General features: G+C 55.4%; 36 protein-coding genes and 1 tRNA gene (1 of these 37 only partly in view). 21 read left to right on the forward strand and 16 right to left on the reverse strand.

What is annotated here, in order from left to right; genetic code table 11:
• From ACYVGU_RS19185 to ACYVGU_RS19195, 3 genes are all read right to left on the reverse strand, one after another.
• Positions 1 to 130, reverse strand: partial view of an alpha/beta hydrolase gene (locus ACYVGU_RS19185; protein ID WP_460623366.1) — the start only. It extends 758 nt beyond the left edge of the window; 130 of the gene's 888 nt are visible here — the first part of the coding sequence; the start codon lies at positions 128 to 130; its stop codon lies beyond the left edge, outside the window.
• A 74-nt stretch (positions 131 to 204) separates the two neighbouring features.
• Entirely contained in the window at positions 205 to 1,152 is a 948-nt protein-coding gene (locus ACYVGU_RS19190) for a pseudouridine synthase family protein (RefSeq protein ID WP_460623367.1), read from the reverse strand.
• A 68-nt stretch (positions 1,153 to 1,220) separates the two neighbouring features.
• Positions 1,221 to 1,625: a hypothetical protein gene (locus ACYVGU_RS19195; protein ID WP_460623368.1), complete on the reverse strand. Its 405-nt coding sequence runs from the start codon at positions 1,623 to 1,625 to the stop codon at positions 1,221 to 1,223.
• Between the two features lie 223 nt (positions 1,626 to 1,848).
• Between ACYVGU_RS19195 and ACYVGU_RS19200 the strand changes: the two genes are divergently transcribed.
• The 3 genes from ACYVGU_RS19200 to ACYVGU_RS19210 all read left to right on the forward strand — a co-directional run bounded on the left by ACYVGU_RS19200 (position 1,849) and on the right by ACYVGU_RS19210 (position 5,580).
• Positions 1,849 to 3,633, forward strand: coding sequence for a glycoside hydrolase family 10 protein (locus ACYVGU_RS19200; protein ID WP_460623369.1), 1,785 nt, complete (start codon positions 1,849 to 1,851; stop codon positions 3,631 to 3,633).
• 204 nt (positions 3,634 to 3,837) lie between these two features.
• Positions 3,838 to 5,016: an acyltransferase family protein gene (locus ACYVGU_RS19205; protein WP_460623370.1), complete on the forward strand. Its 1,179-nt coding sequence runs from the start codon at positions 3,838 to 3,840 to the stop codon at positions 5,014 to 5,016.
• 57 nt (positions 5,017 to 5,073) lie between these two features.
• The gene (locus ACYVGU_RS19210) at positions 5,074 to 5,580 is read left to right on the forward strand and encodes a DUF2059 domain-containing protein (RefSeq protein WP_460623371.1); all 507 of its coding nucleotides are present in this window, start codon (positions 5,074 to 5,076) and stop codon (positions 5,578 to 5,580) included.
• 104 nt (positions 5,581 to 5,684) lie between these two features.
• Here the strand turns inward: ACYVGU_RS19210 and ACYVGU_RS19215 are convergent, their stop codons facing one another.
• Positions 5,685 to 7,310, reverse strand: coding sequence for a 3-(methylthio)propionyl-CoA ligase (locus tag ACYVGU_RS19215; RefSeq protein WP_460623372.1), 1,626 nt, complete (start codon positions 7,308 to 7,310; stop codon positions 5,685 to 5,687).
• A gap of 379 nt (positions 7,311 to 7,689) precedes the next feature.
• On the opposite strand from ACYVGU_RS19215, the gene ACYVGU_RS19220 reads away from it, so the two are divergent.
• Both ACYVGU_RS19220 and ACYVGU_RS19225 read left to right on the forward strand, forming a co-directional pair.
• A complete protein-coding gene (locus ACYVGU_RS19220) occupies positions 7,690 to 11,253 on the forward strand; it encodes an Ig-like domain-containing protein (protein ID WP_460623373.1) in 3,564 nt (1,187 codons plus the stop codon).
• Positions 11,254 to 11,801: 548 nt separating this feature from the next.
• Positions 11,802 to 14,543, forward strand: a complete 2,742-nt coding sequence (locus ACYVGU_RS19225) for a S8/S53 family peptidase (RefSeq protein WP_460623375.1) — start codon at positions 11,802 to 11,804, stop codon at positions 14,541 to 14,543.
• 53 nt (positions 14,544 to 14,596) lie between these two features.
• Here the strand turns inward: ACYVGU_RS19225 and ACYVGU_RS19230 are convergent, their stop codons facing one another.
• The 3 genes from ACYVGU_RS19230 to ACYVGU_RS19240 all read right to left on the reverse strand — a co-directional run bounded on the left by ACYVGU_RS19230 (position 14,597) and on the right by ACYVGU_RS19240 (position 19,979).
• Positions 14,597 to 17,797 (reverse strand): glycoside hydrolase family 3 N-terminal domain-containing protein, encoded by a 3,201-nt coding sequence (locus ACYVGU_RS19230; protein ID WP_460623376.1) that lies wholly within the window; start codon positions 17,795 to 17,797, stop codon positions 14,597 to 14,599.
• Positions 17,798 to 18,030: 233 nt separating this feature from the next.
• Complete coding sequence (locus ACYVGU_RS19235) at positions 18,031 to 19,053, reverse strand: alkaline phosphatase D family protein (protein ID WP_460623378.1); 1,023 nt, start codon at positions 19,051 to 19,053, stop codon at positions 18,031 to 18,033.
• Positions 19,054 to 19,229: 176 nt separating this feature from the next.
• Entirely contained in the window at positions 19,230 to 19,979 is a 750-nt protein-coding gene (locus tag ACYVGU_RS19240) for a superoxide dismutase (RefSeq protein ID WP_460614274.1), read from the reverse strand.
• A 207-nt stretch (positions 19,980 to 20,186) separates the two neighbouring features.
• Between ACYVGU_RS19240 and ACYVGU_RS19245 the strand changes: the two genes are divergently transcribed.
• A complete protein-coding gene (locus ACYVGU_RS19245; protein ID WP_460623379.1) occupies positions 20,187 to 21,476 on the forward strand; it encodes a carboxypeptidase-like regulatory domain-containing protein in 1,290 nt (429 codons plus the stop codon).
• Positions 21,477 to 21,553: 77 nt separating this feature from the next.
• On the opposite strand, the gene ACYVGU_RS19250 is transcribed toward ACYVGU_RS19245, so the two are convergent.
• Positions 21,554 to 22,270 carry an SDR family oxidoreductase gene (locus tag ACYVGU_RS19250; RefSeq protein WP_460623380.1) on the reverse strand — a complete coding sequence of 239 codons (717 nt, stop codon included), beginning with the start codon at positions 22,268 to 22,270 and terminating at the stop codon, positions 21,554 to 21,556.
• A gap of 486 nt (positions 22,271 to 22,756) precedes the next feature.
• On the opposite strand from ACYVGU_RS19250, the gene ACYVGU_RS19255 reads away from it, so the two are divergent.
• The 3 genes from ACYVGU_RS19255 (at position 22,757) to ACYVGU_RS19265 (ending at position 26,930) form a co-directional block, all read left to right on the forward strand.
• Positions 22,757 to 24,064 carry a hypothetical protein gene (locus ACYVGU_RS19255; protein ID WP_460623381.1) on the forward strand — a complete coding sequence of 436 codons (1,308 nt, stop codon included), beginning with the start codon at positions 22,757 to 22,759 and terminating at the stop codon, positions 24,062 to 24,064.
• Between the two features lie 208 nt (positions 24,065 to 24,272).
• Positions 24,273 to 26,123, forward strand: a complete 1,851-nt coding sequence (locus ACYVGU_RS19260; RefSeq protein WP_460623382.1) for a DUF885 domain-containing protein — start codon at positions 24,273 to 24,275, stop codon at positions 26,121 to 26,123.
• A gap of 297 nt (positions 26,124 to 26,420) precedes the next feature.
• Entirely contained in the window at positions 26,421 to 26,930 is a 510-nt protein-coding gene (locus ACYVGU_RS19265) for a DUF4126 family protein (RefSeq protein ID WP_460623383.1), read from the forward strand.
• Positions 26,931 to 27,023: 93 nt separating this feature from the next.
• Here ACYVGU_RS19265 and ACYVGU_RS19270 read toward each other — a convergent pair whose 3' ends face one another.
• Positions 27,024 to 27,344 (reverse strand): hypothetical protein, encoded by a 321-nt coding sequence (locus ACYVGU_RS19270; RefSeq protein ID WP_460614280.1) that lies wholly within the window; start codon positions 27,342 to 27,344, stop codon positions 27,024 to 27,026.
• 264 nt (positions 27,345 to 27,608) lie between these two features.
• On the opposite strand from ACYVGU_RS19270, the gene ACYVGU_RS19275 reads away from it, so the two are divergent.
• The gene (locus ACYVGU_RS19275; protein ID WP_460623384.1) at positions 27,609 to 28,337 is read left to right on the forward strand and encodes a Dph6-related ATP pyrophosphatase; all 729 of its coding nucleotides are present in this window, start codon (positions 27,609 to 27,611) and stop codon (positions 28,335 to 28,337) included.
• Between the two features lie 6 nt (positions 28,338 to 28,343).
• Here ACYVGU_RS19275 and ACYVGU_RS19280 read toward each other — a convergent pair whose 3' ends face one another.
• Positions 28,344 to 29,918: a hypothetical protein gene (locus ACYVGU_RS19280; protein WP_460623385.1), complete on the reverse strand. Its 1,575-nt coding sequence runs from the start codon at positions 29,916 to 29,918 to the stop codon at positions 28,344 to 28,346.
• Between the two features lie 409 nt (positions 29,919 to 30,327).
• Between ACYVGU_RS19280 and ACYVGU_RS19285 the strand changes: the two genes are divergently transcribed.
• The 3 genes from ACYVGU_RS19285 (at position 30,328) to ACYVGU_RS19295 (ending at position 32,159) form a co-directional block, all read left to right on the forward strand.
• Positions 30,328 to 30,723 (forward strand): thiol-disulfide oxidoreductase DCC family protein, encoded by a 396-nt coding sequence (locus tag ACYVGU_RS19285; RefSeq protein WP_460614283.1) that lies wholly within the window; start codon positions 30,328 to 30,330, stop codon positions 30,721 to 30,723.
• A gap of 38 nt (positions 30,724 to 30,761) precedes the next feature.
• Positions 30,762 to 31,766: an MDR/zinc-dependent alcohol dehydrogenase-like family protein gene (locus tag ACYVGU_RS19290; protein WP_460623386.1), complete on the forward strand. Its 1,005-nt coding sequence runs from the start codon at positions 30,762 to 30,764 to the stop codon at positions 31,764 to 31,766.
• A gap of 111 nt (positions 31,767 to 31,877) precedes the next feature.
• Entirely contained in the window at positions 31,878 to 32,159 is a 282-nt protein-coding gene (locus ACYVGU_RS19295) for a hypothetical protein (RefSeq protein WP_460623387.1), read from the forward strand.
• Between the two features lie 95 nt (positions 32,160 to 32,254).
• Here the strand turns inward: ACYVGU_RS19295 and ACYVGU_RS19300 are convergent, their stop codons facing one another.
• Entirely contained in the window at positions 32,255 to 33,655 is a 1,401-nt protein-coding gene (locus tag ACYVGU_RS19300; RefSeq protein ID WP_460623388.1) for an FAD/NAD(P)-binding protein, read from the reverse strand.
• Positions 33,656 to 33,884: 229 nt separating this feature from the next.
• Positions 33,885 to 34,850 carry an ADP-glyceromanno-heptose 6-epimerase gene (rfaD, locus tag ACYVGU_RS19305; protein WP_460623389.1) on the reverse strand — a complete coding sequence of 322 codons (966 nt, stop codon included), beginning with the start codon at positions 34,848 to 34,850 and terminating at the stop codon, positions 33,885 to 33,887.
• A gap of 223 nt (positions 34,851 to 35,073) precedes the next feature.
• Between rfaD and ACYVGU_RS19310 the strand changes: the two genes are divergently transcribed.
• From ACYVGU_RS19310 to lpxB, 4 genes are all read left to right on the forward strand, one after another.
• Positions 35,074 to 36,015: an ABC transporter substrate-binding protein gene (locus ACYVGU_RS19310; RefSeq protein ID WP_460623390.1), complete on the forward strand. Its 942-nt coding sequence runs from the start codon at positions 35,074 to 35,076 to the stop codon at positions 36,013 to 36,015.
• On the forward strand, positions 36,012 to 37,013 hold the full coding sequence (locus ACYVGU_RS19315) for a FecCD family ABC transporter permease (RefSeq protein WP_460623391.1): 1,002 nt from the start codon (positions 36,012 to 36,014) through the stop codon (positions 37,011 to 37,013). Before ACYVGU_RS19310 ends, ACYVGU_RS19315 begins: the two co-directional genes overlap by 4 nt.
• Before the next feature lie 142 nt (positions 37,014 to 37,155).
• Entirely contained in the window at positions 37,156 to 37,575 is a 420-nt protein-coding gene (locus ACYVGU_RS19320) for a 6-pyruvoyl trahydropterin synthase family protein (protein WP_460614291.1), read from the forward strand.
• A 152-nt stretch (positions 37,576 to 37,727) separates the two neighbouring features.
• Positions 37,728 to 38,837 (forward strand): lipid-A-disaccharide synthase, encoded by a 1,110-nt coding sequence (gene lpxB, locus ACYVGU_RS19325; RefSeq protein ID WP_460623392.1) that lies wholly within the window; start codon positions 37,728 to 37,730, stop codon positions 38,835 to 38,837.
• 94 nt (positions 38,838 to 38,931) lie between these two features.
• Here lpxB and clpX read toward each other — a convergent pair whose 3' ends face one another.
• The 4 genes from clpX to ACYVGU_RS19345 all read right to left on the reverse strand — a co-directional run bounded on the left by clpX (position 38,932) and on the right by ACYVGU_RS19345 (position 42,712).
• Positions 38,932 to 40,155, reverse strand: coding sequence for an ATP-dependent Clp protease ATP-binding subunit ClpX (gene clpX / locus ACYVGU_RS19330; RefSeq protein WP_460614293.1), 1,224 nt, complete (start codon positions 40,153 to 40,155; stop codon positions 38,932 to 38,934).
• Between the two features lie 202 nt (positions 40,156 to 40,357).
• Positions 40,358 to 41,065 carry a ClpP family protease gene (locus ACYVGU_RS19335; RefSeq protein ID WP_460614294.1) on the reverse strand — a complete coding sequence of 236 codons (708 nt, stop codon included), beginning with the start codon at positions 41,063 to 41,065 and terminating at the stop codon, positions 40,358 to 40,360.
• A 110-nt stretch (positions 41,066 to 41,175) separates the two neighbouring features.
• A complete protein-coding gene (gene tig, locus ACYVGU_RS19340; protein WP_460614295.1) occupies positions 41,176 to 42,504 on the reverse strand; it encodes a trigger factor in 1,329 nt (442 codons plus the stop codon).
• 126 nt (positions 42,505 to 42,630) lie between these two features.
• A tRNA-Leu gene (locus tag ACYVGU_RS19345) sits at positions 42,631 to 42,712 on the reverse strand.
• Positions 42,713 to 43,032: 320 nt separating this feature from the next.
• Here ACYVGU_RS19345 and ACYVGU_RS19350 point away from each other — a divergent pair.
• The 4 genes from ACYVGU_RS19350 (at position 43,033) to ACYVGU_RS19365 (ending at position 47,547) form a co-directional block, all read left to right on the forward strand.
• Entirely contained in the window at positions 43,033 to 45,240 is a 2,208-nt protein-coding gene (locus ACYVGU_RS19350; protein ID WP_460614296.1) for a RelA/SpoT family protein, read from the forward strand.
• 200 nt (positions 45,241 to 45,440) lie between these two features.
• Positions 45,441 to 45,932 carry a Fur family transcriptional regulator gene (locus tag ACYVGU_RS19355; RefSeq protein ID WP_460623393.1) on the forward strand — a complete coding sequence of 164 codons (492 nt, stop codon included), beginning with the start codon at positions 45,441 to 45,443 and terminating at the stop codon, positions 45,930 to 45,932.
• Entirely contained in the window at positions 45,929 to 46,276 is a 348-nt protein-coding gene (locus ACYVGU_RS19360; protein WP_460614298.1) for an STAS domain-containing protein, read from the forward strand. The genes ACYVGU_RS19355 and ACYVGU_RS19360 overlap by 4 nt, the downstream gene beginning before the upstream one ends.
• Entirely contained in the window at positions 46,276 to 47,547 is a 1,272-nt protein-coding gene (locus ACYVGU_RS19365) for an adenylosuccinate synthase (RefSeq protein ID WP_460623394.1), read from the forward strand. The genes ACYVGU_RS19360 and ACYVGU_RS19365 overlap by 1 nt, the downstream gene beginning before the upstream one ends.
• Positions 47,548 to 47,915 lie beyond the last annotated feature (368 nt).

Here is a 47,915-nt window from a genome sequence, read left to right on the forward strand (position 1 = left end):
TGATGCCCGTGAGCAGCACCCATAGCTTTTGTGGCCCCGAAAGGTGTTCGGGATTGTTGGTGTGCCGGGCAGTTTCAATAGTAAAATGCGTGAAACGCCACGCGTGAAAAGCCGCTACCAAATTGAGCATGAGAAACCCCAACACGATCAGCAACAGGAATTGCCGACGGCGTTGGGGTTTACTGCGAAAAGAAATGCTAGGCATTAACCACGGCCGTTGCGCCCACCACCAGCCGGGCCCGGCTTGCGAGTAGCACCGCCTCGTCCGGCAGGTTTTGGACCGGGCTTGCTACCGGTTTTGCCTGCTGTGCCTTTGCCGCCCGCCGACTTGCTACCGGGGCCTTTGCCACCAGTTGGCTTGGCATTGAACGTATTTGCTGCGCGGCTTGCGCCGCGGTTACCGGCAGAGCGGCTTTCCGGAGCGCCTTTCTTGGCGCCGCCAGCTGTTCCGCCAAAACCGCCGCGGTTATAGCCGCCGGTGCTGTTTTGAGCAGGTTTGGCATCGGCAGGCCTGATGCCACCGGGCCAATACTCGGATCCTTTATTGGGCGTTTTGAATGTGCCGGCTGCGGCCGTTTGGGCCGCCATGTCTTCGGTGAGGGCCTGTACCTCGGCTTTAGTCAGCTCGCGCCACTGGCCGGGCTGCAGGTCTTCTACTTTCAGATCGGCAATGCTGGCGCGTACAAGGCGTAGCGTGGGGTAGCCGACAGCGGCCGTCATTTTGCGTACCTGCCGGTTCATGCCCTGCGAAATCCGGATCTGCACCCAGCTCGTTGGGATGCTGGCCCGAAAACGCACTGGCTTGCTTCGTTCCCACAGCTGCGGTTCCTCTTCCAGCAATACCACCTCAGCAGGGCTCGTGTAGCCGGTTTTCAGATCCACGCCGCGGCGCAGATTCTCCAGTGCTTCTTCTGTGGGCACACCTTCAACCTGTACCCAGTAAGTTTTAGGTACCTTAAAGCGCGGCTCGGAAAGGCGGTGTTGGAGCTGTTTATCGTCGGTGAGCAGCACGAGGCCTTCGGAGTCATAATCCAGACGGCCGACGGGGTAAATATTGGGAATGCTCACGAAATCCTTCAAGGTTTTCCGGCCGGTTTCGTCGGTAAACTGAGTCAGGACTTCGTAGGGCTTGTTGAGTAGAACGTAACGCATGCTACAAAGTACGGCATCTTTCGCCCATCCGTAACTACGGTAAGGCGGGCTTACAAGCCCGAAGGTGCCTAGCGTTGCTGCAAACGTTTCTTCCGGATACTTTCCGCCATAAGCACACGCACCTCTAGGTTAGGGCGTACCACATATTCGCCGCTGTCCTGAATCATGAGGCCATTGCGCATTTCGTCACGGTAGGCGTGGCGCACTAGGGTTCCGATACGGACGGTGTCAGTGGGGCCCGGAGCCGGCGGGGCCACCGAGCCGTTGATTTGCGCCATCTGGCTTAGGTACAGCAACGAGTCGCGCTTGGTGTACGGGCGGAAGGTAAACTTGCCGGGAAAGTAATTTTTGGGGTCGGAGATGCGGTTTCGCACGAAGTCCTGCACGGCTAGCTCCGCCTGTTGTTCCGTGGTTTTTTGGCAGCTAGCTAGCAGTAGGGTAGCAGGTAGTAAGATCAGAAGGGCGCGGTTCATGCAGATAAAATAGCCTGAAAAATGGGGTAAGATGGGTTGCGCGGCCAACAGGACTTAGTACTGTTTCGGGTTGGCGCGGCTCGAAAACAGAAGCCAAACTTAGTGGGCTGGCAATCAGAAAACGGTATTTCCGTTTAGGTTTCGTGCTCTGGCTAGGGTAGTAAACAACACAGCCGCGGAAATAGAGCCGAAACCTGCCCGGCTAATCTGTAATTTTACGCCAATGTTTCGATTATCTGCTGCCTGCCGCTTGCCTGTTGCCCTTCTTTTGCTTGTTCTGTTGCTAGCCCCGTTCAAGGCCGCAACCGCCGCCGATGCGCCGCCAAAGCGCGAGTTGCGCGGCGTCTGGATTGCTACCGTAGAAAATATTGACTGGCCCAGCAGCCGGGCCCTCAGCCCGGAGCAGCAGCGCCGTGAGTACCGCCGCATGCTCGATGAGCACCAGAAAAGCGGAATTAATGCCCTGTTTGTGCAGGTTCGGCCCGCTTCTGATGCGTTTTACCAAAGTAGCCTGGAGCCCTGGAGTAAGTGGCTGACCGGCCAGCAGGGCAAAGCGCCCGCTCCGTTCTACGATCCGCTACCCTTCCTGATTGAAGAAGCCCACAACCGCGGCATGGAGTTCCACGCCTGGTTTAATCCCTACCGGGCCACCATGGATACGGTTACGCGGCGGCTGGCGCCCAACCACCCGTACCGCCAGCACCCGGAGTGGTTTATTCGTTACTCGGGCAAGCTCTTGTATAACCCCGGCCTGCCGGCGGTGCGCAACTACATCAGCCAGGTGATTCTGGACGTGGTGCGCCGCTACGATATTGATGGCGTCCACTTCGACGACTACTTTTATCCGTACCCCGAAGCCGGCCAGGTTATTCACGATGAAGACGCCTTCGCCCGCTTTAACCCCGACCGCCTGCCACTAGCCGCTTGGCGCCGCCAAAACGTGAATACTCTGGTGCGCGACCTGCACGACACCATTCAGCACACCAAGCGCTGGGTGAAATTCGGCATCTCGCCCTTCGGCGTGTGGCGCAACCAAACCTCTGACCCCAACGGCTCAGCCACCAAAGCCTTCCAGGGCTACGACGGCTTGTATGCCGATGCGCTGGAGTGGCTGCGCGAAGGCTGGGTTGATTATATATTGCCGCAGCTGTACTGGAGCACAGGCTTTAAAGTGGCTCAGTACCCGGTGTTAGTAGAGTGGTGGGCGCGCAATAGCTACGGCCGTCACCTGTACATCGGGCACGGCGCGTACCGGATGCTAGAAAACACCAAGTCGGATACCGTGTGGCGCAACCCGCGGGAACTGCCGCGGCAAGTACGCCTGAACCGGACCTTCCCCACAGAAGTAAGTGGGAGCGTGTTCTTTAGCTCAAAGTCCCTGATGGCCAACGCACTGCATACTACTGACTCGTTGCGGCAGCATGAGTTTCGCTACCCAGCCTTGGTGCCGACCATGCCTTGGCTGGATGCCGTGCCGCCCCGCCCAGCCGAAAACCTCAACATCACCGTTTCGGGAGCCATTAATACGCTTACTTGGCAGCCCAGCCCCGAAGCCGCCGACGGTGACAAAGCCGCCTACTACGGCCTCTACCGATTCGAGTCCGACCAAACGCCTACCCCCGACGACCCGCGCAACCTACTGGTAGTGCTGCGGCCTCAGCCCGGCCGGGGCCTGGTTTTTGTGGATACCACGGCCCGCGCCGGTCAAGCTTACGCCTATTACCTCACTGCCTTCGACCGCCTGCATAATGAAAGCCGCCCGATATCAGTACGTACTACGGGTCGCGCCGCCGAAATTATAGTGGCCCAAACGGCGCCACCCGAGCCGGCTCCTGTTGTGGCATCAGCTCCGGTTCCTAGCCCAACGCCGCCCGCCCGTCCGGTGCCGCGCCCCGTGGTGCCACGGCCAACCCGAGTAGGTAGCGCCACTGGCACTACCACCAAAGTGAAAGTAAAAACCAAGTCCAAGCGTCGCGGCGGCTTCTTCCAACGCATCTTCGGACGGTAAACTCGAAGTAGAAATACTACACATGGTATAAAAGCTCCTTTCTTATCACAGAAAGGAGCTTTTTTTACAAAACACTTTCAAGTTACTAGCTCTCTTGGTCAGTCAAAGTGTTGTAGTGTCTTATAGGATAGGTTAAGTAGCTATGGCCAGTAAGTTTTAAGTTTCTGCCACTGTGTGGGTTCGTTAGCTTTCGTATTTTCCCGAATGCAAACCACTACGCAGGCTGCCCAGCATACCACTCATACTACTCCCATCGCGGAAGCATCGCAACCCGGGCGCCTCGTCAGCCTCGATGTGTTTCGGGGCATCACCGTCATGGCCATGATTTTGGTGAACAACCCCGGCGACTGGGGCCACATTTATGCCCCGCTGGAGCACGCGCACTGGCACGGCTGCACCCCCACCGACCTGATTTTTCCCTTCTTCCTGTTCATTGTCGGCGTCAGCATTACCTACTCGCTCGATGCTGCCCGCCTCCGGCCCGAAATGCACAGCCGTACGATGCTGCGGATTTTAAAGCGGTCGGCCATTCTGTTTGGGCTAGGGCTTTTTTCGGCGCTGTTTCCGGCTTTCGATTTCAGCACGGTGCGTATTCCGGGTGTGTTGGCGCGCATAGCAGTGGTGTTTTTGGTATGTGGCATCCTCTTTCTGAAAACTTCGCGCCGCCAGCAACTCGGGCTGTTGGCGTTGTTGCTGATTACCTATAATGTGCTGCTACAAGTGGTGCCTGTGCCCGGCAACGGCCCCGCTAACTTGGAGGCCAGCACCAACCTAGGAGCCTGGCTCGACCGCACTCTACTCGGCGAAGCGCATCTTTGGAAACAAAGCCGCACTTGGGACCCCGAAGGCTTGCTGAGCACTCTGCCAGCTATTGGCACGGGCTTACTTGGCTTGCTGGCCGGTCAATGGCTGCGCCGGAAAGACGTAGAGCCGGCCACCCGAGTAGCCTGGCTGTTTGTGGCCGGTGGCGCTTGCGTACTGCTGGGCCTAATCTGGAACGGCTGGTTTCCCATCAACAAAAGCCTCTGGACGAGCTCCTATGTATTATACAGCGGCGGCCTCGCGCTGGCTACATTGGCCGGCCTCTACTGGCTTACCGATGTGCAGGGCTACCGCCGCTGGATACTGGCGCCGCTGGTGTTCGGCGTCAATGCCATTACCGTGTTCTTCCTTTCCAGCCTGATTCCGCGCCTGCTGAACATGATACCGGTGACGGGAGCCGACGGGCAGCCAACTGGCCTACGCAACTGGCTCTACGACACGTTTTTCGTACCATACTTCAGCCCCGTAAACGCTTCCTTGGCTGGCGCGCTGGTGTGCGTACTGATCTGGCTGGTAGTGCTGTGGCTGATGTATCGGCGCAACATCATTATTAAGGTTTGAGCCGATAGAGGACCTAGGCGGCGCAGCCTAGTCCGATAATTTCTCGTACTTCGGGAGATGAAAAACTTCCTGATGTTGGCTGCGATGCTGGCCTTAGTCACCCCGGCTGCTACCGCCCAAACTTCCGGTGCTACTACCAGCACGGCCGCGCCGCTTTCGGCCGGACAGCGCAAAGCTGCCGAAGACCTGTTGGTGGCCACCGACTCTGAAAAGAACCTGGCCACTACCATTGACCGGATGCTGACCTCCCAAATGGAGCAGAACCCGGGCATGAAAGTAGTGGAGCCGGAAATGCGTGCTTATCTCAACAAGTACATGAGCTGGTCCTCGATGAAGGAGGATATGGTGCAGCTCTACGCCCGCGAATTCAGCGAGAAAGAGCTTAAGGAACTAGCCAAGTTCTACCGTACCCCAACGGGGCGCAAAACCATCACCAAAATGCCCGAGCTGATGCAGGCCGGCATGGAAATAGGGCAGAAGCGTATGCAAGAGCACATGCCCGAGCTTCAGCAAGCCATTGCCGAAAAAATGAAGACACAGTCGCCAACACCCGACGTGAAATAGGATCCTGCGGGAACGCTAAGAAAGCGGGCGGTTTACCGTACTGCTGGCCCTAGGTCCGGCAGTACGGTAAACCGCCCGCTTTCGCGTTATAATGCTTATAGGTTTTAAGTGAACTCGTACCCCTCGAAATCTAGTCGGAGCTTGGTTTTAAGCAGCTTGCCGGTAGCCGTGTGCGGCAGCTGCTCCACAAATTCTACAGCCTCCGGAATCCACCAGCGGGCTACTTTTCCTTCATAGAAAGCGAGCAGCTCCTCGGCGCTGATGTCCGTTTCCTGCTTGCGCACCACTACCAGCAGGGGCCGCTCGCTCCATTTGGGGTGCGGTACGCCAATAACGGCCGCTTCTGCCACCGCCGGATGCCCTACGGCCAGGTTTTCGAGCTCAATGCTGGAAATCCACTCGCCGCCCGACTTGATGACGTCCTTGCTGCGGTCCGTGATTTGCATGAAGCCGTCTGGGTCGATGGTGGCTACGTCGCCGGTCCGGAACCAGCCGCTTCGGGTTAGCTCACCGGGGTGCTCGGCTCTGAAATAGTCGGCCACAATGAAAGGCCCGCGCACCAGCAAATCGCCGAATGCCGCGCCATCGTGGGGCAGCTCACGGCCTTCGTCGTCCACAATCTTCATATCCACCCCGAAAATAGAGCGGCCCTGCTTGGTCTGGATGGCAAACTGTTCGTCGGGACTGAGGCTGAGCTGTTGGGGCTTTAGGGTGCACACGGTGCCTAGGGGCGAGGTTTCCGTCATGCCCCAGGCGTGCCGAATTACTACCCCTAATTCTTCATCAAAGGCCTTCAGCAGCGCCGGTGGGCAGGAGGCCCCGCCCACAATCATTTGCCTGAGGGTAGAAAAATGCAGCTTTTTCTCCCGCATAAACGTCAGCAGGCCAAACCAAATGGTAGGCACGCCGGCCGTAAACGTTACACCTTCTTGCTCATACAGCTCATACAGGCTGGCCGCATCAAGGCCGGGGCCGGGCATCACGAGCTTGCAGCCATTCATGGGCGCCGCATACGGAATACCCCAAGCATTAACATGGAACATGGGCACCACCGGCAATACCACGTCGCGGGCGGAGCAGTTGAAGCCATCGGGCAGGGAGGCGGCGTAGGTGTGCAGCAGCGTGGAGCGGTGCGAGTACAACACGCCCTTAGGCTGATCGGTAGTGCCGGAGGTGTAGCAAAGCGAGGAGGCCGTATTTTCATCGAACACGGGCCACTCATACGCGCTGTTCTGGGCCGATAGTAGGTCTTCGTAGCAGCGCAAGTCGGGTAAGGTAGTGGCTTCCGGCATGTGGGCTCGGCCGGTCATCAGAATCCAACTTTCTACTGTGGGGCAGCTAGGGGCAAGCTTTTCCACGAGTGGCAAAAACGTCAGGTCGAAAAACAGTAGCCGGTCTTCGGCGTGGTTGATGATGTACACCAACTGCTCGAAAAACAGCCTAGGGTTAATGGTGTGGCAAACCGCCCCCATGCCCGAAATGCCGAAATACAGCTCGAAGTGCCGGTGCGTGTTCCAGGCCAACGTGCCTACCCGGTCGCCATTCCGGATGCCTAACTCCGTAAGCCCATTGGCCAGTTGCTTACTACGCTGATGAGCGGCGGCATACGTGTAGCGGTGCATGCCGCCCTCCGGGAGCCGCGACACAATTTCAGTATTAGAATGCCACTTGGCGGCGTGTTCCAGCAGCCCCGCAATACGCAGGGGTTCGTTCATCATGAGGCCTAGCATAGCAACAGAACAGGTTGGAGTGGGAAGTTGCGGATTAAGCTACCGAAAAACTAAGGGTATTCCTTACTGGGCGGGTCATAACAAGCGCGGCACTTGCACCTTAGTAGTTTATCGAACAGTTCCGGTTACTAGTCATCCGGTAGTAAGGACTACGCCAGGCATATGCTTAAGGATCAGTAGTTGTATTATTTCATGTATTAACATATTTATATTTTTATTATATATAGGAATTAAGTAACATAATATAATGGTAATCCGAACTAATGGAGCAATTAATGGCATACTAACCTCTACCCTGATAAATTTGGGCTAGGCATTTACAGTAGTATTATGTTGATGCTTTATAGTAATGATTTGTACCAATACCTGATCTGTTTACATGAAAACAACCTTACGATTATTAGGCGCTTTTTGGGCGCTGCTGCCCTTGGGGGCACAAGCACAGGGGGAATGCGGGGCAGCCTCTAACACCTTTAATTTTACCACCGCCGCTGCGCAAGATTGGAAGACCCGGTCGGCTAGTGTGGGCGTTACCACATTTACTACCAGTGGATTCAGCCCCACCGGCAGTGTTGCAACCTTTGCAACGGTTGGCACTTCGGGAATCCGGTGGGCAGCTGATTATGGTAATCAAACCAACAACACATCTTCGGTTACCATCACGTTTAGCCGCGCGGTGTCCAACCTCAAGATTGTTGTGAATGGCATTGATCGGAATGGTCAGTCAGGAAACCAAAACGACTATCAGGATGCGGTAACGTTCAATGGCTACACCTCGGATGTGGTAGCTCCTGGCAATCTTATTTCTTTGGCTTCGGCAAATATTGCTCGGCCCGCCCGCCTTACCGTGGCTGGTAATACGGTAAGTGACCAGTCGGCGAACAATCAGGGAACCGGAGCCACTACAGTTACCTTTCCGAGCGCAGTTAAAAAGCTGGTTCTCACTTTCGCTAATACGCAAACGGCCGACAATAATCCCGGCAGTCAGGAGGTGGCTATTGCCTCGCTCTCTTGGTGCAAGCTAACCCCTACGGCGGCGAATGATGCCCTGACCGCCTCCTACACCGCAAGCCCAACAATAGATGTAGCTGCCAACGATGCGGCAGATGGCAGCTTCTCGCTGGACTTAAACCCAGCCACCACCGCCATTGATGCAGCTTACACTGACGCGAATGGAATTACGTACAGCGCTTCGGCAGCCGGGGAGATAGTAGTAACTAACTCCGGCAAGTTTGTCGGAAACGCGGTGCTCCCGTATGCTTTCGTTGACAACGCGAATCAGAAGGCAACGGCTAACCTCAGCCTTACGCTGACCAATGCCGCTCCCGTAGGAGCTGATTATCAAGTAACGCGCTCTTACAACACCACTACGGCCATTAATCTGCTGCAAAATGTTGCGGATGCAGATGGGGTAGCTACCATACTAGGAGCCACTCTTGATCTTAACCCTGCTCTGGAGCGTCGGCAGGCAACTTATACCATTGCCAACCAAGGCACGTTTACGGTAGATGATAATGGCCTCGTGACATTTGCGGCCAGCAATAGCTTTGTTGGTACTAGCACCCTAGCGTATACCATTCAGGATGAGAAAGGGCTGGTGTCGGCTCCGAAGCAGCTGAGACTTACTACAACGAGTGTGGCCCCAGTGGCCGTGAATGATGCGGCTACCCGCTCTAACACGGCTCGCTCAGTTATCTATATTCTGAGCAATGATACGGACGCCGATAACGATATTGATCCGGCTACGGTAGACCTGAACCCTGCCACTACCGCCCGCGAGACGAGCTTTACGGATGGCAGCAAGGGCACGTACACAGTTGATGAATTCGGCCTGATTTCATTTGCGGCTCAAGGTACCTACACGGGCACCAGCACGCTCTCCTACATTGTTCGAGACGCCAAGGGCAATGCTTCTAACGCGGCTACCCTCACGCTCACGGTGGTTCAGACGCTGGCAAACAACGACTCGAACGTAACACCGAGAAACAACGCCGTGTCAGGTAACGTCCTGATCAACGACAACAACCGAGTTGGTACTAATCTAACGGTAGCTACTACAGCGGTTACGGCTCCCACAAAAGGCAGCGTAACCATCTCAGAGGATGGTAACTATACCTACACGCCGAATACTAACTATGTAGGAAATGACTCTTTCGTATATCGGGTAAGCGACGGCGGCCTGTCGTCGGTAGCGACGGTAAACATAACCGTGTACGACCCGGCAGTAGCCTGCACCCAGGCTACCGGCCCCAACCTGCTGAAAAACCCGGGCTTTGAGCTAGGCAACACCGGCTTCCAAACCGACTATGTATATGTTGCCAACCAAAGCGGTGTTACGAATGAACTGGTTCCGGAGGGGCTGTATGCAGTAGGTACCAGCGCCGCCGACTACCACCCGAACTTTGCCCAGACGGGTAGGAGTGGGAACTTCCTAATGATCAACGGCAGCAATACCATCAAGAAGCTGTACTCGCAGACGATTAAGGTACAGCCCGGCAAGTACTACAACTTCTCGGCGTGGGTAAACAACATTCTGGCTAACACTACCACTACTACCGCCGACGACCCGGTATTTGGTTTCGTAATCAACGGGGTGGCTACCTCCGAAATTACCTCCATTCCGGAGGCGCCTAACTCCTGGGTAAAGCTCAGCGACATCTGGTTCTCGGGTACCAACACCACAGCTACCTTCGAAATCGTAAACGTATCGATTGTACAAGGCGGCAACGACATGGGCATTGATGATGTGTACTTTGGGACTTGCAACGAGGCCCCCAAGGCGCAAGACGACCTTGTGCTAGTGCCTTCTATTGTGCCTACTACTTTCTCGGCTCTCGATAACGACATTGACGATGGTGGCATTGAGGGCAACAGCCTACTGCTATTCAGCTCGAAAGCAGCTACCGGCAACGGGGCCAAGTCTATCGATAAAGCGGAAGGAAAGTTTAACGCAGATGCCGCTACTGGCAGAATTACCTTCACGCCCGCGAGCGGCTTTACAGGCTCTACTAGCATTGCCTATAAAGGAAAAGACGCTGCCAATGCTGAAAGCACGGTGGCTGCTATCACGGTGCGGGTAGGCCCCATCACGGCCGACGACAGCCAGGATATGTCGGGCAGCCGCGTGGCTACGCTTGATGTCGTTTCCAACGACCAGGACGTAGATGGCGTGGACCCTGCTACCGTGGATCTGGACCCTGCTACCCCTGAGCAGGACGTAAACCGCGTGGTGCCTAACGTGGGAGTATATCGGGTGAACAGCGCGGGTGTAGTCACCTTCACGCCCGTTGCCACGTTTGCCGGCACTACCACTATCCAGTACAGCGTGCGAGATTTTGTGGGGGCACCCTCCAGCCCCTCTACCATTTCCGTGAAGTTGTCGCAGCCGTTGCCTGTTGAGCTCACGCAGTTTGATGCCGTAGCCAAGCAGGATGATGCTCTGGTAACCTGGACGACTATCATGGAGAAAAACAGCGACCATTTTGACATCGAGCGTTCCGTAGATGGCCGTTCGTTCAGCAAGGTGGGTACGGTAAAAGGCCAGGGCTCTACCACCCAGGAACACCGCTACCGCTTCATTGACGGTAAAGCCCGCTTGGTAGGGGCGCTGCTGTACTATCGTCTGCGCCAGGTAGATACTGATGGTACTTTCCAGTACTCCTCGGTGAAGACCGTGAAATTCGCTGAGCAGCTGCCCACTTCCTACACGGTAGGGTTGGTGCCGAACCCCACCCTAGGCAGCACCGTCCTGGACCTGAGCAGCCTGCCCGCCGGTACCTATACAGTTGATATTATTGATGTAACGGGCCGGGTATTGCAGATTGGTAAGGCCACTGGTGGTGCGCTTTCCGCGCTGGATGTGCAGCAGTTTGCCAAGGGTGTTTACATCATTAAGGTGCACAACGCCGCCATCAGCATCACGCAGCGGCTAGTGAAAGAGTAGCCTAGCGCAGAGTAGTTAGCGATACAAAAAGCCCGCCAGATGATTCTGGCGGGCTTTTTTTGTTTTAACCGGCAGGGTTAACTGGTCAATCGGGGCTAGGAGGACTACTAGGCAGCTGAAACTTCAAAAGCTACTGTTCAGGTGCTAGGTGATATTGTACTGTTGACTTGTACAAAATTGGGTTTACACAGAAGGTGACCAATAAGATTCATATAGAAGCTGTTAGCGAAGTTGCAGCGGTTCAGCTTATCCTGGTTAAGTTGTATATAGAGTTAAGAATAAGCCTGAATTATTGAAATAATTTCATGTAATAGATGCTATAATGATTAATATGATAATATATGGACATAATAATTGCGAAAATTGTTAAAAAAGTTAAAACCACGGGCAGAGGGTTTAGCGTAGATATGGCGCTGCCACAGGTATAGTAGACTCGGAGTGAACTGCTCTTGCTCCCGATAGTACTCTGCCGATAGATGAGCGCCTGAGCAGAGGAGCCATATCAGTAGCACGCCAAACTTCTTTCTTACCCTCCCTTCCACAACCTTATGAAGAAACTTTTAGTGGTCTTCGCTTTCGCTAGTGTGTCAGCCGGAAGCGCATTTGGTCAGGCAACCATTGATCCGGCCTTGCAGGCTGCCTTCAAAAGCAGCCCCGTAGCGCAGGTTGTCGTAACATTTAAGGGCAACGGAGCGCCATTGCTTTCGCAAATTGGTCTGTTGCGCAGTCTGGGCATAACGCAGGGTATTACATTTCAGGCCGTGCCGGTTGCCGGCGTACTTGCTACCGCAGCCCAGGTAAATGCCCTCGCCAAGAATCCTGAAGTTAAATCACTGTATTTCAATAAAAAGCTAACGTACTACAACTACAACGATACACACCTGACCGGAGTAAAACGCCTGCGGGTAGATCAGGAAATGACGGCCCGCAACAAAGGAGTTCCGGTATCGGGACGCGGCATTGGGGTGCTCATTAATGACAGCGGCGTAGATGGTACGCACGAGGACATTAAGTTTGGAACTCACCTAGTACAGAACACGCTCGGTAGCACCAACCTCAATGCCTTGAGCGCTTTGCTGCCCGTAACCTACCTAGAAGGAGTAGCGAATACCGACACCAACTCGGGCCACGGCACGCACTGCGCAGGCACCGTAGGCGGTAACGGCTCCAAGTCGAATGGCAAATACGAGGGCGTAGCTCCCGGGGCATCCTTGCTTGGGTATGGTTCCGGTGGTGCTCTGCTGGTGCTTGATGCCATTGGTGGCTTCGATTACGCGCTTACGCACCAGTACCAGTATAATATTCGGGTGGTAAGCAACTCTTTTGGCTCCAGCGGTGATTTCGACCCCAACGACCCAATTAACGTGGTGACCAAGAAGGTGTATGACCGCGGTATGGTGGTTGTGTTTGCGGCCGGCAATGAAGGCCCGGGCGCTGATACGCACAACCCTTACGCCATTGCCCCCTGGACCATCTCGGTGGGTGCCGGTGACAAGGATGGGAAACTAGCCGACTTCTCGTCGCGTGGGGTGCGCAATGAGGGTGGCATCTTTACCGTGGATGGCCAAACCTGGACGTATAAAAATGAGCCGGTTATTGTAGCGCCTGGAGTAGACGTGGTTTCAACGCGGGCCATAGCGCCGGTTTCGTCGCTAGGCACTCAGAAGGACGTAGAGCTGCTGCAACCTGCTGAGGTTCCGTTTTATACCCACATGAGCGGTACTTCTATGGCTACGCCGCACGTAGCCGGGGTAGTGGCGCTTATGCTGGAAGCGAACCCAGCGTTGGCACCAGCCCAGGTGAAGCAGCTGATTCAGGAAACGGCTACCAACATGCCCGGCCGCGAAACGTGGGAAGTGGGCTCTGGCTACATCAACGCCTATGCGGCCGTAGACAAAGCCTTCCGAGGCTCTGCCTTTGGCTCGACGGTGAATGCCAGTCGCCGCTTCAACAGCAGCGTGAACTCGCAGAGCACTACCGAAACCTACTCCATCAACTACAACCCGGCGCTGGCGGCCGGTAACCAGACCACCTTTGCGGTGGCATCGGGCACCAACAGCCTGGAGGCTAAAATAATTGCCGGTGGTATTTCGGGGCTGAGCGGTAATGCTCTTAACCTGATTCTAATTGATCCGAATGGCGTGGAGCATCGCTCGGGCATTCCGGCGGCTTTTGCCCTGTACCAAGATAGGAGCGTAGCCGTTGGCTCGCCTGTTGCCGGAACCTGGACGCTTAAGGTAGACGGGTTGAATGGCGTGGCTATTCCCGAAACCGTAACGGCCTCTCTTACCAAACTTACGGTGAGCGGAACCACAGGCCTGCTGGATATTGCAGGGCACCCGGCCGAAGCATCTATTAAAGCTGCCGTAAACAGCCGCCTGATGGATGGCCTGAGCAACGGTTTTAAGCCCGATCAGAACCTGACGCGCTTGCAGCTGGCTGACTACCTCATGATGGGCCAGGGCATCCGGCAACTGCTGCCAACCACAGGCGCCCGCTCTTTCTCCGACGTATCAACTGTTGCCGACATTTTGCTAACGGAATCAGTGGTAGCCAAAGGTGCCGCCCTGCGCGACCGTTTTCATCAGTACAATGGGGTGATGCTGCCGAGCGCGCCGGGTACGTTCTCGCCGAGCGGGGTAGTTGATCGGGCGGCCCTAGCGTATTCGCTGGTGCAGGGCCTGGGCTTCCAGCAGAATGCCTTGGAGTGTAATGGTAAGCCCGTAACGGTGCAGGCCGCTGGTAAAACGCTGGTAGTAGAGGATGCCGGTACCATTCCGGCTGGTCTCGAAGGCTACGTGAGTGTTGCCCTGGAGCTGGGGCTGATTAACGCCTACTACACCCTGACGCAGGGCCCCAACGACCTAGAGCCTGTGCTGCACGCCACCTTCAAGCCCGCTCAGCGTGTAACCCGGGCCGATTTTGCCGTTATCGTAACGCGCACCTTCACGCAGTGGGAAGCCCTGACGCAGCCGGCTATGCAGGCCCGCGGCACTGCCGCTACTACTGCATCAGCTACTAGCCTGGCTAAGCTCAGCAAAGAGGTTGCCGCTTACCCAAACCCCTTCTCGGGCCGCACCACCATCAGCTACAGCCTCCCACAAGAGGGCGCCGTAACGGTAGAAGTGTACAACGTGCTGGGACGTAAAGTGAAAACCCTGGTTGACGGAGCACAGTCGGCGGGTAGCCACCAGGTTGAGTTTGACGGCAGCAGCCTGTCGCGCGGTACGTACCTGTTTAAAGTGAAAACCGGCAACCAAGTGTCTTCGCAGCGCCTGGTATTGCAATAAGCTTCGGCTTGATAGTCACACAAAAAAGCCCCGGCCAGTTGGCCGGGGCTTTTTTAATTCTCGTGCGGGACGGTGCTTTCCACGGCTTGTTTCTGCGGCTGGCGGATGCTTTCTAGGGCTACCTGCAATACGCCGGAGCGCACACTCAGCTCGGTGATTTTGTTGTTGCGTCGTGTTGGGTTCACGCGGTTGGTCAGCACAATGCAGGTTAGTTCTTCCTTGGGGTCAACCCAAAAGTAGGTGCCCGTAAAGCCGGTGTGGCCATAGCTGAGCTGCGACACGCTTTTGGCTGAGTTTAGGGCCGGGTTGGTTGCGGGCCTATCGAAGCCTAGGGCGCGGCGGTTATCGGGGCAGAACTGGCATTTGGTGTACTCAGCTACAGTTTCGGGCTTTAGAAGCTGCTGCCCGCCATACTTGCCATTCCAGGCGTAGAGCTGCACCAGTTTTGCTAAGTCATTGGCATTACCGAACAGACCCGCGTGGCCCGAGAGGCCCCCAAGCAAAGCAGCACCTTCATCGTGCACCGTGCCGTGCAGCTGGCCGTGACGAAACAGCGAGTCGTATTCCGTGGGCGCGATGCGGCTGCGCGGGAAGCGGCGGGTGGGGTTGTAGCCGAGGGTAGTAGCGCCCAGCGGCCGGTAGATTTCGTCCGTCACGAATAGGTCCAGCGACTTACCCGTGGCCGACTTGATGAAGCGCGGATACATGATAAACGACAAATCGGAGTACACATAGCCCGGCTTCTCGTTCAGCGGCGACTCGGCAATGGCTTTGGTGATGCGCTCCGGGAAATCTTTGCGGGCCCATAGGTTGGGGCCGGCGGGCAGCGGGAACCGAGCCGAGGAATCGGGGCGGAAGAAGCGGCGGTTTAGCTCCGAAGGTTGGGTAGCAGATACCTCCTTGGCATCGGGGCTTTTACCCAGGAGCGCGTTGAAGAGGCCGCGGGGCTTGGTGTAGTCTTTCCAGAATGGTATCCAGGCTTTCAGGCGGGCTTGGTGCGTGAGCACATCGCGCAACTTCAGGTCCTGCTTGTTGGTGCCTTGGAACTCCGGAAACAGCTGGCCTAGGGTCATGTCGGGCGAAAACTTGCCGGCCTCCTGGAGCTTCATCAGGGCGGGCAGCGCGGCCGTTACTTTCGTTAGGGAGGCTAGGTCGTAAAGGTCGGTGTTGCGGACGGGGCGGCTGGGCTTGCCAGCCTGGGCTGGTGAGTTCTGGAAAGAGTGCGTGCCGTAGCTTTTGCGCAGCACTACCACCCCGCGCCGGGCAATAACCACCTCGCCCCCAGGAAACGCTTGGGCGGCCACGGCGCCATTCATGATGGAGTCGACGCGGGCTTCGAGGTTGTTGTTCATGCCCACGGCCTCGGGGAAGCTGTAGCGCAGCCGCATGCCACCCTGGGTTGCTAGCCCCGTGCCGTAGCTAAACCGATCCGAAACTGTAACGGGCAATTTTCCGCTAGCCGAAACGCCGCCAAAAATAACTTCGGCGGCTACTTCCTGGGCGTTTCTGCTTTCCTGGTAGGCCAGCACCACAGCATCGGCGCGCTCCAAGTCCCGGACTTTGGCCACGGCGTAGGCATTGCCAAATACCGTTACCACCATCTTCTGGCCTTTACTGCCCAGCTCACGCAACAGCACATTGGTTTCAGGAGTCACGCCGAAGTTGGTGGCGGGCAGTCGGCCCAGGTTGTTGAGGCCCACCAGCACCGTGTTGTAGGCTTTCAGCGTTTCACGCATGCTAGTCAGCTCATCCATGCTCGCGGTGGCCGACAGCCAAAAGTGGCGCACCGGCGCGTAATCAGCCACCATGCGCTGAAAATCGGTGGTGTCTTTGGTGCCGATAGTGAGGGTAGCAAGGCGCAAGGTGTCGAGGCGCTGCAGGGGTAGCAGGGTTTTCTGGTTGCGCAGCACCGTCATGCTCAACTCCGTGAGGTGCTGGCTTAGGTACTGAGCGCGGGGCGTGTTCAGGTCGGCCGTGATGTTCTTGAGCTCAATGGGGCGGTACTTGTTCAGGCCTGCCCATTCCTTGAGGGCTAGTACTTTGCGGCAGCGGGCGTCCAGGTCTTCCTGGCTCAGCTCGCCGCGGTTGATGGCCGCGCGCACCATTTGCAGGGCCAGCGGAATATTCTTTGAGAACTCCAGCACATCGTTGCCGGCAATGAGCGCGCGCAGGTCGGCATCACCGGGAGGATACTTGCTGATGACGCCCTTCATGTTCATGGCATCGGTGAAGATGATGCCCTCAAAACCCAGCTTCTGCTTGAGCAAGCCCTGAATGATGGGCTTGGATAAAGTGCTAGGCATGCCGGTGGTGTCAAGAGCCGGAATGTTGAGGTGCGCCACCATCATGCCGCCAATACCGCGCTCCATCAGGCTTTTGAAGGGGAACAGCTCCAGCGTATCGATACGCTTTTTGTCAATGCGGAGCAGGGGCAGGGCCAGGTGCGAGTCGGTGTCGGTGTCGCCGTGACCGGGAAAATGTTTGGCTACGGCTAGCACGCCCGCATCCTGCATGCCCTTCATGTAGAGGTAGCTTTTCTCGGTTACGTTTTCGCGGTTTTCGCTCCAGCTGCGGTACCCGATGACGGGGTTGGCGGCGTTGTTATTCACATCAACCACCGGCGCGAAATTGACGTGCATGCCCAGGCGTTTGAATTGCGCGGCTACCTCCGTACCCATATCATAGAGCAGCTGGTTTTCCCGGATGCCGCCCATGCTCATCTGAAATGGAAAGCGCTGCACGCTATCTAGGCGCATGCCCACGCCCCATTCGGCATCCATAGCTACCAGCAGCGGTACTTTGCTTTGGCTTTGGTAGCGGTTTAGGAGCTTACTCTGGCGCACCGGTCCGCCCTGAAAGAAGATCAGGCCGCCAATGCCGTACTGCTGAATCAGGGCCGACACGGAGTCTTCATCAATACGCTTACGGTTGGAGTACGCGGCCACCATAAAGAGCTGGGCCACGCGCTGGTCGGGCGTCAGGGTTTTCATCACCGAGTCAACCCACCGCGACTGAGCAAGCTGCGGTGCAAATGGCACCGGCAGGTTACGGGTTTTTGCAACGGGTGCCGGCTTTTTGGCGGTTGCGGGCTTGGGGGCAGCTAGTGCTTTCTTCGGGGCAGTTGGGCGCCGAGATGCCGAAACAGTAGTTTTCTTTTTGGTGGGTAGCTTTTTGCGGCGCTGGGCCGTACCATCGGTGGCGCTTAGCAGCGCTAGTAGCAGCCACAAAAGCGAGAGGAGACGAGGGAAAGACAAAGGAAGTCGCGGCAAGTGAAATGGGTAAGATGCGAATTTAGGTGAAACACGGAGGATAGAAGGCATGAGGGCAACGGGCAGTCCTCGAAGCGGTTTCGGAAGGAACGTTCTGCTGCGCTGGCCGAAGCATCTCGCTCGTATCGTTGAATTAGCGTTACAGCGTCAGCAGGCAAGATGCTTCGGCACGTTGACTTCGGAAAACGACCTAGCCTTCTGTTGAGTTTAGTGCCTAGCTATTTACCCAGTTCAATCTCCTGCGTGTAAAACGTCTTGCCTTCATCGCCGCGCAATGAGGCCGTCACGAAAAGCTTGCGACCCTGCTGCCGGAACCGGAACAGCGCGTAATTCAGCTGATTAACGAGTGGGCTGACGCGGTATTGGTTGGGCTCGGAAGTGTTGTGCGTGGCGGTGTGTGTGAGGCCGCTGGAGGTTATTTCGTACACCGGATACGGCACGCCCGGCACTGGTACCTTGGAAATCTCACCAATATGCCGGTCGCCGCTGATGAGCAGCACGCCTTTGGGCCTAGTGGAAGCTAATAACTCCAGAAAGCGCTGCCGGGCCACCGGAAAATTAGCCCACTTCTCAAAACGGTGCTCCTGGGGCAAAAACTGAATACCCGAGGCAATAAGGTGAGCATCGGCATCGGAATTCTGGAGCTGCTCCCGGAGCCACTGCCACTGCGCTTCGCCGAGCACGTCGCCGGTGGGGTTGGGGTGGTATACAAGAGCCGAGTCACGGAAGAGCTTGTCCTGAAAATACCGGTCATCGAGCAGAAGTACCTTGATTTTCTTGCGGCCGGCTTTGTAGGTGTATGAGGTATAGATGCCTTCTTGTTGGCGGCGCGCACTGCCCGCAGGCTCCTCCAGGAAATCAAGGGCTAGTTGCTGGTTTTGGGCTTTGAAGGGGTAGCTTTTATCGCCGTCGTTGCGGCCGTAGTCGTGGTCGTCCCAGGTGCCAATTACGGTAGTGCCTTGCTCGCGCAGTGCGCGGTAGCCGGGCTGGTTAAACTGGGCCGTGTACTTGGCGCGCAGTACGTTGGGGTCATCAGAGTCGCCGTATATATTGTCGCCCAGCCAGATCCACACGTTAGGCTTCTCCCGTGCAATATCGTCCCAGAGAGGTTGCGGCAAATCGTGGCGGTTGCACGAGCCGAAAGCAATGCGCAACTCTTTTTTGGTTTGTTGCGCCGCGGCTGGTGGCGATGTAAGCAGTAGGGTTGCGGCCGCCACTAGCCAGCAAAAGGTCGTTTTCATGGTACAAAGATGCCTTGTAGGGCCTTCGGGCTGCGTTAAGGCTAGTAATTACCTGTTGAGTTTGCGCAGAAAGCTGTTTTGCCGCTGTATGACAGCTTCTACCCCTATACAAACAAAAAACCGCTCCCGGAGTGCCAGGAGCGGTTTTCAATCATAGGTTCAGCAAACCCGGAAAGCTAGCTTTTGCTGGCTTCATCGAAGCGGCGGCCTACCTCCGTCCAGTTTACTACGTTCCAGAACGCCTTCACGTAGTCAGGACGTTTGTTCTGGTACTTGAGGTAGTAGGCGTGTTCCCACACATCAAGGCCCAATAGTGGTGTGCCGTGCTGAATGCCGGCCACATCCATCAACGGATTGTCTTGGTTTGGAGTGGAAGTAATAGCGAGTTTGCCCGCCTTCTTATCGTGAATCAGCCACGCCCAGCCTGAGCCGAAGCGACCGGTAGCGGCCTTGGTAAACTCTTCCGTGAACTTCTCATACGAGCCGAAGTCCTTGGTGATGGCCGTAGCCAATGCGCCGCTGGGCTTGCCGCCACCTTTCGCCGACAGAATCTGCCAGAAGAAAGAGTGGTTCCAGTGCCCGCCGGCGTTGTTGCGGATGGCATCGGGTTGCTTGCTGGCCGAGGCTAGCAACTGCGCCAGGCTCAGCTTTTCTTCGGGCTTGCCTACCACCGCTTCGTTGAGCTTCGATACGTAGGTTTTGTGGTGCGCATCATGATGGATTTCCATCGTTTTGGCATCAATATGGGGCTCCAGCGCATTGAAAGCGTAGGGCAGCGCGGGTAGCGTAAACGGGCCATCGGCCATAGGAGTGGCCCGGGCTTCGCGGAGTAGCTTTTCTTCGTGAGCGGCAGCCAGGAGGGCGGGGCTTACAAGGGCACCCACCATGGTAAGCACGCCATTTTTCAGGAAATCTCGCTTCAGCATGACAGTAGGAGAGGAGGAAAAGTGGAAGGACAGATTGCCGGCCAAACGCTGGCAGTATGCCCTAAGGTACATTACTTACCCACATTAAGGCTTTCCAGTTGCGTTTGCGGGCTACTTTTGTGCAGGTGGGCACGGTTTTGGGTCGGGCCTGCGTTAGGTAGAAGCGCTCTGCCTGCTTTGTCTTTTCCGCTGCTTATTTCTGTACCGATGCTTGATCTTCTGGCCGTAGCCTCTCCACGACTTTCTTTGAGCCGTTTTCCGCTTGCGTATGTGTTGCTAGCCCTGTTGCTGAGCGTAACCCAGCTCAGCCAAGCCCAGGTGCAGTTACGCGGCACCGTGCGCGACAAAGACACTAAAGAAGCGTTGCCTTTTGCCAGTGTGGCCGTGCCCGGCACTAGCAACGGCACTACCACCAACCTCGAAGGCGAGTTTACCATTACAGTGGCCAAGCTGCCCGTAGTATTACTGGTTTCGGAGTTGAGCCACGTACGCGACACAGTGCGGGTAACTTCCGGCGCCGATGCCCTAACGGTAGCTTTGGCCCCTGCTACGGTAGTGCTGCCCGAAGTGAAAGTAGGCAGCTATGCCTATCAGCTCGTTGACCGGGCCTACCGCAACCTGCAGCGCAACTACCGCCGCCCCTACTACGGCAAGGCCTTTTACCGCCAGATAACTCGCATCGATAATGCGCCTACGGAGTTGCAGGAAGTAGTCTGGAACGTAAAGTCGAACCCAGCCCGCATTGAGGGGACTACGGTGGCCCAGGGCCGCTATGCCGCGCGCCCGGCTCTCACCAACTTCAGCAACTTCTCTATTTATACCCGCTCCTTTGGCCTCTTTGATCCGCGCCAGGACAGCACTAGGTCTCTGGCGCTGCTCAGCCCGAATGTGGAGAAAAACTACCTGCTAGAGCTGGTTGGTATTGTGGGCCAAGACTCAACAGGAGGAGTAGCCGAAATCAAGTTTGAAACCCGCCCTGAGCTGACCAAATACCGCTCGCAAGGCACCATCTGGGTGGATATCGACAGCTACCAGGTGATGCGCTACCACATGACGACTCCCAACTTCACGGCGGCTTCCAACAACCCCAAGCAGAAGTACCGCAACCCCAAGCTGGATATTGAAATGACCTTTCAAGATGGCGAAGCGACCATTGCACCGCTGGAACTCATGAAAGCCAGCCTGACCGCCGAACTAGTAGAGCCCGGCAAGCCTACCGCTAATATCAACGTGTCGTCGTTTACGTTCTTTTTTGAGCAGGATACCAAGCCTACAGGCATTCGCTATGCCCCCGTGAGTGTGGATGACCGCGACCTAGATGCCATCAAGGCCAAGCCTTACGATCCGGAGTTCTGGGCCAACAACCCAGTCGTAAAACGCACTCCCGCCGAAGACGAAGTAATTGCCGCTTTCGAGCAGAAAGGAGCCTTCGGGACCATGGTGAAGAAAGCCGCCCCCAAAGCCGATGTCCGGATTCGGGACGGCCGGATAGAGTAGCCGACTCAGAAACAGAAAAAGGCTTGCATATGCAGGCCTTTTTCTGTTTTACTAGGTACTTAAGCGGCCGGAACTGCCTAGGGGTTGGTGCTCCACATGCCGGCTTCCTTGATAAAGATGCGGCGGTTGAGCTTCAGCTGCGAAACAATGAACTCGGCTAAGTCCTCGGGCTGCATTACCTTTTCGGGGTTACCATCGGTGAGGTTATTGCCGATGGCTAGCTCCGTAGCCACCGTGCTGGGCGTAAGCGCCGAAACCCGGATGTTCTGCTTGCGCACTTCCTGCATCAACGACTCTGTAAGGCCCAGGATGGCAAACTTAGAGGCACTGTAGGCGCTAGTAGTAGCGGCGCCGCGCTGGCCTGCCGTGGAGGCAATATTGATGATATCGCCGGTTTCGCGCGCAATCATCTGGGGTAGCACGGCCCGGGTGGTGTAGTACGTACCCATCAGGTTTACCTGAATAATCTTTTCCCACTCGGCGGGGTCCATGTCTACTAGCTTGGCAAACGTGCCAATGCCGGCGTTATTAATCAGAATATCAAGGCTGCCTAGCGTGCTGAGAGCTTGGTTAACTGCCGCTTCTACGGCCGCCCGGTCGGCTACATCGGCTACCAGCGTAACGGCCTTCACGCCCAAGGCTTCAATTTCTTGCGCTACCTCACGCAGCTGGCTTTCCGTGCGAGCCAGTAGGGCCACGTTCACGCCTTCTTTGGCCAGAGCCAGAGCTATTGCTCGTCCGATACCTTTGCCAGCGCCTGTTATCAGCGCATTTTTACCTGTAAGTGCTTCCATGTTTCAAGTTGTATAACCGAAGTATCGCTGTATAACTCCGAAATGTGATTTCGGTTATAGCGCTGCTTCCAACTTAATGCTACAGTTAGCACATCAGGCTTTAGATATTTCGTTGAGCAGCCATACCTGCCCTGAAGCTGCTAGGGTGGTATCTTTTTTAAACCAGTTATCAGAGGTTAGTAGGCCCTACTTACTGGAATTTTTGGGTTTATACAAAGATTTTTTTGTCCTCTTACCTGTTGAGGCTATTGTATATTAGTTAAAATATATGTAATAAAAATTATAAAAAATATGTCTAAAAAACGTATAGATAAACAATGGCAGTGAAAAAATAATATATGACGACAGGCAAATAAATGATAATAGTTATATTTATATAAATCAATAAACTGCCTAGGGTCTGTCTGTGGTAGGCATCACAATGTAAGGATAATCGTACAAATGCCCAGTATAGAGCACTACTGTTTGGCATTAAATACGAATCCAATGAAAACGAATATACTCTCTTTTGTCCTGTTTTTGGCTGGCACCTTAGGCGGTCTTTCTCAAACTCAGGCCCAGGTCAGATTTGTCTCGACAAGTGAAGGCAACTGGAACAACCCAGCCATTTGGGAAGTAGATGGCGTGGCCGGCACCCAGCGCTACCCCGGCGACTCAAAAAGCAGCTCCGATGAGATTGTAGTTATTGGGTCGGCGGTGAAGCTAACCCAGAACTACGCCGTAACCGGTAAGGCCGGAATGCTCACCATCACGGAAAACGGTTCGCTTACTGAAGACCAGGCGGGCCGCAAGCTGGACTTTGGCAGCCAGAGTGGCCCTGATCAGCTTCGGCTGGTAACTAACGGCCCTCTCACGGTTTCATCGTTGAACTTCTACAAAGCCGACGCGGACATTAATGCTCCGCTAGAAGCGGCCTGTAGCATCATGCTGGCTAACCAATCGACGCTAAACGTGGAAAGCCGCGTGAGCATAGAAGGCAACCTCGTGCTGATGCAGGGCAACAACAGCATCACGAATGAGTCGGGTACGGTAGAGGGCACAGGCGAACTGGCTATTGAGGGCTGCGTAATGACCCGCGGCAACGGGGCCGGCCTGGTAAAAGGCTTGTTTGATGCCGGCCTGAAGGTGTGCATCAAAGGCCAAAGCTCCGACTGTGGCATTGCCGAACTTCAGAACATGGATTGCAACTCCTATGCTCTGGAAGCCATTACGGTAAATGGCTGCGCCGGCCCGCTGCCAGTTCAGCTGGTAAGCTTTGATGGTCGCTTGCAGGGCAACCGTGTGCAGCTCAACTGGAGCACCGCCGCCGAGCTACAGTCAGCCAGCTTCACGGTGCAGCGCTCCGCTGATGGCAAGTCGTTTGAGGATGTAGCTACCGTACGCGCCGCTGGCACCAGCACTTCGGTGCGCAACTACACCGCTACGGATGCTAGCCCCCGCCAAGGCGTGAACTACTACCGCCTCCGCCAGACTGACCTCGATGGAACTACGGCTTACTCGCAGGTGGTGCCGGTAGAGGTGAGCAGTGCCCGCCTAGCCCAACAGGCAATGTCAGTGTACGGTAATCAGTCGGTGATGAACATTGACATGCAGATTGGCGGCGTTTGCCAAAGCATTAGAATTATGGATAACATGGGCCGAGTGCTGCGCACGGAGCAGCTGCCCGCCGGCACTACCGGTGCCTTTAGCCGCCAGGTAACCCTAGGCCAGCAAGCTCCCGGTGGTGTCTATATTGTGCAGGCCTTCACCAGTGAGGGAACCGTAAGTCAGCGGGTACTGCTGCGCAACGAGTAGGCCCTGCTTCCAGAGCCGAATTACAAAAGCCTGACCGTCGGAAAGCCTATTTCCGACGGTCAGGCTTTTTGATACTAGGCCCGTATTGCCTTCCAAGTGTTATAAACAGCAAATTCTTGGAGCAGAAGAGCGGTGCAAAGACTGAGAGTGCTTGGGGTTTGGCCGTGGGGCGTTACCTTCCGGCTTCACACCAAACTTTCTCCGGTTAATGAAACGAATTGCCCTGACCGGCCTGCTAGCTGGGGCCCTGCTGGCTAGCTGCAACCAGCAAAAAGACTCCAACGCTACCACCGACAACGCCGTCATGACCTTTGAAAAGGTGAAGGACCTGCCTTCCTTGTTTGACGCGTATTGGGAAGAAAACAGCCGGTTGTTTCCGCTGGAGGCCACTGCCCAAGGCGATAACCGCTACAACGACCAGCTGCCCAACGACGGCACCCGCCAGTTTCGGGAGCAGCTGCGGGCGTTTTACCAGAAGTACCTGACGCGGCTGCAGAAATTCGACCGGGCGGGCTTGTCGGCTAATAATAAAATCAGCTACGATATATTCCGCTACGACCTGGAAAACAAGCTGGAAGGCCTTAAGCTGAACACCTGGATGATACCGTACCAGCAGTTTTGGGGCCTCCCAATTAGCATGGGCCAGTATGGCTCCGGGGAAGGTGTGCAGCCCTTCAAAACCGCCAAGGACTACGACAACTGGCTAGGCCGCGTGAAAGGCTTTAGCGTGTGGGCCGATACGGCCATCAGCAACTTTCGGGCGGGCATGAAGGCTGGGGTGGTATTGCCACGGACCTTGGTGGTGAAAATGATTCCGCAAATGCGGGCCATGGAAACCCAGGATCCTACCACCAGCTTGTTCTACGGCCCCATTACCCGCCTGCCCAACGACATATCGGACGCCGACAAAACCCGCCTGACCGCGGCGTACAAACAGGCCATTGCCGAGAACCTGGTACCAACCTACCGCAAGCTCGCCGACTTCCTGGAGAAGGAATACTTGCCCAAATCCCGGCCTAGTACCGGTATTTCGGCAATTCCGGGCGGGCCTGAAATCTATAAGTATTACGTTAAAACCTGGACGACCACTTCTAAAACCCCTGAGGAAATCTACCAGACAGGCAAAGCGGAAGTAGCGCGCATTCGGGGTGAAATGGAGAAGGTGAAAGCGCAGGTTGGCTTCAAAGGCGACTTGAAAGCCTTTTTCCAGAGCCTGAAAACCGACCCCAAGCTGATGCCTTATAAGATGCCGGAGGAGGTGCTGGATGCTTTCCGGGCTATTCAGGCCAAGATTGAACCAAACCTGAAGAAAATGTTTGGGCGCACGCCCAAAACGCCGTTCGAGATTCGGCAGACGGAGGCGTTCCGGGCCGCATCCGCTTCGGCGGAATATAACGCGGGCAGCCCCGATGGCTCGCGGCCAGGTGTTTTCTACATCCCGATTGTAGATGCCACTACGTTCAACGTCACGTCGGGCATGGAGTCGTTGTTTTTGCATGAAGCCATTCCGGGCCACCATTACCAGACGTCGCTGCAGCAAGAAAACACCGATATGCCGAAATTCCGGCGCTTTGCCTGGTACGGCGCCATGGGCGAAGGGTGGGCACTGTATGCTGAAAGCCTGGGCAAAGAGCTTGGCCTCTACACCGACCCCTATCAGTATATGGGTGCCCTAGGCGACGAAATGCACCGGGCCGTGCGCTTGGTGGTGGATGTGGGTATGCACACCAAAAACATGACCCGCGAGGAGGCCATCAAATACATGATGGCCAACGAAGCCATTAGTGAGGAGGGTGCTACCGCGGAAATTGAGCGCTACATGGCTATTCCGGGCCAGGCACTGAGCTACAAAATCGGGGCCCTGAAAATCCGGGAGCTGCGCCAGAAATACGAGAAGCAGCTGGGCCCGCACAATGACAAGCTGCGTGAGCAGTATGCCGGCCAGCACCGCGCCCACTTCCGCCTCAGCGACTTCCACGACGAGCTCCTGAAAGATGGCGTGATGCCACTGGATGTGCTGGAGCGCAAAATGGATACCTGGGCCGCCAGCCAGAAATAAGCATGTACTACCCCTTTCCACAACGGCTACCCCTCGGATTGCCGTTGTGGCGTTTGGCGGTTTTGCTTAGGGTTTGCTCCAAGCTAGAGGCTAGGGAATAGAGCTGAAGTGGAAGTAACCCAAGAACAGCTTGACACTCTACAATAAGTTGCCCGATAGACATGCTTAGCTATAAACGGCAGTACTGGCAGAAAGCAGGCGAAAAACGCTTGATCTAAAATATCCGACCATTCCGGAGCAGGGCCCGTTAAAAGAGCAAGACATTCTGAGCTTCATCTAGCGCATTCCTTTTCAACTATGAGCAAACATCTTTGGCAAACCGTTGGCCTTGGCGCCCTCGCCGGCTTCCGGAGCATGACGGCGCCCGCGCTGCTGAGCAGCAATCTGCTCACCTACCGGCCCCAAATACTTAAAGGTTCCCCGTTACGGTATTTGCAAAAGCCTCTGGTGGCCCACGGCCTCAAGCTGATGGCAGCCGGCGAAATGGTAGGCGACAAGCTGCCTCAGACCCCCAACCGCATTGCGGCCCCTATACTTTTGGGCCGGGTGGCTTCCGGGGCGCTAGTAGGGGCTACACTCTATAAAATTAACCACGGCAAAACGCTGCACGGCGCATTGCTAGGTAGCGCAGCGGCAGTAGCAGCTACATATCTGAGCTTTTTCCTGCGCCAAAAGGCCGATAAGGTGACGGGCCTGCCCGATGGCATTGTGGGTGGGTTGGAGGACATATTGACCCTAGGCAGCGGTCTGCTTCTTACCAAAGGTACCCACGCCGGCGAACCAGAATCGCGCCGCTGGGCACTGTAAGCAGCTATCAGATTGCCGCCCCATCAAATCAAAAGGCCCTCAGGAAGTATCCTGAGGGCCTTTTTAGTTCGGGTAGCTAAGAAAGCTGAGCGGTTACTGCTCGCGGGTGCTGGCGTTGGCCTCCGAGTTATTAGAGGGAGCAGCAGTAGCCGGCGAGTTAGCGTCTTTCGGGGCGCCTTCCATGGCCGCGTCCACTGACTTTTTCTGATCGACTGGCGAACCGGTACCAATGGGCGTGTAGGCCTCGTCGCCGCCGCTAATGCTGTCGCGGTTGGTGTCCGTTGCGTTTGCAGGCTTTCCCTGTGTGAAGTCCTGGCTGGTTTGCGGGTCTCTTCCGGGAGTGTTGTTATAATCGCAGGCTGTGAGGGCAGAAAGCAGACCGCCGGTTAGCAGTAAAGCAAAAGAGCGTTTCATAGGGGAAAGGTGTAGGTAAGAGAAATCCGAGTGTTAGGTAAGGCTAGTCTCAGCGGCATTTCGGTTGGCAGCCCCACGCACCGGTTGGGCATGTGCGGTGGCCTAGTACTTGCCCTGTAACTTGGTTTCAGAAATGAGCCTACCTAGTAGCCACCGAAAGGCAACCTAGTTAAGCGGCTAAAACCTTGCTTTAGGCAAACGTGCACAGCGCGGCTGCGGTTGCGTTGGAGCTTGTTTGTGCTGGGAGGCGGCCTACCTTTGGATATGTCTGTTTCTGCCCTGATGAACTGGAGCGGTGGCAAAGATTCGGCCTTGGCCCTTTACCACGCCCTCCGCCTTCCTAATCTTTCCGTTACCAATTTACTCACCAGCGTCAACGCACACTATGGTCGGGTATCAATGCATGGGGTGCGGGTTTCCTTGCTGGAAGAGCAGGCTCAGCGCATTGGGCTACCCCTCACGCTGCTGGAGCTACCCGAAATGCCCGATATGGCAATCTATGAGCAGCGCCTGCAAGCTACCCTAGCCCCATTGCTGGCCCAAGGCGTGCAGCAATCTATCTTTGGGGATATTCACCTCGAGGATTTGCGCCAGTACCGCGAGCAGCAATTAGCCAGTATAGGCATGCAGGCCGTATTCCCGCTCTGGCAGCGCCCCAACGCCGATATACTGCGCGAGTATCTTGATCTGGGCTTTCAGGCCGTAGTGGTATGCGTGAATGAGAAGTACCTCGACCAAAGCTTCTGCGGCCGCCTGCTCGATGAGCAGTTTCTGCGCGACTTGCCACCCGGCGTTGACTCCTGCGGAGAAAACGGCGAGTACCACACCTTCGTTTTTGATGCGCCATACTTCAGCAGCCCCATTCCCTTCGAGCGCGGTGAGCTAGTACGCCGCACCTACCAAGCGCCCGCCAGCAGCCCAGCCGCCGAGCAAACAACAGACAGCCCTTTCAATACCGGCTTTTGGTACTGCGACTTGCTGCCTCACTCGTGATGCGGTTTACTCGTTTTCTGAGCTAGTGTCGTCTTCCGCCTCTGCGTCAGTGGCTTCATCCGCGGTAGCCGGGGCCTCAGGTGCGCAGGAGCAGAGCACTTCTTTGGTAGGGCGCACGGTTCGGTAGTCAGGCTGCGTCACCTCTTTCATGTACACCACATCCAGCTGGCGCAGGCGCGGGTGGCTGGGGTCTTCTTCCCAAATGCGGCGCAGGTAGTTGCAGTAGTAGGGGCGCATATAGCCGTTCGAAACAAACAGGTAGTTCTCGGCATATTTGCGCCACCTATCATTTTTGAACAGCGACACTACCGACGCGGGCTTTTGGTAGCTGGTAGGCGCTCCGTCGCGGTTCAGGTCGAGGTGCCGGCCATCTTCGGTGATGCCATCCAGAATGTACCAGCCATCGTCTTTGAAAACGGTAGGCGCGAACATGCCCCAGTGCTGGTCAACGCGCACTAGGTAGCCTAGCCACCGCAACGGCTGCTGCATGGTCCAGCGCGGGCTCACAATGCTGTCGAGGTTCCACCAGCACACGTACAGCAGCACGCCTACTACCAGCCCGTCGCGCAGGGCCCGGAGCAAGCGCCGCAGCCCCGAGGAAACTTCTACGGCCGTTTGTAGCTGGATGGTAGTAGTGCCGCGCCACAAGGCCACTTTCGCCCAGATGGGGGCTAGCCGTGCTACCAGCCGCTGCACCGGAGGCACCAGCCGCCGCTCCAGCCAGTCCATGCTCGCCGCCGGCCACAGCCCCATCACGGACACGATATTGATCAAGAAAAACAGCCCTACAAATAGCGTGAGGCTAATGCCAATATGAAAGCCGATGATAACGCCAATGAACACCCAGCGCCACCACGGCACCCGAAACGGGATAAACAGCGCGAACGGAATTAGGAGCTCAGTGTAAAAGGAAGCAAAGGTTAGGAAGCGCAGCAGCTCAGGGTACGGATAAATCAGGCGCCCGCCGGGCATCAAAATCTGGTCGAGGCTCAGGGCGTAGTAAAGAGCAGTGCCGTCAATGCGCCATTCGGGGCCACTTTTCAGCATGGCAGCGCACCAATACACCAACGCCAGCTGCACCATATAGGCCACCGTGGCCGCACTGAAATAGGAATAGCTGCTGGGAGCGGGCCGGGAGCGGGCATCAAGGGAGTACACGCGCCCCCAAGGCAAAAAGAACCCCCAAAACAGCAGCATCCGTAGCAAATCGTCGCCGCCCTGCAGAATCAGTTGGTTGCGGTTTTGCACCGATATGAGCAGGAGCCAGGACAGGAACGTGGCGAGGCGCGCGTGGTAGCCCAGCAGCAAGGCCACAGCCACGGCCGCCTGCACCAGAAACAGCACGGCCTGCACCTGCCACAACCCACTGCTGTTGTGCAACGAAAACTGGTACGGGTTCCAGCTGTACTGAAACAGCACGTGCAGGGGCATCACGCCCATATTGGAGTAGTGCGCCTCCAGATCAGTGGCCCGAATGCCGATGTCGAGCAGCAGAATGGCAGCCACGCAAGCCCGTAGTAAGGCCAGCGCCCGCAAGTCAAGTACGAAAGGGCGGCGAAGCAACGCCAGTAAGTGCAGCATACCTAGCAGGGGTAGCAGGAATAGGTATCGGAAAGAGGCAAGGTTTCTCGGCTGGAGTGGCCTAGTTAGCGTTGTGTTTCGGCGCCAGCCAACTCCCTGCTACTCGGTATCGGATACAGTAAGAACGTAGATTTTTTCATTGCCAGACCGAATAAATGTGCCTTGAGGTAAAATTTTTGCCTTTCCATACGCAAGTCCTGCCAATTTTGCTGAACGCATCCGGCGCATTTCCGGCTGGCTACCTACTAGGTCGGCTAGGGGCCTCAACCTCCGGGGGCTTCGGTTGAGGCGCTGCAAGAGCGAGCGGCCGGAAAGGCTACTAAACATTGGCCTTAGGCGGAGGGTTTGGCCTTAAAAGTACCCTAGCCGCACCAGCTTACGTAGGAAGCGGTTCTTACTCCCTCTGCTTATGCCTGCTACCATACTTTTCGATGGCGTCTGTAATCTGTGCAATGGCTTTGTGCAGTTTGTGCTCCGGCACGACCCGGAAGAGTATTTTCGCTTTAGCTCCCTGCAGTCGGAGGCCGCGGCCGCTTTGCTGGCAGCCCACGGCAGCGCCCCGGTGCTGGAGCCGGAAACGGTGATGCTCATTGAGAACGGCAAGGTGTACACGCATTCAGAGGCAGCCTTGCGCATCTTGCGCCGCTTGAGCGGGCCGTGGTCGTGGCTGTATGCCTGCATGGTGGTGCCGCGGGTGTTGCGCGATGCCGTGTACCGCATCGTGGCCCGCAACCGCTACCGGTGGTTTGGCCGCCAAGATGCCTGCTGGCTACCAACGCCGGAGCTGGCCGCCCGCTTTCTGTAACTTTCCACCTCCAGATTTCCACCCTACTTATCTACTATATGCAAGCACTCGTGCTCGAAGGAATTGGCCAGAAAGCGGCCCTGCAGCAGGTTCCCACCCCAAAGCCTGGCCCTGGCCAGGTACAGGTGCAGCTGCATGCCGCCGCCCTAAACCACCGCGACGTCTGGATTCAGAAGGGCCAGTACGCCGGCCTGAAATTCCCCATTATTCTGGGCTCCGATGGAGCAGGCGTAGTATCGGCGGTGGGGGAAGGGGTAGAAGCTGGCCTGCTGCACCAAGAAGTGCTGATCAACCCAGGTCAGCAGTGGGGCAACAACCCCAATGCCCAAGGCCGCGACTTCCAGATACTAGGGCTGCCGCAGGACGGAACCTTTGCTGAGTTTGTATGCGTGCCCGCCCAATACGTGCATAAAAAGCCCGCGCATCTGAGTTTTGAGCAAGCCGCGGCGCTGCCTTTGGGCGGCGTTACGGCGTACCGGGCGGCTTTCACGCGCGCCAACCTGCAGCCCGGCGAGCGGGTGCTGATAAGCGGGGTAGGTGGCGGCGTAGCGCTGCTGGCCCTCCAAATGGCTGTAGCCATTGGCGCTGAGGTGTGGGTGACATCCAGCTCGGAGGAAAAAATTGCCAAAGCCGTAGAGCTAGGCGCCAAAGGCGGCATCAGCTACAAAACGGAAAAGTGGCCCGCTACGCTTACCAAGCAGGCTGGCGGAGGCTTTGATGTACTTATTGACAGCGCCGCCGGCCCCGGTTTCAACGACCTAGTGGACGCGGCTTTACCCGGAGGGCGCATTGTGTTCTACGGCGCTACGCAGGGCGACATTCCAGACATGGCCGCCCGAAAAATTTTCTGGAAGCAGCTGTCGGTACTAGGCTCCACGATGGGAACCGAAGCCGATTTCAACGCTATGGTTGAGTTTGTTGAGCAGCATAAACTTGTGCCCGTGATTGACGAAGTTTTTCCGCTGGCTGATGCTGAACAGGCGCTACGCCGCATGGACGACGGCCTGCAGTTTGGTAAGCTTGTTTTGTCTATAAAGGGCTGATAATCAATGGTGATAATATAGGTAAAATGGTAAAAAAAGCCGCTGATTTCGGAATGAAAAGAGGCCTCGTTCTGTTACATTACCGACAACTGATACTAGCCCTACTGCCTGATGAAAACGCCTGCTGAATACTTGAATTGCCCCGTTTTTGAGCTGACTTACCCTACTGGCGAAGCTGCTGAATCAGTACCGGTAGTAGCGTATAACGATGCCGTAAATGCCGTGGAAGCTGCCTTGGCCGACGCGGAGAAATACAAATACTTGCTGATGCGGGCGCTACGTCGTTCCGCTGCTCAAACCCAGACCGCGTATCCGGCTATGGCCACGCTGCCGCTAGCTGAGGAAACCCCTGAAACCCAAGTGTGGCCGTTGTACCCCGATATGGCCGCGTAATACTGATAGACAATGGACTACAAGAAAGCCGCCCCTGATCAGGAGCGGCTTTCTTGCTTTTCAACGGTCGGAGTGAAGGCCGGGTACCTGTGGCGTTACTGGATTGCGCGCATGCGGGAGCCTAGCTCCTGGGCTAGTGCTACTACCTGCATCCGTAGTTCAGGTACGGCCGTCGACTCGAAGAAAGCGGGGCGCCTGCTAGGCCCTAGGGTAAACAAAAGTGGCGAGGCTGCTCCGGCGGCATTCAGCAAAGCGCCGTGCTCATCTGTCTGGATGCCCAACCGCAAGGCATCAGGCTGCAGATGGCCGCTTTCGCGCAAGCTTATGACGGCCGGGTTGGCAGTGCGGCTGTAGTCCAGCAAAGGTCCTGTGCAGGTGATGACGTGCTGAGCGCTTAGGCGGCGCTCCGGCGCACTGCCCGATTGGATAACGACAGAAAAGCCGGACTCCGTTACCTCAATGTGTTGAACGCGCCCTTTTTCTTGGTGTAAGAGGCCTTCATGAAACATTTGCTGCACAGTAGCGGCACTCTGGGGTGGGCACCGGTGCCGTATCACCGACCAGAACCCCGCCAGATGCCGAAGAAAACGGTCCTGCTCTACCAAAGGCCAGGCTGCCCATATGTGGCCCAGATCAGGGCGCATAGAGTCAATAACGGCCCGCCAGTCGAGGCCCTGTTCCTTGGCTGTTTGCACGTGGCGGCGCACTACCCGCACTACCTCGCCTACGCTCCGCAGGCCAGCCAGCTCCGAGGCATAAAAACTCGGGTAAGCGCCCGTTGGTTTCGTGTGCTCTCTCGGCCACCGGCCATGGCCCGAAACCACCGTAATGGTTCCTTGGTGACCATCGGCCCGGAGGCCCATCAGCATATCAACGGCAGTCAGGCCCGTACCAATTATCAGGACGGTGTCATCGGTTCTGATGGTTTCAAGTGCGCCCGGAGCCCAAGGGTTGCCGTGGTAGTTAGGGTGGGTGAGGTAACTTAAATCGGAGCGGGTGGGGGGCAGGGGCGGAAAGTTGCCCAAGGCCAGCACTACATAGTCGCTTATAATTTCCTCATTATTGGAAAGGCGCACCGTAGCCGAGGTACCATCAGCAGCTACCCGCACCGACTTGGCCACATAATTATGCCAGTGGCACCGGATGCCATTCGGCGAGGGCCACTGCAACACCTGCCCGATGAGTTGCTGCAGGTACCGGCCATACGTTTGGCGCGAGCAGAACTCGCTGGGGCACTGCGGCTGGTTGGTGGCGCGCAGCCAGTTGATAAAGTGGTCTGGCTGATCGGGAAACGCACTTAGATTCTGGCTCCGGACGTTCAGCAGGTACTCGGCGCGGCGAGCCGTGTACGCGGTGCCGGGCCCGGGCACCAAGCGCGGCTCTACTAGGTGTACATCACAGGCAAAGGGCCGGCTACCTGCCAAGCGGGCCAGCTGCACTGCCAGCATGGATCCGCAGAAGCCGCCGCCCAGAATCGTTATGGTTTTTCGTTGCACCAGCCTGCGGATAGAAGAGAAATGGGGAGGAGAAGTAAGCTGTAAGTACGCCAGATAAAGCTAATTCTGCCAGATTTTATTCTTATGCTCTGTTTTCGGCTTTGGTCCTCTGGAACACCGGTTGGTTGCAGCCAGAAAAGACGCCTTGCTCCGGCAAAAGCAGAACAAGGCGTTGTAATTCTAGGGCTTGCTAGGGTCCGGAAGGGCATCAAACCTCCCTAAGCCAACTTTAATAATAGAGATTAGGCACTAGGTAGTTGCGCACGTAATCGGTAATCCCGTCTTCCAGCTTCGTAAAAGGCCGGTCGTAGCCAATAGCGCGCAGCTTGCTCATGTCGGCCTCCGTGAAGTACTGATAGGTGTCGCGGATATCCTCGGGCGTGTCGCGGAAGTGAATGTCGGCGGTGCGGTCGAGGGCCGCGAAGGTGCTCAGGGTAAGGTCGAGGAAAGTGCGCGCCTCGCCGGTTCCCAGGTTGTAGATACCGGAGTTACGACGGGTTTGCATCAGGAAAAAGCACACTTCTACTAAGTCCTTCACGTACACAAAGTCGCGTTGCTGCTCGCCGTCGGCGTAGTCAGGGTTGTGCGAGCGGAACAAGGTCATCGAGCCCGTTTCCTGAATCTGGCGGAAGGCGTGCAGAATCACCGAGGCCATACGGCCCTTGTGGTATTCATTGGGGCCGTAGACGTTGAAAAACTTCAGCCCAGCCCAGAAAAACGGCTTTTCCGGCTGCTGCACAGCCCAGTTATCGAAGTCGTTTTTGGAGTCGCCGTAGGGGTTTAGCGGCCGGAGCAGGGGTAGCAGGGCATCATCATCGGAGTAGCCCAGCGTGCCGGAGCCGTAGGTAGCGGCTGAAGATGCATACACCAGCGGCAATTGGTAGCGGCAGCAAGCCTGCCACATTTGCTTGGAGTACTCCAGGTTCAGCACCTTCAGTACGTCCCGGTTCTGCTCCGTGGTATCGGTGCGGGCCCCTAGGTGGAAAATAAACTCCACCTGCTCGTGATTGCTATCAAGCCAAGTGAAAAACTCTTCCCGGTCCACGTATTCGCGCAGGTGCTTGCCCTTTAGGTTGGCTAGCTTACGCTCCGAGGTGAAGTTATCAACCACCACGATATCGTTGAAATTGGCGGCATTAAGGCGGGTAACAAGACAGCTGGCAATAAAGCCGGCGGCTCCGGTGACGACGATCATAGGGCAGAAAGTTTGAATCAAAGGTAAAGCACTCCGGCGGCTGATTGCGTGCGGCGGCTGGTTTTTATACGCGAGGCCAGCTTAAATGCAAGGTTCAGGTTGCAGTAAGAACAGTTCCCGGCCGGTGTTGGCCTAGTAGCTGGGCGTTGAAATCTAGTGGACTGCGCATATTAATACGTGGGGTGGCGCGTATGGCTACCCGCCGCGCTTTACCTTTGATGCCATGCTTCGTTTGCTTTCTTTCTGCTCCCAAGCGCTGGTTTTGGCCGTGCTGGCGCCGCTGGTAGCCTGCCAGCCCGATAAGGCGACATCGACTACTAGCCCTACGGCGTCCGCCACCTCTCCCCAGCAGCTTCAGGATGACTTAGGCCGCCAGCTCACGATACCGGCCAACCCTCGGCGCATTATGGCCCTGGCCGCTTCTATGACGGAAATGCTGTACGCCGTAGCCGACACCAGCACCATCATCGGGCGCACGGAGCATTGCGATTTTCCCGCCGCAGTAGTCTCTAAGCCCATTGTTACTACCTACCCTCTCGACTTTGAACGCCTGGTAGCGCTGCACCCCGATGTTATTTTTACCACGGATGGCATCACGTCCTTGGCTGATGCGGCGCGGCTCCAGGAGCTGGGCATTCCGGTATATTATCAGCGCTACAACACCGTAGAGGACTTGTTTCAGGGCCTCCAAACCCTAGGGCGGATTCTGGGCCGCAAGCCACAAGCCCAGCGGGTGGTGGACTCGTTGCGCACGGAGCTAACCCACGTTACTAGCCCCAAACCAGCCGGCAGGGCGCCGCGCGTGCTGGCCATTACTTGGCACGACCCCATTTATGTGTACGGCCAGAATACGCTGTTTACGGATAAAATTAAGCTAGCCGGCGGACAGAACGTGGTGCAGGAAAAGTTTGCGCAACCCTACCCAGCGCTCAGCCGCGAATACATCCTCAAGCTCAACCCGGATATTCTGATTGGAGGCCGATTTGGCAAGATGGATAGCACATTTTTCAAGCTCTACCCCGAGCTCAAGCGCATCCGGGCCTATCAAACCCGGCAGGTCTATGACGTGACAGATAACCTCATGTCGAGGCCCACGCCGCGGGTAGTACAAGCCGTGCGGGAATTGCGGGCATTGGTGGAACGGGCGCAACCCGCTGCACAATGAACCGCCCGGCTTGGCCCTGGTTGCTAGCTAGTGGACTCCTGATGGTGGCCTTGCTAGCCGTGGGCCTGCGCATTGGCAGCTACCAAACTGATTACAACCTCATCCTGAAGGCCCTGCTGCAGTATGATCCCCGTGACCCCGCCCAAGTAGTGCTGGTGGAGCTCCGCCTGCCCCGGCTTCTCTTGGCCTTGGTGGCGGGCGCGGGCCTGGCCATGAGTGGCTACCTCATGCAGGCCATGGTCAATAATCCCCTTGCTGACCCTTACCTGCTCGGTACTGCCTCCGGCGGCGCGCTGGGTGCCATTCTGGTGTTTGCCTATGTGCCGGCGCTTACCGTAGCCGGAATTTATGCGCCGCCGCTGGCTGCACTGGTGGGCGCGTTGGGCGCTACACTTATGGTAGTGGTGCTAGGCAGCCGAAGAGGACGAATTCTGCCAACCCAACTGCTGCTGGCTGGGGTGGCGGTGGGCTCGTTGGCCACTGCACTGGGTGGTTTGCTCACCTACCTGGCTGCTACCGAGGAAAAACTTCGCTCTATTTCTTTTTGGTCTATGGGCGGATTTGAAAAAGCGAGCTGGACTGTACTGCCGTATCCGGCAGGGGCCTTGCTGCTCGGGATGGGGGTAGTAAGCCTGCGCCGCAACGATCTGAATTTGCTGCTCCTAGGCGAGGAGCGCGCCACCGCCCTAGGCCTTGATGTGGCTCAAACCCGCTGGTTTCTGCTGCTCACGGCCTCGTTGCTGACGGGTTGTGTAGTGGCGTTGTGCGGGCCCGTGGGATTTGTAGGGCTAGTGGTGCCGCACATCACGCGCTGGGTACTAGGCACCGTCGGGCGCGGAAACCTGCTGTTCTGTGCCCTGCTTGGCGGCAACTTCCTGCTATTCTGCGACCTGCTGGCACGCGCACTGTATCCGCCAGCTGGCCTGCCAGTCGGCCTCATCACGGCCCTGTTTGGCGTACCGTTCTTCGTATATTTGCTGCGAAAACAAGGGTCTTAGGTTTTCAAAACCCTGAAGCCAACCAAACCGGGCGCCTTCCGGCTTGTTCGATAGCATTGTATCTGAACCCTGGTTTCGTCCGGCGTAGTTCGCCTCCAAGCATTCACGACGCCAAGACCCCTAGTCCTTTAGTCTTTAGAAAATGGTTTACATCAGCCGACAGGAACACTTCAACGCGGCACACAAGCTCTACAACCCCACGTGGAGTGAGGAGCGCAACCGCGAAGTCTTCGGCCCCTGCGCCAACGCCAACTGGCATGGCCACAACTACGACCTTATTGTGACGGTGAAAGGCAAGCCCGACCCCGAAACGGGCTTTGTCATCGACCTTAAGCAACTCAGCACGGTTATTCGTACCCACGTGGTGGATCAGGTAGATCATAAAAACCTGAACCTCGATGTGCCCTTCATGCTCGGCCAATTGGCCAGCACCGAAAACCTAGTTATTGCCTTCTGGAACATTTTGAAGCCGGAAATTGAGGGCATCTCCACGGCGAAGCTGCACAGCATCAAACTCTACGAAACGCCTCGCAACTTCGTAGAATACTTCGGCGAGGAGTAGGTGATTAGTATAAAGTAAAAGCGAGATGCTGAGCGCAGCCGAAGCATCTCGCTTGCTAACCTTGCCAAAGTAAATCATACGATTATTCGAGCGAGATGCTTCGGCTGCGCTCAGCATGACGTTCTGAGAAGGCGTATTTGTATAGGAACCCCATGAAGTATTACCTGATAGCTGGCGAGCGTTCCGGCGACTTTCACGCCGCCAACCTGATGCGCGAGCTGCGCCAACAGGACTCAGAAGCTGAATTCCGCTTTTGGGGCGGCGACATGATGCAGGAGGCCGGCGGCGAGCTGGTGCGCCACTACCAGGAAATGGCCATCATGGGTTTCTGGGAAGCGGCCACTAGCATCCTGAAGTTTCGCGGCTACCTAAAAGAATGTCAGCAAGATTTGCTTGTTTACAAGCCCGATGTTGTCATTTTAGTTGACTACGCGGGCTTTAACATGCGTATTGCCAAATTCGCGAAGGCAAGCGGCCTGAAGGTGTTCTACTACATCTCCCCAAAAATCTGGGCTTGGAACCAGAGCCGGGTACACAAGGTGAAAGCCCTCGTAGACAAGATGTTCGTGATTCTGCCTTTCGAGGAAGAGTTCTATCAGCGCTTCGAGTATAAAGTAGACTACATTGGCAACCCAACTTCTGATGCCGTAGCCGAACACCAGAAGTCGGAGGATTTCTATGAGCGCAACAACCTCGATCCGCTTCGGCCCATTATTGCCGTGCTACCTGGCTCACGCAAGCAGGAAATAGAGGAAATGCTCTACGAGATGGTAGCCATTCTGCCACCTTTTCTCGATTATCAGTTCATCGTGGCCGGCGTCGATAACCTCGACCGGAACTACTACGCCAACTTCGAGCGTAACAACGTCCGTATCCTCTTCAACCAGACCTACGACTTACTAGCCCACGCCACCGCTGCTCTCGTTACCAGCGGCACCGCTACCCTCGAAACGGCTCTATTTGATGTACCACAAGTAGTGTGCTACCGCACCAGCGCGGTTTCTTACGCCATCAGCAAGGCCGTAATTAAGGTTTCCTACATCTCACTCGTTAACCTTATTGCTGGTCGCGAGGTAGTAAAAGAGCTGATTCAAAGCGACTTCAACGCCCGTAACTTGGTTGTAGAGCTCAAGAAAATTACCGCCGACGAAGCCTTTATAGCCAAGCAAAAATCCGGCTACGCCGAAATCCGCGAGAAACTAGGCCAGCAAAAATCCGCTGAGAAGGCTGCGAAGCTGATGGTAGGGTATTTGAAAGGATAAGCAGTTACCAAATACAGCGCTAAAAAGCCCGAGGGCTGGGAGTCAACTTACTCCCAGCCCTCGGGCTTTTTAGCGCTTTGGTCTGAACGAATGCCTACGCGGCCCTCAGTTGCTTCAGCGCCGTCTGCTCAAATTTGCTGCGGGCATACTCTTCATCGATTACCAACTCTTTCACTCCTTCTTCCGACGGCATATCGAACATGGCATCGGTCATGATGGCTTCGCAGATGCTTCGGAGGCCGCGGGCACCTAGGCGGTATTCGTCGGCTTTCACCACAATGTACTCCAGAGCGCCTTCCGAGAAGCTCAGCTGAATATCCTCCATATCGAAGAGTCGCTGGTACTGCTTCACGATGGAGTTCTTAGGCTCCGTCAGGATTTTGCGAAGGGTGGCGTGATCGAGAGGGTTCAGGTGCGTAAGCACGGGTAGGCGGCCAATCAGCTCCGGAATCAGGCCGAAAGCTTTCAGATCTTGCGCCGTTACATAGCGCAGGAAGTTATCCGTATCCACTTTTTCTTCCAGCTGTGTCTTGGCAAAACCAATGGGCTTGGTGTTCAGGCGGTTTTTGATGATGCGCTCAATACCTACAAAGGCGCCGCCGCAGATGAAGAGGATGTTTTCGGTGTTTACCGTAATCATCTTCTGCTCGGGGTGCTTGCGGCCGCCGTGCGGGGGTACGTTTACGGTAGTGCCTTCCAGTAGCTTCAGCATAGCCTGCTGCACTCCTTCGCCACTCACGTCGCGCGTGATGCTCGGGTTGTCACTCTTGCGGGCAATCTTATCAATCTCATCAATGTAGACAATGCCCCGCTCGGCAGCTTCCACGTTGTAGTCAGCAGCTTGCAGCAAACGAGTCAGGATGCTTTCTACGTCCTCGCCTACGTAGCCAGCTTCGGTGAGCACAGTAGCATCGGCAATACAGAAGGGCACCTGCAAAATGTTGGCTAGCATTTTAGTCAGGAAGGTTTTGCCCGTGCCAGTTTCGCCTACCATAATAATGTTTGACTTTTCAATCAGCACATCATCTTTCTGGGGCTTTTGCATCAGGCGCTTGTAGTGGTTATACACCGCCACCGACATCACCTTCTTGGCTTCATCCTGCCCTACCACATACTGGTCGAGGTACTCCTTCATCTCGCGCGGCTTGACGAGGTTAAACTTCGGGGTCTTGGAGTTAGCCCGAATCTTATTCTCCTCGTTCAGGATTTGCTGGGCCTGCCCCACACAACGCTCACAGATGTGGGCGTTGATGCCGGAAATCATGACCGTCACATCTTTTTTGCTCTTGCCGCAGAAGGAGCACGTAATATCTGCCATTGCCAAAGTAACTCTCAGAGTAGGGGAGGATAGGTAGTTGCTGCTAACCTACCTCAAAGGTACGAAAAGGCCAACGCCCGGCGTCGTTAAAAAAGTGCCGCTGAGCTAGGCCTCTATTTAAAATGAAAAAGCCCGCCTAGGCGGGCTTTTTGCGGTAAGTTCGTCAGGGTGAGGTTATCAACACTTCACGGTGGAAAAGAAGCTAGGCTTTCTTTTTTTCCAGAACCTCGTCAATCAGGCCGTACTCTTTGGCCTCATCAGCGCGCATCCAGTAGTCACGGTCAGAGTTGTCGTGAATTTCCTGGTAGGTTTTACCGGTGTGCTCGGCCAAGATATCGTACAGCTCTTTCTTGAGTTTCAGAATCTCACGAGCGGTGATTTCGATATCCGACGACTGGCCTTGCGCGCCACCCGAGGGCTGGTGAATCATGACGCGGGCGTGGGGCAGAGCCGATCGCTTGTCTTTGGCGCCACCAGCGAGCAGCACAGCGCCCATAGAAGCAGCTAGGCCGGTGCAGATAGTAGCTACATCGGGGTTCACGTACTGCATCGTGTCGTAGATGCCGAGGCCGGCGTACACGGAGCCGCCGGGCGAGTTGATGTAGAGCAGGATGTCTTTTTTGGCGTCTACAGACTCCAAGAACAGCATCTGCGCCGTCAGGATGTTCGCAATATAATCGTCCACGGCCGTGCCCAAGAACACAATCCGGTCCATGATCAGGCGCGAGAATACGTCAATCTCAGCAAAACGCGTAGGGCGTTCCTCAATTACCGAGCGGGTCATGCCCGTAGGTAGCATCATGCCGGAACGCACCTGGCCTTCCATGTGCTGCAGATACTGATCTACACCCAGACCACTGAGGCCCTGGCCCTTAACGGCAAATTTGCGGAACTCTTCTTTATTCAGCATGGCAGAAAAAGTGGGAGATGAAATAAGTCAAACGAAATGTATGGGCAACAAAAAAGCCCATACGACAAGTAAGGGCTTTTTTGTTGGTTCGAAAACCGAAATGTTAGCGCTTAGCCAGCATTCTGATTGCGGAAGTCCTCAGCCGAAATCGGGTTGTCATTAACAACAACTTTGCCGCGCAGGTTTTCTAGCACTTTCTCTGCCAGAATGGCTTCGTATTCGTTTACGTAGTTCTTGCCGTTCTCCTGACGCAGGAAGTTGTCAGCAAAACCACGGATAGACTCTTCCATTTCAGGCGTCATCTCCATATTGAACTGCCCCAAGATTTTCTGCATGGTGCGGTCAACAATCTCGTCGTTCGATACTTTCAGCTCCTGCGCTTCTACTACCTTATTGCGGATCAACGACCACTTCAGCTCCTTCTCGTAGTCCTCGTAGTGCTCTTCAACCTGCTCGGGCGTCAGTTTGCCGTTGTTAGCACGTACCAACCACTTCTTGAAGAACTCCTTTGGAATCTCGATGGTGGTGCTTTCCAGCATCTTATCGATGATCTGGCGGTTCACCAAGTTGTCTGACTCACGGTCATAGTTCTCCTGTACCGTCGAGCGAACCTTTTCATCGAAGTCTTCTTTCGAGGTGACGATGTCCTTACCGAACACTTTGTCGAACAGCTCCTGGTTGAACTCAGCTGGGGCCGAACGCTGGATTTTGCCTACAGTCAGGGTATACTCGCCTTCTACGCCCTCCGCTTCCTCTTTGCTCATGCCTGAGAAGCTCGAAATAGCAGCTGCGTCGCCATCGAAAGCGTTTTTCAGATCGAAGCTGATTACGTCGTCGGTTTTGGCACCTACAAACTTGTCAGCATCGTTCTTCAGCTTGTTGGTGGGCAGCAATACTACGCGGCCTTCACCTTCTTCGTCAGCCTTCTTCAGCTTGCCGGAAATGTAGTCGCCAGCTTCAGCAGTTTCAGGCTCGGAGGTTTCGCCAAACTGACGCTCCAACTGCTCGTAGGTTTCCTTCAGCGTGTTCTCGTCCAGCTCTACTTTGTGACGGTCTACATTAACCGACTGATCAGCAGGTAGTTCAAACTCGGGCAGCAAGCCTAGCTCAAACTGAAACGTGTAGTCTTTCTGGGTATCGAAATCAACATCGGTTGGAACCGGCAGGGGCTCACCGAGGATTTTCAGGTTGTTTTCTTTGATGTAGTCATCAACAGACTTGCTGAGCAGGCCGTTGATTTCTTCCACCAAAATGCCTTTGCCGTACATTTTGCGCACCAGCGTTACCGGCACTTTGCCCGGGCGGAACCCTTTGATCTGCGCCTTTTTGCTGTACTCCTTCAGCTTCGACTCCACGGTGGGAGCATAGTCAGCCTCCGTGAGATTTACTGTCAGGATGGCATTCAGCTGGTCGTCTTTTTTGTCGAGGGTAATGTCCAAAACGGGTTGTCGGTTAAGGGTACTACTACGTTGATGTAAACAGGGGCAGAAACCCGGTAAAAAGGAAACCCCCAACGTGTGGGTTGAGGGTTAAGGGTGGTTTTCTAACTCAAAAACCTAAATAAGTGCGGATGGAGGGACTCGAACCCACACGCCTTGCGGCACCAGATCCTAAGTCTGGCACGTCTACCAATTTCGCCACATCCGCGTCTGAGGCCGTCTGCCTCGGGGCCGCAAAACTACACAAGGCAATTTTAAAAACAAGCGTCTTTCATAAATTAAGATGCGGCACGACGTACTTTTTATCTGGCAACCTGCAGTATCTGCTCGAGAAACGGTTTTGTTTCCTGTCGGGCCTAGGCGAAACTAGGTTGGCCACTATCCTTACGCACTAACGCTTTTCTTACTTTGTTGCGGTAGTACTGAGGCTTGGCACTGCCGAAAGACCTAGTGCATATAGCCAGCTTCAGCTACAAGCCGTACCTTAGCAAGCAGTATTTCGGTGCTTTTAGGCGCCGCCCGCGTACCATGTCTATTGTCATCGATCCTGAAGTAGAACGCCAGGAAATCCTGCGTCACTACCGCCGCCTGCTCCGCACCGCCAAGCCTTACTTAAAAGAGGGCGATGCGAAGCTCATCAAGAAGGCCTTCAATACCTCTCTGGAAGCGCACAAAGAGATGCGCCGTAAGTCCGGGGAGCCCTACATTCTGCATCCGCTGGCCGTAGCTCAGATTGTGGTGGAGGAAATCGGGCTGGGCACTACCAGCATTATTGCGGCCCTGCTGCATGATGTAGTGGAGGACACACCCTGGGAGGTAGCCGACGTGGAGCGCGAATTCGGGCCGAAGGTGGCGCGCATTGTAGATGGGCTCACCAAGATTTCCGGCGTATTTGAGTACGGCACCTCGGAGCAAGCGGAAAACTTCCGCAAAATGCTCCTGACGCTTTCCGATGACGTGCGGGTTATCCTGATAAAACTGGCTGACCGATTGCACAACATGCGGACGCTGGACTCGATGCCGCGGCACAAGCAGCTGAAAATTGCTTCTGAGACAATTTACCTCTACGCGCCGCTGGCTCACCGCCTAGGTCTCTACACCATCAAAACCGAGCTGGAAGACCTCTACCTGAAGTATACCGATACTGAAATCTATACGGAGCTGGTAAACCGCGTGCGGCAAAGCCGGGCCGCACGGAACCGCTTCATTAAGGATTTTGTGCAGCCGATTGATGAGGAGCTGAAAGCCCAAGGCTTTGAGTACGAAGTGAAGGGCAGGCCCAAAAGCATCTATTCTATTCTGCGGAAGATGCGCAAGCAGAACATCACCTTTGATGAGGTGTATGACTTGTTTGCCATTCGGGTAATTCTGGATGTGCCGCAGGAGCAGGAAAAGGCAGCCTGTTGGCAGGTATACTCTATTGTGACGGACTTCTACCAGCCCAACCCCGACCGATTGCGTGACTGGGTAAGCACGCCCAAAGCCAACGGATACGAGTCGTTGCACACCACGGTTATGTCGCGAACCGGGCAGTGGGTAGAGGTGCAAATCCGAAGCCGCCGCATGGACGATATTGCCGAGAAAGGCTACGCAGCGCACTGGAAATACAAAGACAACGGTACGCCTCAACCAGAGTCAACGCTGGAGTCGTGGATAAACAAGGTGCGGGAGATGCTCGAAACCAATAACTCCAGTGCCCTGGAGTTCATGGACGAGTTCCGCCAGAACTTGTTTGTGAAGGAAGTGTATGCCTTTACGCCCAAAGGGAAGCTAGTAATTCTGCCAGATAAGGCTACTGCCCTCGACTTTGCCTTTGAGATACACACGCACATTGGGCTGCAGTGCCTAGGTGCCAAAGTAAACCAAAAGCTCCAGCCCCTGAGCTACCAGCTCCGCAACGGCGACCAGGTGGAAATTCTGACGTCGCAGAAGCAAAAACCGACGGAAGAATGGCTGCAGTATGTAACCACTTCCAAGGCCCGTACCCGCATCAAAGACTGGCTACGGGACGAGAAGCGCACTAAGGCCGAAGATGGCCGCTTCCTGATTGAGAAGCGCTTTGAGCTGCTAGGCATTGAATACTCGCAGGATAACATTAACCGCCTACTAGCCCACTACAATACCCACAACCTGCAGGAGTTTTTCTACCGCGTGGCGATTGGGCAAATAGATGGCCGCGAAATCCAGAAAGATCTTTTCGACCCGAACGTAGAGGCGCCACGGCTGCCCTCAATGCTAGAGCCCAAAGCCTTCGACCATGAGGTGCAGAAAGTGCGGGGCGTAAATGCCAATATGCTGGTTATCGGGGAGCGGACCGACAAGTTCGATTACACTATTGCGCCCTGCTGCAACCCCATTCCCGGCGACGATGTGTTCGGGTTTGAGACGGACAACGGCATTGTGATTCACCGAACGTCTTGCCCCAAGGCCGTGCAAATGATGTCGAACTACGGCAACCGCATTGTGCGCGCCAAATGGACGGAACAGCTGGAGCTGGCTTTCCTGGCCGGTATTCGCATCAAAGGTTCCGATAGAGTAGGACTAGTGAATGACGTCACGCGCATCATTAGCAATAGCCTTAAGGTGAACATGCGCTCCATCACCATCGACTCGAATGACGGTATGTTTGAAGGCCAGATTATGGTGTTCGTGAATGATACCGACCACCTCGAAAAGCTGATCCACCGGCTGTCCAAAGTAAACGGAGTATTGCTGGTAGAGCGTTTTGATTCGTGAATTGGTTTTAAAGAGTTTTCCTGAAAATGGAAGGTACAAAACAGTATAAATAGAGTTGGCACAGCTTAGGGTTTAGCACAGAAACGAACCTAGGCCGAAAGGTTTTCAGGGAATTCACTAGGTGCACATCCATCCTAAAGCCCCTTCAAACATCCTCTCTTTTTTGCTGTTTTTACTCCTTGTATATAATGCCTCATAAAATGCCTGTTACTGAGAAGCATCTGGATAAAGAGAAGTATGAGGAAGTGAAGAAGATCTTCACGGCCTATCTTGAAAATAAAGGCCTGCGAAAAACGTCGGAGCGGTATGCCATATTGGAGGAAATATACTCCCGTAACGGCCACTTCGATGTGGAAGAACTATATGCCGGAATGAAGGAGCAAGGCCTGCAGGTAAGCCGCGCCACTGTATACAACACGCTTGACTTGCTGGTTGAACATGGCCTAGTAAGCAAGCATCAGTTTGGCCGCAACTTAGCGCAGTACGAGAAAAGCTATGGTTACCGCCAGCACGATCATGTGATCTGCACAGAGTGTCATAAAGTGGTAGAGTTTTGTGATCCGCGCATTCATGGCATTCAGACTATGGTAGGGGAGTTACTCAACTTCCATATCTTGCACCACTCTTTAAACCTTTACGGTGTGTGCGGCGACTGCCGCGCGAAAGCCGCCGCCCGCTCTTTAGCCGAATGAAAACTGATACCGCCGTCCAGGACGGCATTCTCTTTGTGCGCCTTTCCGGCGACTTAATCGGTAGCCCCGACACCCAGCAGCTCCTTCAAAGCGTTGATCAGCATCTCGGCGACGAGCTTCGCCATTGCACCGTTGATTTGTCGGGCATCCGCTATATCAATAGCACCGGCATCGGAGTACTTGTATCACTGCTCACCAAGTTCCGCAGCCGCGGGGGTGAGATGATACTGATCAACCCCGCTGACCACCCACGCAAAATGTTGGCCCTGACCAAGCTGAACGCTATATTTTCCATTGCGGACGATGAACAATCGGCCGCTGAACAGTTGAAAGCCGCAAAATAATGCCCGTTGACGTACTAGTAGGATTACAGTGGGGGGATGAAGGCAAAGGCAAAATTGTCGATGTGTTAGCCCCCACCTACGATGTAGTAGCCCGCTTCCAGGGCGGCCCCAATGCGGGCCACACCCTAACTTTCGATGGCATCAAGCACGTGCTGCACCAGGTGCCCTCCGGTATTTTCCATCCGCACATTATTAATGTAGTGGGAAATGGGGTAGTTCTTGACCCGGTGGTGTTTCGGCAGGAACTGCAAAAGCTCACGGACCGGGGTGTTAATTGGGGTGCTAACCTCTATATCTCGCGTAAGGCCCAGCTTATCCTGCCTTCACACCGCGCCCTTGATCGTATCAACGAAGAGGCGCGTGGAGGTGGAAAAATCGGATCAACGCTGAAAGGCATTGGCCCTACGTACCAGGATAAGATTGGCCGTACCGGGTTGCGGGTTGGTGATATTCTCCTTCCCGATTTTCAGGAGCGGTATAACGAGGCAGTAGCCCGCCATGCTACCCTAGCTGACTTTTATGGTAAAGGCCTCGAAATTGAAGAATTTGAGGCCGATTTCTTTTCTGCCGTAGAGTTCCTGCGCACACTTCAGCTCAGCGATACTGAGTATCTGCTGAATGATTTGCTGCGCCAGGGCAAAAATGTACTGGCCGAAGGAGCCCAAGGGTCTATGCTGGATATAGATTTTGGTACCTATCCTTATGTGACTTCCTCCAGCACCATTGTGGCTGGCGCCTGCACTGGCTTAGGTATTGCCCCACGGCATATAGATAAGGTGTATGGAATCAGCAAGGCGTATTGCACGCGGGTAGGCAGCGGCCCATTCCCAACTGAGCTTCATGACGAGGTAGGGGAGAGGATACGGACTGCCGGCCGCGAGTTTGGTGCTACTACTGGTCGCCCCCGTCGTTGCGGCTGGATTGATTTACCGGCTTTGCGCTACAGCATTATGCTAAATGGCGTAACAGAAATTCATTTGATGAAGGCTGATGTATTGGACGAGTTCGATGAAATTCGGGTCTGCACGCATTATCAGCTGCCAAATGGTGAGCAAACCGACCATCTGCCAGACCACGGCGACCTCCAGAATCTGACTCCTGTATATATCACCCTCCCAGGTTGGCGCACAGACCTTCAGGCCATAACTGACCCTAGTGCATTGCCTGTTGAGTTGAAACAATACGTCCAGTATCTGGAGCAACACCTTGAAGTGCCAGTAAGTATCGTAAGCGTTGGTCCTGATCGGGTCAGCACCTTGCACCTTCGCTAAGGCATTCCAACTCTTCAAGCTTATAAGAAAGGCCGCTATTTAGCGGCCTTTCTTGCTTGTTGCGCCTAATGAATCTAGTTATAAGAAAGCCTTCAAAGTTTTTTTTGCCTAGGCTGAACTAATTCTTCATCATAAAGAGTTTACCCTCAGCAAGCTAGGATAGTTGGTCTAGGGTGCTATAAAGTTTGTAAAGAAAAAGATGAGGATGCATTTGGTATTTCCAGACAAGACCTGCACCTTTGCACTCCCAAACCGAAAAGCGGCAGGGATTCAGCACTTCGCTTTCTACTTCGAAAGCAGGGGTTGAAAAAAGTTGACAGCGCGTCTTGCTTCTATCAGAAAAAGGGTGTTACCTTTGCACCCCGCTT

The organism is Hymenobacter tenuis (genome assembly GCF_054780495.1).

Coding starts and splice junctions, on each gene's coding strand:
- ACYVGU_RS19190 (WP_460623367.1), bottom strand. CDS start 1,152: ATGCGTTACGTTCTACTCAACAAGCCCTACGAAGTCCTGACTCAGTTT.
- ACYVGU_RS19195 (WP_460623368.1), bottom strand. CDS start 1,625: ATGAACCGCGCCCTTCTGATCTTACTACCTGCTACCCTACTGCTAGCT.
- ACYVGU_RS19200 (WP_460623369.1), top strand. CDS start 1,849: ATGTTTCGATTATCTGCTGCCTGCCGCTTGCCTGTTGCCCTTCTTTTG.
- ACYVGU_RS19205 (WP_460623370.1), top strand. CDS start 3,838: ATGCAAACCACTACGCAGGCTGCCCAGCATACCACTCATACTACTCCC.
- ACYVGU_RS19210 (WP_460623371.1), top strand. CDS start 5,074: ATGAAAAACTTCCTGATGTTGGCTGCGATGCTGGCCTTAGTCACCCCG.
- ACYVGU_RS19215 (WP_460623372.1), bottom strand. CDS start 7,310: ATGCTAGGCCTCATGATGAACGAACCCCTGCGTATTGCGGGGCTGCTG.
- ACYVGU_RS19220 (WP_460623373.1), top strand. CDS start 7,690: ATGAAAACAACCTTACGATTATTAGGCGCTTTTTGGGCGCTGCTGCCC.
- ACYVGU_RS19225 (WP_460623375.1), top strand. CDS start 11,802: ATGAAGAAACTTTTAGTGGTCTTCGCTTTCGCTAGTGTGTCAGCCGGA.
- ACYVGU_RS19235 (WP_460623378.1), bottom strand. CDS start 19,053: ATGAAAACGACCTTTTGCTGGCTAGTGGCGGCCGCAACCCTACTGCTT.
- ACYVGU_RS19240 (WP_460614274.1), bottom strand. CDS start 19,979: ATGCTGAAGCGAGATTTCCTGAAAAATGGCGTGCTTACCATGGTGGGT.
- ACYVGU_RS19245 (WP_460623379.1), top strand. CDS start 20,187: ATGCTTGATCTTCTGGCCGTAGCCTCTCCACGACTTTCTTTGAGCCGT.
- ACYVGU_RS19250 (WP_460623380.1), bottom strand. CDS start 22,270: ATGGAAGCACTTACAGGTAAAAATGCGCTGATAACAGGCGCTGGCAAA.
- ACYVGU_RS19255 (WP_460623381.1), top strand. CDS start 22,757: ATGAAAACGAATATACTCTCTTTTGTCCTGTTTTTGGCTGGCACCTTA.
- ACYVGU_RS19260 (WP_460623382.1), top strand. CDS start 24,273: ATGAAACGAATTGCCCTGACCGGCCTGCTAGCTGGGGCCCTGCTGGCT.
- ACYVGU_RS19265 (WP_460623383.1), top strand. CDS start 26,421: ATGAGCAAACATCTTTGGCAAACCGTTGGCCTTGGCGCCCTCGCCGGC.
- ACYVGU_RS19270 (WP_460614280.1), bottom strand. CDS start 27,344: ATGAAACGCTCTTTTGCTTTACTGCTAACCGGCGGTCTGCTTTCTGCC.
- ACYVGU_RS19275 (WP_460623384.1), top strand. CDS start 27,609: ATGTCTGTTTCTGCCCTGATGAACTGGAGCGGTGGCAAAGATTCGGCC.
- ACYVGU_RS19280 (WP_460623385.1), bottom strand. CDS start 29,918: ATGCTGCACTTACTGGCGTTGCTTCGCCGCCCTTTCGTACTTGACTTG.
- ACYVGU_RS19285 (WP_460614283.1), top strand. CDS start 30,328: ATGCCTGCTACCATACTTTTCGATGGCGTCTGTAATCTGTGCAATGGC.
- ACYVGU_RS19290 (WP_460623386.1), top strand. CDS start 30,762: ATGCAAGCACTCGTGCTCGAAGGAATTGGCCAGAAAGCGGCCCTGCAG.
- ACYVGU_RS19295 (WP_460623387.1), top strand. CDS start 31,878: ATGAAAACGCCTGCTGAATACTTGAATTGCCCCGTTTTTGAGCTGACT.
- rfaD (WP_460623389.1), bottom strand. CDS start 34,850: ATGATCGTCGTCACCGGAGCCGCCGGCTTTATTGCCAGCTGTCTTGTT.
- ACYVGU_RS19310 (WP_460623390.1), top strand. CDS start 35,074: ATGCTTCGTTTGCTTTCTTTCTGCTCCCAAGCGCTGGTTTTGGCCGTG.
- ACYVGU_RS19315 (WP_460623391.1), top strand. CDS start 36,012: ATGAACCGCCCGGCTTGGCCCTGGTTGCTAGCTAGTGGACTCCTGATG.
- ACYVGU_RS19320 (WP_460614291.1), top strand. CDS start 37,156: ATGGTTTACATCAGCCGACAGGAACACTTCAACGCGGCACACAAGCTC.
- lpxB (WP_460623392.1), top strand. CDS start 37,728: ATGAAGTATTACCTGATAGCTGGCGAGCGTTCCGGCGACTTTCACGCC.
- clpX (WP_460614293.1), bottom strand. CDS start 40,155: ATGGCAGATATTACGTGCTCCTTCTGCGGCAAGAGCAAAAAAGATGTG.
- ACYVGU_RS19335 (WP_460614294.1), bottom strand. CDS start 41,065: ATGCTGAATAAAGAAGAGTTCCGCAAATTTGCCGTTAAGGGCCAGGGC.
- ACYVGU_RS19350 (WP_460614296.1), top strand. CDS start 43,033: ATGTCTATTGTCATCGATCCTGAAGTAGAACGCCAGGAAATCCTGCGT.
- ACYVGU_RS19355 (WP_460623393.1), top strand. CDS start 45,441: ATGCCTGTTACTGAGAAGCATCTGGATAAAGAGAAGTATGAGGAAGTG.
- ACYVGU_RS19360 (WP_460614298.1), top strand. CDS start 45,929: ATGAAAACTGATACCGCCGTCCAGGACGGCATTCTCTTTGTGCGCCTT.
- ACYVGU_RS19365 (WP_460623394.1), top strand. CDS start 46,276: ATGCCCGTTGACGTACTAGTAGGATTACAGTGGGGGGATGAAGGCAAA.